The 57,671-nt window shown below is 37.8% G+C and carries 54 protein-coding genes, 1 pseudogene and 2 other annotated features (1 of these 57 only partly in view); of the genes and pseudogenes, 43 read left to right on the top strand and 12 right to left on the bottom strand.

Translation table 11 applies throughout. The features are described from left to right. Window positions 1-165 precede the first annotated feature (165 nt). Both P9E47_RS09130 and P9E47_RS09125 read right to left on the bottom strand, forming a co-directional pair. Window positions 166-612, bottom strand: a complete 447-nt coding sequence (locus P9E47_RS09130) for a universal stress protein (protein ID WP_326153806.1) — start codon at window positions 610-612, stop codon at window positions 166-168. Between the two features lie 39 nt (window positions 613-651). Then, window positions 652-1,101 (bottom strand): universal stress protein, encoded by a 450-nt coding sequence (locus P9E47_RS09125; protein ID WP_035194285.1) that lies wholly within the window; start codon window positions 1,099-1,101, stop codon window positions 652-654. 130 nt (window positions 1,102-1,231) lie between these two features. Between P9E47_RS09125 and ald the strand changes: the two genes are divergently transcribed. Continuing rightward, on the top strand, window positions 1,232-2,350 hold the full coding sequence (gene ald / locus P9E47_RS09120; RefSeq protein ID WP_326153807.1) for an alanine dehydrogenase: 1,119 nt from the start codon (window positions 1,232-1,234) through the stop codon (window positions 2,348-2,350). A 53-nt stretch (window positions 2,351-2,403) separates the two neighbouring features. On the opposite strand, the gene P9E47_RS09115 is transcribed toward ald, so the two are convergent. Beyond that, the gene (locus P9E47_RS09115; RefSeq protein ID WP_326163211.1) at window positions 2,404-3,501 is read right to left on the bottom strand and encodes a M24 family metallopeptidase; all 1,098 of its coding nucleotides are present in this window, start codon (window positions 3,499-3,501) and stop codon (window positions 2,404-2,406) included. 203 nt (window positions 3,502-3,704) lie between these two features. Between P9E47_RS09115 and P9E47_RS09110 the strand changes: the two genes are divergently transcribed. The 3 genes and pseudogenes from P9E47_RS09110 to P9E47_RS09100 form a co-directional block, all read left to right on the top strand. Further along, window positions 3,705-4,127, top strand: coding sequence for a transposase (locus P9E47_RS09110; protein WP_326163210.1), 423 nt, complete (start codon window positions 3,705-3,707; stop codon window positions 4,125-4,127). Window positions 4,128-4,625: 498 nt separating this feature from the next. Continuing rightward, a complete protein-coding gene (gene resB / locus P9E47_RS09105) occupies window positions 4,626-6,233 on the top strand; it encodes a cytochrome c biogenesis protein ResB (RefSeq protein WP_326163208.1) in 1,608 nt (535 codons plus the stop codon). After that, a pseudogene (locus P9E47_RS09100) lies at window positions 6,230-6,778 on the top strand (c-type cytochrome biogenesis protein CcsB); the annotation flags it as partial. The gene resB and the pseudogene P9E47_RS09100, both read left to right, overlap by 4 nt. Window positions 6,779-7,054: 276 nt before the next feature. On the opposite strand, the gene P9E47_RS09095 reads toward P9E47_RS09100, so the two are convergent. Continuing rightward, window positions 7,055-7,522 (bottom strand): hypothetical protein, encoded by a 468-nt coding sequence (locus P9E47_RS09095; RefSeq protein WP_326163207.1) that lies wholly within the window; start codon window positions 7,520-7,522, stop codon window positions 7,055-7,057. Between the two features lie 257 nt (window positions 7,523-7,779). Here P9E47_RS09095 and P9E47_RS09090 point away from each other — a divergent pair, with 257 nt between their 5' ends. Further along, window positions 7,780-8,457: a metal-dependent hydrolase gene (locus P9E47_RS09090; protein ID WP_326163206.1), complete on the top strand. Its 678-nt coding sequence runs from the start codon at window positions 7,780-7,782 to the stop codon at window positions 8,455-8,457. A gap of 134 nt (window positions 8,458-8,591) precedes the next feature. Beyond that, window positions 8,592-9,902, top strand: coding sequence for a DRTGG domain-containing protein (locus P9E47_RS09085; protein ID WP_035194277.1), 1,311 nt, complete (start codon window positions 8,592-8,594; stop codon window positions 9,900-9,902). A gap of 67 nt (window positions 9,903-9,969) precedes the next feature. Here the strand turns inward: P9E47_RS09085 and P9E47_RS09080 are convergent, their stop codons facing one another. Next, a complete protein-coding gene (locus tag P9E47_RS09080) occupies window positions 9,970-10,275 on the bottom strand; it encodes a YtpI family protein (RefSeq protein WP_326153816.1) in 306 nt (101 codons plus the stop codon). A gap of 126 nt (window positions 10,276-10,401) precedes the next feature. Between P9E47_RS09080 and P9E47_RS09075 the strand changes: the two genes are divergently transcribed. Continuing rightward, entirely contained in the window at window positions 10,402-11,349 is a 948-nt protein-coding gene (locus P9E47_RS09075) for a DHH family phosphoesterase (protein WP_035194272.1), read from the top strand. A gap of 29 nt (window positions 11,350-11,378) precedes the next feature. Here P9E47_RS09075 and ytrI read toward each other — a convergent pair whose 3' ends face one another. Both ytrI and P9E47_RS09065 read right to left on the bottom strand, forming a co-directional pair. Beyond that, entirely contained in the window at window positions 11,379-11,882 is a 504-nt protein-coding gene (ytrI, locus tag P9E47_RS09070; RefSeq protein ID WP_326163204.1) for a sporulation membrane protein YtrI, read from the bottom strand. Next, entirely contained in the window at window positions 11,879-12,217 is a 339-nt protein-coding gene (locus tag P9E47_RS09065) for a YtrH family sporulation protein (RefSeq protein ID WP_326153819.1), read from the bottom strand. The genes ytrI and P9E47_RS09065 overlap by 4 nt, the downstream gene beginning before the upstream one ends. 107 nt (window positions 12,218-12,324) lie before the next feature. On the opposite strand from P9E47_RS09065, the gene dnaE reads away from it, so the two are divergent. From dnaE to P9E47_RS09030, 7 genes are all read left to right on the top strand, one after another. Next, entirely contained in the window at window positions 12,325-15,681 is a 3,357-nt protein-coding gene (dnaE, locus tag P9E47_RS09060; RefSeq protein ID WP_326153820.1) for a DNA polymerase III subunit alpha, read from the top strand. 150 nt (window positions 15,682-15,831) lie between these two features. Then, window positions 15,832-17,070: an NAD(P)-dependent malic enzyme gene (locus P9E47_RS09055; RefSeq protein ID WP_035194264.1), complete on the top strand. Its 1,239-nt coding sequence runs from the start codon at window positions 15,832-15,834 to the stop codon at window positions 17,068-17,070. 102 nt (window positions 17,071-17,172) lie between these two features. After that, window positions 17,173-18,033, top strand: coding sequence for an acetyl-CoA carboxylase, carboxyltransferase subunit beta (accD, locus tag P9E47_RS09050; protein ID WP_326153822.1), 861 nt, complete (start codon window positions 17,173-17,175; stop codon window positions 18,031-18,033). A gap of 17 nt (window positions 18,034-18,050) precedes the next feature. After that, window positions 18,051-19,028, top strand: a complete 978-nt coding sequence (gene accA / locus P9E47_RS09045; protein ID WP_326163203.1) for an acetyl-CoA carboxylase carboxyl transferase subunit alpha — start codon at window positions 18,051-18,053, stop codon at window positions 19,026-19,028. A gap of 354 nt (window positions 19,029-19,382) precedes the next feature. Next, window positions 19,383-20,342, top strand: a complete 960-nt coding sequence (gene pfkA, locus P9E47_RS09040) for a 6-phosphofructokinase (RefSeq protein ID WP_326153823.1) — start codon at window positions 19,383-19,385, stop codon at window positions 20,340-20,342. 194 nt (window positions 20,343-20,536) lie between these two features. Further along, the gene (pyk, locus tag P9E47_RS09035) at window positions 20,537-22,291 is read left to right on the top strand and encodes a pyruvate kinase (protein WP_326163200.1); all 1,755 of its coding nucleotides are present in this window, start codon (window positions 20,537-20,539) and stop codon (window positions 22,289-22,291) included. A gap of 111 nt (window positions 22,292-22,402) precedes the next feature. Next, window positions 22,403-22,792: an FxsA family protein gene (locus P9E47_RS09030; protein WP_326153826.1), complete on the top strand. Its 390-nt coding sequence runs from the start codon at window positions 22,403-22,405 to the stop codon at window positions 22,790-22,792. Between the two features lie 28 nt (window positions 22,793-22,820). Here the strand turns inward: P9E47_RS09030 and ytvI are convergent, their stop codons facing one another. Next, window positions 22,821-23,939: a sporulation integral membrane protein YtvI gene (ytvI, locus tag P9E47_RS09025; protein ID WP_035194251.1), complete on the bottom strand. Its 1,119-nt coding sequence runs from the start codon at window positions 23,937-23,939 to the stop codon at window positions 22,821-22,823. 158 nt (window positions 23,940-24,097) lie between these two features. Between ytvI and P9E47_RS09020 the strand changes: the two genes are divergently transcribed. From P9E47_RS09020 to P9E47_RS08915, 22 genes are all read left to right on the top strand, one after another. Beyond that, complete coding sequence (locus tag P9E47_RS09020; protein ID WP_035194249.1) at window positions 24,098-24,562, top strand: DUF441 domain-containing protein; 465 nt, start codon at window positions 24,098-24,100, stop codon at window positions 24,560-24,562. Window positions 24,563-24,764: 202 nt separating this feature from the next. Continuing rightward, window positions 24,765-25,880, top strand: a complete 1,116-nt coding sequence (gene citZ, locus P9E47_RS09015; protein WP_035194247.1) for a citrate synthase — start codon at window positions 24,765-24,767, stop codon at window positions 25,878-25,880. A 129-nt stretch (window positions 25,881-26,009) separates the two neighbouring features. Then, window positions 26,010-27,284 (top strand): NADP-dependent isocitrate dehydrogenase, encoded by a 1,275-nt coding sequence (gene icd, locus P9E47_RS09010; RefSeq protein ID WP_035194245.1) that lies wholly within the window; start codon window positions 26,010-26,012, stop codon window positions 27,282-27,284. 96 nt (window positions 27,285-27,380) lie between these two features. Beyond that, a complete protein-coding gene (mdh, locus tag P9E47_RS09005) occupies window positions 27,381-28,319 on the top strand; it encodes a malate dehydrogenase (protein WP_035194243.1) in 939 nt (312 codons plus the stop codon). 91 nt (window positions 28,320-28,410) lie between these two features. Beyond that, complete coding sequence (locus P9E47_RS09000) at window positions 28,411-29,142, top strand: response regulator transcription factor (protein WP_035194242.1); 732 nt, start codon at window positions 28,411-28,413, stop codon at window positions 29,140-29,142. 34 nt (window positions 29,143-29,176) lie between these two features. Continuing rightward, a complete protein-coding gene (gene pnpS / locus P9E47_RS08995) occupies window positions 29,177-30,556 on the top strand; it encodes a two-component system histidine kinase PnpS (RefSeq protein WP_456115116.1) in 1,380 nt (459 codons plus the stop codon). 45 nt (window positions 30,557-30,601) lie between these two features. Continuing rightward, window positions 30,602-31,582, top strand: coding sequence for an FtsH protease activity modulator HflK (gene hflK, locus P9E47_RS08990; RefSeq protein WP_326153831.1), 981 nt, complete (start codon window positions 30,602-30,604; stop codon window positions 31,580-31,582). Continuing rightward, window positions 31,579-32,514, top strand: a complete 936-nt coding sequence (gene hflC, locus P9E47_RS08985; RefSeq protein WP_035194236.1) for a protease modulator HflC — start codon at window positions 31,579-31,581, stop codon at window positions 32,512-32,514. Before hflK ends, hflC begins: the two co-directional genes overlap by 4 nt. A gap of 343 nt (window positions 32,515-32,857) precedes the next feature. Next, entirely contained in the window at window positions 32,858-35,494 is a 2,637-nt protein-coding gene (gene polA, locus P9E47_RS08980; protein WP_326163196.1) for a DNA polymerase I, read from the top strand. A 16-nt stretch (window positions 35,495-35,510) separates the two neighbouring features. After that, window positions 35,511-36,344 carry a DNA-formamidopyrimidine glycosylase gene (gene mutM / locus P9E47_RS08975; RefSeq protein WP_326163194.1) on the top strand — a complete coding sequence of 278 codons (834 nt, stop codon included), beginning with the start codon at window positions 35,511-35,513 and terminating at the stop codon, window positions 36,342-36,344. A gap of 74 nt (window positions 36,345-36,418) precedes the next feature. After that, a complete protein-coding gene (coaE, locus tag P9E47_RS08970; protein ID WP_326163192.1) occupies window positions 36,419-37,018 on the top strand; it encodes a dephospho-CoA kinase in 600 nt (199 codons plus the stop codon). A gap of 141 nt (window positions 37,019-37,159) precedes the next feature. Beyond that, on the top strand, window positions 37,160-38,197 hold the full coding sequence (locus P9E47_RS08965; RefSeq protein WP_003331043.1) for a glyceraldehyde-3-phosphate dehydrogenase: 1,038 nt from the start codon (window positions 37,160-37,162) through the stop codon (window positions 38,195-38,197). A gap of 325 nt (window positions 38,198-38,522) precedes the next feature. Next, window positions 38,523-38,906 carry an adenosylmethionine decarboxylase gene (gene speD, locus P9E47_RS08960; RefSeq protein WP_003331042.1) on the top strand — a complete coding sequence of 128 codons (384 nt, stop codon included), beginning with the start codon at window positions 38,523-38,525 and terminating at the stop codon, window positions 38,904-38,906. 281 nt (window positions 38,907-39,187) lie between these two features. Next, complete coding sequence (nrdR, locus tag P9E47_RS08955) at window positions 39,188-39,643, top strand: transcriptional regulator NrdR (RefSeq protein ID WP_003331041.1); 456 nt, start codon at window positions 39,188-39,190, stop codon at window positions 39,641-39,643. 57 nt (window positions 39,644-39,700) lie between these two features. Continuing rightward, window positions 39,701-41,125, top strand: coding sequence for a replication initiation and membrane attachment family protein (locus P9E47_RS08950; RefSeq protein WP_326163191.1), 1,425 nt, complete (start codon window positions 39,701-39,703; stop codon window positions 41,123-41,125). Between the two features lie 11 nt (window positions 41,126-41,136). After that, complete coding sequence (locus tag P9E47_RS08945; protein ID WP_326163292.1) at window positions 41,137-41,967, top strand: ATP-binding protein; 831 nt, start codon at window positions 41,137-41,139, stop codon at window positions 41,965-41,967. Between the two features lie 133 nt (window positions 41,968-42,100). Further along, window positions 42,101-42,970, top strand: coding sequence for a putative sporulation protein YtxC (gene ytxC / locus P9E47_RS08940; protein WP_326163190.1), 870 nt, complete (start codon window positions 42,101-42,103; stop codon window positions 42,968-42,970). A gap of 473 nt (window positions 42,971-43,443) precedes the next feature. Continuing rightward, on the top strand, window positions 43,444-45,393 hold the full coding sequence (gene thrS / locus P9E47_RS08935) for a threonine--tRNA ligase (RefSeq protein ID WP_326163189.1): 1,950 nt from the start codon (window positions 43,444-43,446) through the stop codon (window positions 45,391-45,393). A gap of 180 nt (window positions 45,394-45,573) precedes the next feature. Next, window positions 45,574-45,706 (top strand) — a sequence feature (ribosomal protein L20 leader region). A 28-nt stretch (window positions 45,707-45,734) separates the two neighbouring features. Beyond that, window positions 45,735-46,280 (top strand): translation initiation factor IF-3, encoded by a 546-nt coding sequence (infC, locus tag P9E47_RS08930; RefSeq protein WP_003331034.1) that lies wholly within the window; start codon window positions 45,735-45,737, stop codon window positions 46,278-46,280. 54 nt (window positions 46,281-46,334) lie between these two features. After that, window positions 46,335-46,532, top strand: coding sequence for a 50S ribosomal protein L35 (gene rpmI, locus P9E47_RS08925; protein ID WP_003331033.1), 198 nt, complete (start codon window positions 46,335-46,337; stop codon window positions 46,530-46,532). A 74-nt stretch (window positions 46,533-46,606) separates the two neighbouring features. Then, complete coding sequence (rplT, locus tag P9E47_RS08920; protein WP_003331032.1) at window positions 46,607-46,963, top strand: 50S ribosomal protein L20; 357 nt, start codon at window positions 46,607-46,609, stop codon at window positions 46,961-46,963. Window positions 46,964-47,191: 228 nt separating this feature from the next. Then, window positions 47,192-47,455: a DUF1294 domain-containing protein gene (locus tag P9E47_RS08915; protein ID WP_235786720.1), complete on the top strand. Its 264-nt coding sequence runs from the start codon at window positions 47,192-47,194 to the stop codon at window positions 47,453-47,455. Between the two features lie 17 nt (window positions 47,456-47,472). On the opposite strand, the gene P9E47_RS08910 is transcribed toward P9E47_RS08915, so the two are convergent. Continuing rightward, window positions 47,473-47,865, bottom strand: a complete 393-nt coding sequence (locus P9E47_RS08910) for a hypothetical protein (protein WP_003331030.1) — start codon at window positions 47,863-47,865, stop codon at window positions 47,473-47,475. Window positions 47,866-48,004: 139 nt separating this feature from the next. On the opposite strand from P9E47_RS08910, the gene P9E47_RS08905 reads away from it, so the two are divergent. Beyond that, the gene (locus tag P9E47_RS08905) at window positions 48,005-48,490 is read left to right on the top strand and encodes a dUTP diphosphatase (RefSeq protein WP_003331028.1); all 486 of its coding nucleotides are present in this window, start codon (window positions 48,005-48,007) and stop codon (window positions 48,488-48,490) included. A gap of 80 nt (window positions 48,491-48,570) precedes the next feature. Beyond that, window positions 48,571-49,659: a M42 family metallopeptidase gene (locus P9E47_RS08900; RefSeq protein WP_003331027.1), complete on the top strand. Its 1,089-nt coding sequence runs from the start codon at window positions 48,571-48,573 to the stop codon at window positions 49,657-49,659. A 66-nt stretch (window positions 49,660-49,725) separates the two neighbouring features. Here the strand turns inward: P9E47_RS08900 and sspI are convergent, their stop codons facing one another. Further along, complete coding sequence (gene sspI / locus P9E47_RS08895) at window positions 49,726-49,938, bottom strand: small acid-soluble spore protein SspI (protein WP_003331026.1); 213 nt, start codon at window positions 49,936-49,938, stop codon at window positions 49,726-49,728. 125 nt (window positions 49,939-50,063) lie between these two features. On the opposite strand from sspI, the gene P9E47_RS08890 reads away from it, so the two are divergent. From P9E47_RS08890 to pheT, 3 genes are all read left to right on the top strand, one after another. Then, entirely contained in the window at window positions 50,064-50,816 is a 753-nt protein-coding gene (locus P9E47_RS08890) for a TrmH family RNA methyltransferase (protein ID WP_326163290.1), read from the top strand. 68 nt (window positions 50,817-50,884) lie between these two features. Next, window positions 50,885-51,099 (top strand) — a binding site (T-box leader). Between the two features lie 47 nt (window positions 51,100-51,146). Then, on the top strand, window positions 51,147-52,178 hold the full coding sequence (gene pheS / locus P9E47_RS08885) for a phenylalanine--tRNA ligase subunit alpha (RefSeq protein ID WP_326163187.1): 1,032 nt from the start codon (window positions 51,147-51,149) through the stop codon (window positions 52,176-52,178). Window positions 52,179-52,192: 14 nt separating this feature from the next. Further along, window positions 52,193-54,619 (top strand): phenylalanine--tRNA ligase subunit beta, encoded by a 2,427-nt coding sequence (gene pheT / locus P9E47_RS08880; RefSeq protein WP_326163186.1) that lies wholly within the window; start codon window positions 52,193-52,195, stop codon window positions 54,617-54,619. A 63-nt stretch (window positions 54,620-54,682) separates the two neighbouring features. On the opposite strand, the gene P9E47_RS08875 is transcribed toward pheT, so the two are convergent. Beyond that, the gene (locus tag P9E47_RS08875; protein WP_003331022.1) at window positions 54,683-54,949 is read right to left on the bottom strand and encodes a phosphocarrier protein HPr; all 267 of its coding nucleotides are present in this window, start codon (window positions 54,947-54,949) and stop codon (window positions 54,683-54,685) included. 252 nt (window positions 54,950-55,201) lie between these two features. Continuing rightward, window positions 55,202-56,167 carry a ribonuclease HIII gene (rnhC, locus tag P9E47_RS08870; protein WP_035194200.1) on the bottom strand — a complete coding sequence of 322 codons (966 nt, stop codon included), beginning with the start codon at window positions 56,165-56,167 and terminating at the stop codon, window positions 55,202-55,204. Window positions 56,168-56,321: 154 nt separating this feature from the next. Here rnhC and P9E47_RS08865 point away from each other — a divergent pair, with 154 nt between their 5' ends. Beyond that, a complete protein-coding gene (locus P9E47_RS08865; RefSeq protein ID WP_003331020.1) occupies window positions 56,322-56,870 on the top strand; it encodes a CvpA family protein in 549 nt (182 codons plus the stop codon). An 86-nt stretch (window positions 56,871-56,956) separates the two neighbouring features. Then, window positions 56,957-57,671, top strand: the 5' portion of a protein-coding gene (gene polX / locus P9E47_RS08860; protein WP_003331019.1) for a DNA polymerase/3'-5' exonuclease PolX. 1,007 nt of this gene lie beyond the right edge of the window; the window shows 715 of its 1,722 coding nt (coding positions 1-715); the start codon lies at window positions 56,957-56,959; its stop codon lies beyond the right edge, outside the window.

Here is a 57,671-nt window from a genome sequence, read left to right as displayed (position 1 = left end):
TTAGTATGAGCTCCACTGGCTAGTTCCAGCGCCTATCGCCTGGCAAACTTCAGGTCTCCTCCCTACGATAAGTCAACTAAGAATTGCTAACGCAATTCAAGTTTCCTATATCTCAGTCGAAGCCCCTCCAGTTTGTACGGCGATGAGCAAGGCGCTTCCACTTTTCTATTCAACATCTGAGCGGACGACGAGGACATTACATTTTGCATAGCGGGTAATGTGTTCGGATACACTTCCCATGAAGAATCGTTCCACTGCATTTAATCCGGTTGCCCCACAAACGATTAAATCTACATTATGCTTAGGAGCAATATCCTTAGCAATTTTTACTTTTGGAGAACCATATTCAAGAATTGTTTCAACATTAGTAAGACCGGCCTCAATTGCTTCTTTTTTATGTGATTCTAACAAATCATTAGCGAATTCTTCAGCACGCTCTGCAATGGTACGGTCATACGCCTCCACAGTAGCGTAGGATCTCGTATCAATTACATGGGTAATTAACAGTTTAGCATCGTTTATTTTTGCGATAGCAAGTGCTTTCTTGAAAGCTTTTTCAGCTTCTTTTGAACCATCAATGGCAATTAAAATGTTTTTATAAGTCAAACTCATGTTACATTCCTCCAATTTCGACAAATTATTGATCTTCGATTATTCTTCTTCATTTGAGCGGACAACGAGAACATTACACTTTGCATAGCGGGTGATATGCTCGGAAACACTTCCAATAAACAAACGTTCCACTGCATTTAATCCAGTTGCCCCACATACAATTAAATCAACATCATGTTTTGGGGCAATTTCTTTAGCGATTTTTACTTTTGGAGAACCGTATTCAATAATTAATTCTACATTGGATAAACCTGCCTCCTCGGCTTCTTTTTTATGGGACGCTAAAAGTTCATTTGCGTATCTTTCTGCACGTTCCTCAATAGTACCGTCATAGGCCTTAACAGGTCCGATGGTTCTAACATCAATAATATTTGTGATTATCAGTTTGGCATCATTAAGTTTTGCGATAGCCAGTGCTTTCTTAAATGCTTTTTCAGATTCCTTTGAGCCGTCAACAGCGACTAAAATATTTTTATAATCTAAACTCATTGCAATACCCCCAATTTTGACAAATTATCCATCTATTACAAGTTAATTATATCATTCAATTTTTTATATAAATTAATAAAAAATGAAGAAATAGTGAAAAAATTTGAGGCTAGTTAAGGGAGGAAATAGTATGCGAATTGGAATACCGGCAGAAATTAAGAACAATGAAAATCGTGTCGCAATGACACCGTCTGGGGCTGTTCATTTGGTGAAATCTGGGCATGAGGTTTATGTTCAAAGCGGTGCAGGAATGGGTTCAGGTTTTCCAGACGAGCAATATAGTGAAGCAGGAGCCCAAATTGTCGATTCCGCTGACGAAGCTTGGTCGATGGAAATGGTAATGAAGGTGAAAGAGCCGATAAAAGAAGAATACCGTTACCTCCGTGAAGGTTTAATTCTGTTTACTTATTTACATCTTGCTCCGGAACCAGAATTAACGAAAGAATTGATAAAAAATAAAGTTGTTGCTATTGCTTATGAAACAGTTGAACTGCCAAACCGCACACTCCCGCTGTTAACACCGATGAGTGAGGTTGCGGGCAGAATGGCGGCCCAAATAGGCGCTCAATTTTTAGAGAAGCCAAAGGGTGGTAAGGGGATTTTGTTAGGAGGTGTACCAGGTGTGAAACGGGGAAAGGTCACGATTATCGGTGGCGGCGTTGTAGGAACGAATGCTGCCAAAATAGCAGTTGGATTAGGCGCCGATGTAACCATCATTGACGTGAGTCCAGAGCGTTTACGACAATTGGATGATATCTTTGGTACACAGATTAAAACATTAATGTCAAATCCGTATAATATTGCTGAAGCTGTTAAGGAGTCTGATCTAGTTATTGGAGCAGTATTAATACATGGAGCCAGGGCCCCGCAATTAATAGCAGAGGACATGGTCAAATCGATGTCAAAAGGCTCAGTGATTGTTGATGTTGCTGTTGACCAAGGTGGAATTGTGGAGACAATTGACCGAATCACAACGCATTCCAACCCAACGTTTGAAAAGCACGGCATTGTTCATTATGCGGTTGCCAATATGCCTGGAGCCGTTCCACGAACATCAACGATTGCCCTGACAAATGTTACGGTTCCCTATGCCCTTCAGATTGCAAATAAAGGCTATCAGCAGGCTTGCTTAGAGAATGAACCATTGTTAAGAGGAGTTAATACTCTAAATGGTTTTGTAACCTATAAGGCGGTTGCAGATGCCCATGGGCTTGAGTATCATGATGCTGTAAATCTTTTAAAACAATAACTTGCAAAAAAAGGTCCAAACGGCAATGTTTCCGCTGGACCTTTAGTTTGTGCCTATCTCACAATCTGCAGCTCTTTCGGATATTTCGTCAAAACCTCACAGCCGCTATCCGTAATATAAATATCATCCTCGATTCGAACTCCGGCAATATCGGGGACATAGATGCCAGGTTCGATCGTGTAGGTCATGCCGGTCCTCAACTGATTTGTATTCGTTGAATTCAAAGAAGGGAATTCATGAACATCAATTCCTAAACCATGGCCGATTCTATGTGTGAAATACTCACCATACCCTGCAGCTGTAATAATGTCACGAGCTGTTCTATCAATTTTGCCAATTTCCATACCAGGTTTACTTGCTTCAATGGCTGCTAACTGCGCTTTTAATACAGTATCGTATATTTCCTGCTGTTTCTCATTAATGGAATGATAAGCAACCGTTCTTGTAATGTCAGAGCAATACCCGTCAAGGATAACGCCAAGGTCAAACAACACGAGATCCCCTTTTTGAATTTTATCAAGACCAGGTACACCGTGCGGAGCTGCTGTCTTCGCCCCCGTTAACACCATCGTCGAAAATGACATTTCCCTTACGCCTTTTTTCTTTAGCTCATATTCAATCTTAGCTACGACTTCTAACTCAGTACCCCCTTCTTTAATGGCACTAACTCCGACCTCAACTCCAAAATCAGCAAGCTTAGCTGCTTCTCGTAAAATGGCGAGTTCCGATTCATCTTTTATTAAACGAAGTTCATTCAATATTTCCTCAGCAGCCTTAAAAGCAACATTCGGAAAAAGACCTTGAAGCTTTTCACCACGCTCAAAAGAAAGATGATCTTTTTCGATCGCAATAGCCGAAACTGAAACATTTCTTTTTTGAATTGCCCTTTGAATAAACTCCCAGGGGTTTTCCGTGTCATCGTAACCAACAATTTCTAAATTCCAGCCAGCATTTTTAGCAGAAGCCATTTCCATTTTTGGACAGATAATAAATGGTTCTTCATTTTGGAATACGCCAACACCGGCAACCCGTTCGTGTGGGTGCGTGTAAAATTTACTTAAATAATAAATGTTTGCTGTTGACGTTATAAAAGCAAACTGGATATTCTCTTGTTTCATCCATTTTGTAAGTTCGTTAATACGCTTTTCCATCGTATCCAACCTTCTTTTTTTATTTTTATAAAATAATTATACAGATAATACTATAAATTTATCAAATTCGCTAAATCGACTGTACCGGAATGACGGTAATCTCAGTCTGATTAGACCGTCATTGTCCTAAACTGAATTGTTTTATGACGGTTCTTTATCTGGGTTAACACAGAACCCAGTGGAAAAGGCAAGCGTAGCGTTCCTTGACACATCCCCGCCGGGTTGTCGTGAAGATGGAAAGACTAAAAGATGAGCTTCTTGTTCAATTCACCTTTATAGTGACAAACATGAGCTTATCCCCCAAAAATATCACGAAGCTTTATTTCAATCGGGGAACAATGGAAAACTACATTAAAGAAGGAAAATTTGGCTTTGCATTTGGTAAAATGACAAGCACTGAATTTGAACGAAATGCTTGTAAGCTACAAATCGCCATTATCGCCTATAACCGTCACAGTGGATTTAAAAGATTATGTTTACCGGATGCCATGAACACAAAACTGATTGATACTGTTCGCTTACAGATCATCAAAATTGCTGGAAAAATCGTACGATCGGGTCGTTATCTTACATTTAAACTATCCAGCCATAGTCTGTATAAAAGAGTTAATGGAAACATTGATTAATATTCAGAAACTACCTCGTTTTGGCTGATAATAGTAGAATAAACTGTAAAATTTAAAATGATTTTACTCACCATGGTACAGGTCTGCCTTTTTTTGGTACAGTTTAGTAAATTGCGGGTCGACCATCTTGGTCTTTACTCCAGCTTCATTTGAAAATGGGATATTTAATCCAGTTGAATAAAGGTATCACCAAATATTCCCTGATTTGTATTGGTAAATCATCTAAAATAAGTTTTTGTGAATAATTCAGGATAAAGAATTTTTTTGATTATTCACTGCAAAACTGAATTTCTGGATGCTGACCGTATTCTTTTATCTATCCATGTGTTTTGGATGAAACTCTCGCCACTGGCTGCTGTATTGGTAAATCTTATCAATAATCATTTAGGAAATAATGGGTTAAATGGTTGAATTATACAATAAATAAGTTTACACTTTTTGTTTGAGAACTCTATTAATTTCATTATAGGCAATAAATCTTAAAGAGGTGTTATTAGTATGAAGGAAGTGAAATGTGAATGTGGACATGTTAACCCTCATGGGACGATATTTTGTGAGTCTTGTGGAAAATCGTTTGACAAGAATGATAAAGAAATACTACTAGATATGCGCTATGAGGGTAGTGCTAGACGTTCACAAACGTACAAAAAAACATTTATAGATAGTATTTGGAACTTTTTTTCCTCTGTCAAAGTTGGCGTTTGGTTAATTGTTATTACCTTACTTGCTTCTTCATTAGGAACATTGTTTCCACAGGAACTTTATATACCGCAGAATATTCCACCAGAGGATTTTTACGAACAGGAATATGGTTTTGCAGGAAAGCTTTATTATCAGCTTGGATTTTATGATTTATACGGCTCATGGTGGTATATGATTTTGATAGCGTTCATTGCCATTTCCCTTGTAATTTGTTCACTAGATCGGGTTGTACCTTTATATAAAGCGCTCCAAAAGCAAGGAGTAAAAAGAAATTCAAACTTTTTAAAAAGACAACGGTTGTTCGCTGAAAAAAGGATTGAAACATCTCAATCAGAAGAGCAGTTGATTAATTTACTAAAAAAGAAACATTATCGAGTTCACGTAAAAGAAGGTAATATTTTAGCTGAAAAAGGTCGTTTTTCTCGATGGGGTCCTTACGTTAATCATATTGGATTAATAATATTTTTAATAGGTGCAATGTTGCGCTTTTTTCCCGGAATGTACATTGATGATGCATTATGGCTTCGTGATGGGGAAACAAAAGTTATACCGGGCACCAATGGAAAATATTATTTAGAAAATAAGCGATTCATCAAAGAAGTTTATGACGAAAAAGATAATTTTACTGTTGGGATGGGAATGGCTAAAAACTATCAAACAGATGCTATTTTGTATGAACGTGTAGATGAGGTAGTTCCAGGGAAGAAGCCGGAACTTAAAAAGATTAAAGAACAGAAAATCCGAGTTAATCATCCTTTAAAGTTTAACGGCTATGCGCTTTACCAACTTAATTATAGGCTTGATGAGTTATATAAAATGACCTTTCAACTAGTTGAGAAGAAAACAAATAAGAGATTTGGAGAAGTCGTTATTAATCTAGAAAATCCACAATCTATTTATGATCTTGGAAACGGATATAAAGTTGAACTTATGAGTTATTTTCCAAACTTTTATTTTGATGAAGAAGGAAATCCCGCAACAAAAAATAGACTTCCCGAAAATCCGGCATTTATTTTCAAAATGTATTCTCCGGTCGTACCAGATGGGGAAGTAAGCTTTGTTGGTATTCAAACAAATGTTGAACCATTTGGTGAAAATAACTATAAAATGTCTTTTCAAAACCTCGATACCCGGAATGCAACAGGTTTAACTGTTCGACTTGATAGAACGATTGGAATTATTATTGCAGGTGGAATTATTTTTATGATTGGTGTCATCCAAGGAATGTATTGGAATCATCGTCGTATTTGGATTCAAAAGTCTGAAGGGAAAATAATGGTCGCTGCCCATACGAATAAAAACTGGTATGGACTAAAAAGGGAAATAGTGACGATGTTTGAAGGAACGATTTTACCTATTCCAGTAGATCAACAAGAAAAGGTAAGCAAGGGGGGAGTTAATTGATCGAAATTAGCAGTAATTTACTATATGTTTCTTTTATTCTTTACCTGTTCGCCACAGTTTTTTTTGCTGCAGGGATTCGAGATAAACATTCAATAGCAAATACAAATAAGTGGGCAAAGCTTGGAATTATTGTTACAATTATTGGTTTTATCGCACAAATTTGCTATTTTATAACAAGGTGGATTGCCGCAGGCCATGCACCAGTTAGTAACCTGTTCGAATACACCACATTTTTTGGAATGATGCTTGTATTCGCGTTTATCCTTATTTATTTTATGTATAAAAATGTTCTAATTGGTGCCTTTACAATGCCGGTTGCACTGTTGGTAATCGCTTATGCCGCGATGTTTTCACGCGATGTTTTACCGTTGATTCCGGCATTACAAAGTCATTAGCTTTATATTCACGTAACTACAGCAGCACTAGGGGAAGCTATTTTAGCAATCAGTTTTGCAGCTGGCTTAATTTATTTACTGCACGTTGTTGACCAATCAAGGGCTAGCAAGCAGACTCAATGGCTTGAGATTATTTTATATGGAATTTTAATTTCCAAATGTGTGGTCTAACTCCACCGTCTTTAGACGGTATACGACTTTCAATTCATATTTTAATTATATTTTGCATAGTAATTTTAACCTAAACAAAATGGTTTTTCATTTTTACTAAACAAATCGTTTATGTTTATTCAAAGTTTCTCTTTGAAAGGGGAAAAATTGAAATGCTGCCATCGGCTTCTAACTTTGCACTTAAATTAGCTGGCATACGTAACTCAAATGAGTATTGATTTTGCCCAGTAGGAGATTTTAGAATAAGAGATTCTTTTATTTTTCATTCTTTACAAGATAGCTTGCATCTACCTGCGGAAGGATGTCTGGATAGCTGATTTCATTTTCGTTTATAACTGCCTTTACATTTTTTGCACCGACAAGTAATAGATGGAGATTGTAGCCCTCTTTTTGGACTGAGAATAAATTGCTTGAGTCTGATACATCGGAAAATAGTGTTTTAAATGCATTTCCTGTATTCTCAAAGCGATTACGCAACTTAGTGCTTTTTTTGAGTGTATTATTTATCCTTTTCCACTTTTTATCAGTAGGATCTTCATAAAACTGAGCCTGTTGATAGATTTCTTCTGTAAAACTCCCATCCGGATTGGCAAATCGTGTGGAGTACCTTGTTCTTTTGCCAGTTAACTCTTTTCTCGTTTTTGGTTTCTTATCAGGAAGTTCTCCTATGTCTGGTTGAATATCATAGGTATTAATCCTTCTTTGTGATGTACCAAGTAACATTTTTCACCCTCCATTCTATACAATTTACTCCAATTATTATTCAATGTTGGTAAAATATATGCCCAAATGAAGGAGGTTACCAGATAGACTCTTTTGGAAAGCTTAGTAAAATAAAAAGTTTTAAAGATAAATTGCCAAATTCGCGATTATAAAGCTAACGTAATGACGATAAAATGAAAGAGAATAAAGGAAATTCAACCTTTTTGTCGTAGTAATGTACTAAGAACAAGAACTATATTAAAAGGAGTGACCCATTAATGAAAGTTTCATTTCATGGACATGCGGTTGTTTTAATTGAGACAGCAGGAAAGAAGATTATTATTGACCCATTCATTACTGGAAATGGTTTATGCGATTTAAATGCAGATGAATTACAGGTAGATGCGGTTCTTTTGACACACGGCCACTCAGATCATGTAGGCGATACAGTCGAATTAGCCAAAAGAAATAATGCATTAGTAGTTGCGCCGAATGAATTGGCGGTTTATTTAGGATGGCAAGGTTTGAATGTCCATCCAATGCATATCGGTGGCTCTCATCAATTTGATTTTGGGAAAGTTAAATTCACCCAAGCCTTCCACGGTTCATCTATAGCTATTGAAGAGAAGAAGGAATTTATTTATACAGGAATGCCTTCTGGAATTTTATTTTCAAATGAAGGAAAAACAATTTATCATGCCGGTGATACAGCTCTTTTTTCAGATATGAAGCTCATCGGTGAACTAAATCATATTGATGTCGCATTCTTGCCGATTGGAGACAATTTTACAATGGGACCAGAGGATGCACTGCTTGCTGCAAAATGGGTTAATGCAAAAACGGTTGTTCCAATTCATTTTAATACATTCCCAGTTATCAAGCAGGATGGTGCAGTGTTTGTTGCAAAGCTTGAAAACGGAAAATTGTTGAATCCCGGAGAGTCTATTGAATTATAAAGATGAAGGATGTGACAATAATAGTATTTATCGCAATGATGCATTGAAGTCAACACTTTCAATAAGTATAATAAAAGGATGAACACAGATTTTGCATAAGGTTGCAAAGTTTCACTAAAGGTATGGTGAGAGAGTTGGCTACTAAGCATGAACAAATACTACAACATATTGAATCTTTAACGGTAGGGAATAAAATATCCGTTCGTCAGGTTGCGAAGGATTTAAGTGTAAGTGAAGGGACAGCCTACAGAGCAATAAAGGATGCAGAAAACAAAGGATTAGTTAGTACGATTGAACGGGTTGGCACGATTCGGATTGAAAAGAAGAAAAAAGAAAATATTGAAAAGCTTACTTATGCTGAAATTGTTAATATTGTTGATGGACAAGTGTTGGGTGGAAGAGAAGGCCTTCACAAAACGTTAAACCAATTTGTTATTGGAGCGATGAAATTAGAGGCTATGCTCCGTTATGTAGGGGCAGGCGACCTTCTAATTGTAGGTAACCGTGATAAAGCCCATGAAGAAGCCATTAAAGCTGGATCGGCCGTTCTTATCACAGGTGGTTTTGATGCAGATGACAATGTTAAACAATTAGCGGATGAGAAAAAGCTGCCGATCATTTCAACGAGCTATGATACATTTACCGTTGCTACGATGATTAACCGGGCCATTTATGACCAGTTAATTAAAAAAGAAATCGTTGTTGTCGATGATATTTTAACTTCAGTTGACCGCACATTCTTCATGAAAACAACGGATGAGGTTGATAAGTGGTTTGAATTAAACGATGAAACGAAGCATAGTAGATTTCCGGTTGTTGACGATAATATGAAAGTACAAGGGATGGTCACCTCGAAGGACGTAATGGGGGTTGATCGAAAAACAATGATTGAAAAAGTCATGACCAAAAATCCAATCACCGTAAATGCACGTACTTCTGTTGCCAACTCCGCCCATCTTATGGTTTGGGAAGGAATTGAACTATTGCCGGTTATTGATGATCATCATCGTTTGCTTGGAATTGTCAGCCGTCAGGATGTTTTAAAAGCTCTACAGGTTATTCAAAGACAGCCACAAGTCGGAGATACAATCGATGATATCGTTACAAGCCAATTCGTGGAAGATAGCGATGCGGGCCAGAATGTTTTCCAATGTAAAGTAACTCCGCAAATGACAAACCACCTTGGTACGATTTCCTATGGTGTCTTTACAACAATTGTCACGGAAGCGGGAAGCCGTGCTCTAAGGAACTATAAAAAAGGTGATCTTGTCATTGAAAACTTGACAATATACTTTATGAAGCCGGTTCAAATTGATACAACCTTAGAAGTGCATCCTAATGTTTTGGAAGTCGGCCGGAAATTTGGTAAGGTTGATGTAGATGTCTACAATGAAGGAAAAAATGTAGGAAAAGCGTTATTAATGGCGCAATTAATTGACCGATAAGATAGAAAAGCGGAAGCGCCCGTTAAGTGAACGCAAAAAAGGCTGACAATGAGTCAGCCTTTGCTTTTTAGCCTTTATACTGCTGCCTAGCTTCTTCAGCAGCTTTTGGCTGATAAAATTTATAAGTTCTAAAGCCTTGTATTGCATATACAAAACCAACGATTGCAAAAACGCTGCCGACAATGATAGCTACTTTGTCCTGCCAAACAATGAGTTGGTCGATACCGAAGAAAAACATAAAGGAGCCAAGAGCAATTGTTGCTTTGCTTGAAATCCATTGTCTATGATATGGCTGTTTAACTCTGAAATATCGAACTCTAAAAAACACATAGGCAATTAAACAAAGAACTGAAAGTACACCAAAAATAGGCATATGTAAATATCCTCCAAATTTTAATTCTCTTTTATCCAAGATTATTGTAACATTAAATAGAGTCTAAAGGACCCATCTGATTCATTATTATAGATGTTAAATTTTTGTTTGTAAAAGGAGAAAAGCATGAAAGCTGAAATAGTAGAGTTAATAAAAAGTTATGAGAGAATCATTGTTCATCGTCATGTACGTCCCGATCCGGATGCGATCGGTTCTCAGGGGGGGTTGGCTGAAATGATTAAAGCCTCCTTTCCGGAAAAAGAAGTATATGTCGTGGGCGAAACCTATGATTCTTTACTTTTTTTGAATGAAATGGACAGCATTCCAGATGACTATTATAAGGGCGCATTGGTTATCGTTTGTGATACGGCAAATCAAGAAAGAATCAGTGATAACCGCTATAAACTTGGGGAAAAGCTTGTGAAAATTGATCACCATCCAAACCATGATCCATACGGTGATCTGTTATGGGTTGATACAACTTCTAGTTCTACGAGTGAATTAATGTATGAATTGTTTTTGTTTGGAAAAGATAAAGGTTTAAAACTTAATGAAAAGGCTGCTAGATTACTGTTTGCTGGCATTGTCGGAGATACGGGCAGATTCCTTTTTCCAAGTACGAATATAAAAACGTTCAGATATGCGGCAGACCTATTAGAATATAAGTTTGATCCTACTTCTCTATATGATCAGCTGTACAATACTACAGCCGAAGTCGTACACCTTCAGGGTTATATTCTTCAAAACTTTAAACACGATCCATCAGGAGTAGCCTATATTTCAATAACGAAAGAAATGCTGGAAAAATTTAATGTTACACCAACTGATGCTTCACAGTTGGTAAGCTTGCTTGGCAATATTGAAAATGTACTGGCATGGGTCTTTTTTGTGGAGGAGAAAAATGAAATTCGTGTCCGTTTACGTTCACGAGGACCGATTATTAATACAATCGCCGGGAAATATAATGGCGGCGGCCACCCGTTGGCATCTGGGGCAACGATTTATAATTGGGATGAAACAGAGGCTATTATTAAAGACTTGGAGGATGCTTGTCTGCAATATAAAAAACAATAATGGAAGCGAAGGATCTTCCTTTGCTTCCTTTAATTCAATAATTCAACTTTCAAGTAAAGATCCAGTCTTGTAAATAAGTGAAGCTGTTCTACTTTCATTTGATATTTTTGTCCTTCAATTGTGATGACTTTGTTTTCAATTGTTTTGATGATTAATTGGTTGTTTTTGGATACCGTTTCTACATCCAATTTTATTAAGGAATTGATATCCTTCTTGATCGCTTCTCTTAAATTGAATTTTGTAAACTCATTTAACATTAATTTTTTTTCATTAGTAAAATGAATCTTGATCTCTTCAATGATCAATTTCTTTTTCGTCTCTTCATTAAATTTTTCATAATCCTTTTGCCAAATGGCTTTCTCATTTTCCAAATCCCGAATTTTTAGTTTCTGCTCCATTAATAAATTAATCTGTTTATCGTGCACATGGCCATACATATAAAGGAACACGAGCCAGCCTAAAATGCTTCCCACTGCAACACCCGCTAAGAAGCGTTGCCAAGACCTGAGTTGGTAGAGAGGCGGGATTCTCATGGGGCAACATTTTCCTGTATGAGCCAGCTGATTATTTTTGCGGCTGTTTGTGTTCCTCCCATTGCGGCTACAATTAATAATACTTGTTTAAAAATATCAATCGGGACACCGTCAAATATCCCACGCTGGAAATTTGTTATCGCATCAAATGTCCCGCCGATGGCCGCAACAATGGCCCAGATTTTCAGGCTTTTAGCGATTCTGCCAATCATGGTCATAGGCGGCTCACCAATTAGAAAGGCAGCAAGACCGCCAATTAAAGAGCCTCCTAACAATACGCCTAGAGCTATAAAATAACAATTGATCATCGTTGCCATAAAACGCTCTTCTTCCATATTGCCAACTCCCCGTAAGAACTAAACCTAATAGTATATACATATGGACAAAAGCGGACTAGTATGTTTGTTTTATATTAGAGAGATTCATAAAAGGTGTGAGGAAATTGAAATTCGTACATCTTCATGTACACAGTTCCTATAGTTTGCTAAATAGTACGTTACATATAGAGGATCTAGTGAAGGCTGCTGCTATGCAAGGACATACAGCGTTGGCCATTACTGATGACAATGTGATGTATGGGGCTGTGGCTTTTTACAAAGCCTGCAAGAGACACAATATAAAACCGATTATAGGTTTATCGTTATTAGTTGAATCGGAGGCAGATGCGGAAGGCAAAAGAGCCAGCTATCCGCTGATTCTTTTGGCGCAAACGAATATGGGCTATCGCCATTTGCTTAAGCTTTCAACGCTTGTGCAAACAGAGTATAAAAATGGGGTTCCATTTGCGGTCTTAAACTCGTATTCCAAGGATCTAGTTGCGATTTCACCTTCTTTAGGAGAAATCAACCAACAACTTCTTCATGAAAACTTTGAGACGGTATTAAAGCTGCTTGAAAAATATACTGCGCTATTTAGACATAATTTTTATATGGCAATTGAGCCTAGTTTCTCAAAGCATGAGCAATTGCTGAATAGTTTAGTCATTCAATTTTGCCGGGAAAAAAGTATTCAATCTGTTATTGCGAACCCTATCCATTATTTACAAAAAGAAGATGCTATTATTCATGAATGTTTGCAATGTATTAAAAATGGAACTAGATTGACGGAAACAGATAAAAGTTTTGAAGGAAAACAATATTTTTTAAAAGATGAAGAAACGATGGTTAAAGAGTTTCAGCATTTGCCTGAGGCCATTCAAAACACAGTGAAAATAGCAAGTCAATGTAACATAACAATCGACCTTGGGAACATGGTATTACCTAAATTTCCATTGCCCCAGGGGATTACTGCGGATCAGTATTTAAAAGGTCTATGTAAAAGAGGATTAGAAAAACGGTATAAGTCCAATCTGCCAAGTGGTGCGTATGAACGGTTGGAGTATGAATTAACAGTGATTCAAAAAATGCATTTTAGTGATTATTTTTTAATAGTATGGGATTTTATGAGCTACGCCCATAAACATAAAATTCTAACCGGGCCTGGCAGGGGTTCTGCTGCCGGTTCATTGGTTGCCTATGTTCTAGGGATTACGAATATTGATCCACTTAAATATAATTTGCTGTTTGAGCGATTTTTAAACCCAGAACGGATTTCTATGCCGGATATTGATATCGATTTCCCGGATCATCGCCGTGATGAGATGATTCAATACGTTTCCAGCAAGTATGGAAAAGAGCATGTTGCCCAGATCGTAACGTTTGGTACTTTAGGGGCTCGGGTATCGATTCGGGATGTTGGCCGTGTTCTCGGAGTACAATCCACTGAGATTGACCGCTTGGCAAAGATCATACCATCGCGTCCGGGAATTTCATTGGAGCAAGCATTAAAGCAATCTATCCCTTTACAAAAAGAACTGCAAGAAAACAATGAAGCCCGTAAAGTGTTTACAATTGCCTTGAAGATAGAGGGACTGCCAAGACATACGTCGACACATGCGGCTGGTGTAGTGATCAGCGACTCCCCGCTTTCAGATTTAGTTCCATTGCAGGAAGGACATGACGGTGTCATGCTGACTCAATATCCGATGGACATTCTTGAAGAGCTGGGTTTATTAAAAATGGATTTTCTAGGGCTTCGAAACCTTTCATTAATCGAGAACATCCAACAATTCATTAAGAAAGAAGTGGGACAACCTGTCAACCTTCACGAAATACCGTTGGATGATGAAAAAACATTCACATTGCTTGGAGAGGGAGACACAACAGGGGTATTCCAGCTGGAATCTGCAGGAATGAGGAAGGTACTACGACGTTTAAAGCCAACAAATTTAGAGGATATTGTTGCTGTTAATGCGTTGTACCGTCCAGGTCCAATGGAAAATATCCCGATCTTTATTGAAAGAAAACATGGTCACAAAAAAATTACATTTCCACATCGGGATTTAAAGGAAATATTAGAACCAACCTATGGTGTTATCGTTTATCAAGAACAAATTATGCAAATTGCGTCGAAAATGGCTGGCTTTACTTTAGGGGAAGCGGATCTGTTAAGAAGGGCAGTCAGCAAAAAGAAACGGGAAATTTTGGAGAAAGAAAGAGGACATTTCGTTAATGGTTGTCTTCAAAAAGGATACGATGAAGAAACAGCCGAACAAGTGTATGATTTAATCGTGCGTTTCGCAAACTATGGTTTTAACAGAAGCCATGCCGTCGCCTATAGTGTGATTGCGTATTGGCTTGCCTATTTAAAGGCGAATTTCCCGCTGTATTTTACGGCTGCATTGCTTTCAAGTGTTGCCCAAAATGAAGATAAAATTGCCCAATATATCGGAGAGGCAAAACAAAAACAAATGATCATTCTTCCGCCTTCAATCAATCGAAGCAGTTATAATTTCCAGGTCGAAGATGGAAAAATTAGATTTAGTTTGGTACCGATCAAAAATGTGGGATTCACGGCATTAAAGGAAATTCTTTATCATCGTGAGAAAAAAGGATTTTATAAAGACCTGTTTGATTTTTGTGCAAGGGTATCATTAAGAATCATCAATCGCAGGGTAGTAGAATCATTGATCCTTTCAGGAAGCTTTGATGAATTCGGAAAAGACCGGGCCGTATTACTAGCGAGTCTTGATGCAGCTATTGACTATGCCGAATTGGTGAATGAGGATGACAGCGGCTTTTTCTTGTCAGATGACATCGTGCCGAAGCCGCAATATGTAAATATTGAACCGCTTTCGACTCAAGACAAATTACAGATGGAAAAAGAAGTTCTTGGGTTTTATTTGTCAAACCATCCAATTGAACCGTATAATGACCTCCTAAAGAAAACGAAGGCCATCAAGGTTGCTAATTTACAAACGGAAGTAGGCGCCCCAGTCCATATGGGAGCACTAATCGTAGATCAAAGGACCATAAAAACAAAAAAAGGAGATCAAATGGCGTTCCTGACATTAAGTGACGATACTGGTGAACTTGATGCTGTTGTATTCCCGTTAACATTCAAAAAACTGAATAATTTACTGAAAAAAGGTGAAATTTTGTTTATTCAGGGGAAAATAGAGGAAAGAGAGGGGAAATTGCAATTAATTATCGATGAAGCCACGTCGATAAAAGATTTAAAAGCAAATGCTTTTGACAAATTATACTTAAAAGTCGACAAATCACAACAGGAATCAGGGAAATTGCATCAAATTAAAAATATCTTAAAACAATATCCCGGAACAACGGAAGTATATATTCATTATGCTGATGAACAGAAGACTGTTTTGCTTCCGAAAGAATGGTCTGCAAAATTATCTAAAGAATGCTTGAAAAAGCTAAAATTGGTACTAGGTGCGAAAAATGTTGTAATAAGAAAGTAATTGTTGGAATAAAAATAGGGACATAAAAATGAAGTATCTTTACAGGATATTCACTTTTGATATAATAAAGGAGTTTAGTATTAATTTATAAGACTAGGTCTTAACTTTTTTACAAGCAGAGTTTGTCAATTTCAAAAGGAGTGAATGGGAATGTCCGTTACACGGGAGGAAGCACTACATATTCATCAAGTCAATCAAGGGAAGTTAGAAATAAAATCAAAGGTTCAAGTTAAGAATGCACATGATTTAAGTTTAGCTTATTCACCAGGTGTCGCTGAGCCGTGTAAAGATATCTATGAAGATAAAAGTAAAGTTTATGAATATACAATGAAGGGTAATATGGTAGCAGTCGTATCCGATGGTACTGCCGTATTAGGTTTAGGTAATATTGGTCCTGAAGCAGCTATGCCGGTTATGGAAGGAAAGGCAGTATTGTTTAAAAGCTTTGCTGGGGTGGATGCATTTCCAATTTGCCTAAATACAACTGATGTTGAAAAAATTGTAGAGACAGTTAAACTGTTAGAGCCAACATTTGGCGGTGTAAACCTAGAAGATATTTCTGCACCACATTGCTTTATTATCGAGGAAAGACTTAAAAAAGAAGCTAACATTCCGGTCTTCCATGATGATCAACATGGAACAGCAATCGTCACGGTTGCAGGACTTGTAAATGCTTTGAAATTAGTTGGAAAATCTATTTCTGATATTAAAGTTGTGATGAATGGTGCAGGGGCAGCAGGCATTGCCATTGTTAAACTTCTCTATCATTTTGGTGTTAGAAATGCTATTATGTGTGATACAAAAGGTGCCATTTTTGAAGGCCGTACATATGGCATGAATGAGATCAAGGAGCAAGTTGCTAAAATGACTAACCTTGAAAAAGTGGAAGGCACTTTAGCGGATGTTATTAAAGGTGCAGATGTATTTATTGGAGTATCTGTGGAAGGTGCTTTGACACCAGATATGGTAAAATCAATGAATAAGGATTCAATTATTTTTGCAATGGCAAATCCAAATCCTGAAATCATGCCATCAGTAGCGAGAGAATGTGGGGCTAAGGTTGTCGGAACAGGACGCTCTGACTTCCCTAACCAGGTCAATAACGTATTAGCATTCCCTGGTATTTTTAGAGGAGCTTTAGATACCCATGCTACTAACATTAATGAGGAAATGAAAGTTGCAGCTGTTAATGCAATTGCAGGGTTAGTATCAGATGAAGAACTATCTTCTGATTACGTAATTCCAGCTCCTTTTGATACAAGAGTCGCTCCAGAAGTGGCTGCTGCTGTTGCAAAAGCTGCAATTGAAACAGGTGTAGCAAGGAAAATTGTTGATCCAGAGGAAATAAAAGAAAAAACAAGAAGGCTGGCTGTAATAGAAGATAACTAACTTTATCATTGTTAATCACTGCTTCTTTAATGTTGCAAGTCGAAGAGCATTTGATTATTGTATGTATTTTGTAGGTGGCGGCTGGGTTAGGAGGTTTTTTGGTTGCTTAAGGATTTATTTGGGAAAAAGAAAAAGAGATATGCCTCACTACCTTCGGAACAGGCTAAACAGGATGTACCAGAAGGCTTAATGACGAAATGTCCAGATTGTAAGAAAATAATGTACTCAAAAGAGTTAAAGAAAAATTTGATGGTTTGCCCAGGATGTGGTCACCATTTTCAAATGGATTCACGTGACCGTATTGAAAGCCTAATTGATGATGGGACTTTCATCGAATTTGATCATGAAATGATATCGGAAAATCCTTTGGATTTTCCCGATTATCTTGAAAAGCTTGAAAAGGACCGCGAGAAAACGGGGTTAAATGAAGCGATCGTTACCGGTGAAGGTAAAATAAATGGCTTTGATACGGTTATTGCAGTCATGGATTCAGGATTCCGGATGGGTAGTATGGGTTCTGTTGTCGGTGAAAAAATTACACGTGCGATTGAAAGGGCAATCGAACGTAACATTCCGTTCATTATCTTCACCGCATCTGGTGGTGCCAGAATGCAGGAAGGTGTTCTTAGCTTAATGCAAATGGCTAAAACAAGTGCAGCACTAAAAGCATTAAGCAATAGGGGCGGATTAATTATCTCCGTGATGACAAACCCGACTACTGGAGGAGTATCAGCTAGTTTTGCGTCATTAGGAGACTATAATTTTGCAGAACCTGGTGCATTAATTGGTTTTGCCGGCAGAAGGATTATTGAGCAAACAATCCGTGAGGAATTACCAGAAGACTTCCAAACAGCTGAGTTTCTATTGAAGCACGGCCAATTAGATAAAATTGTAAAAAGAAATGAATTAAAAGAAACATTAACTACTGTTCTCGATATTCATACTATCGGTCAAAAAAATTAGGAGGAGGTGTTCTTTCATTGGCAGGAGAAATGGAATTTGAACGTCCGGTTATAGAACTGCGAAAAAAAATAGCAGAGTTAAAAAAGTTTACTGAAGAAAAGGAAATTGACCTTTCTGATGAAATAGTAAAATTAGAAACAAGATTAGAAAAGCTAGAAAATGATGTCTATGGCAATCTAAAGCCTTGGGATCGTGTGCAAATTGCTCGCCATCCGAATAGACCTTCATCTCTTGACTATATTGGACACCTTTTTTCTGATTTTATAGAATTGCACGGGGACCGATATTATGGAGATGACGAGGCAATTGTAGGCGGTATTGCGAAGTATCATGGTATTCCTGTTACGGTGATTGGTCATCAACGTGGAAAAGACACGAAGGAAAATATCCGCCGTAATTTTGGTATGCCCCACCCGGAAGGCTACCGTAAAGCTCTTCGTTTAATGAAGCAGGCTGAGAAATTTAATAGACCTATCATTACGTTCATTGACACGAAAGGTGCTTACCCAGGGAAAGCAGCGGAGGAAAGAGGTCAAAGTGAGGCTATTGCTAAAAATTTATTCGAAATGGCCGGACTAACTGTACCGGTGATTAGCATTGTCATTGGTGAAGGCGGTAGTGGCGGTGCACTTGGAATTGGCGTTGGAAACCATATCCATATGCTCGAAAATTCGACGTACTCCGTTATTTCACCAGAAGGTGCAGCCTCGATTCTTTGGAGAAATGCTAGTCAAGCGAAAAGAGCTGCCGAATCAATGCGAATTACAGCTCCGGATTTAAAAGAGCTTGGAGTCATTGATGAAATTATTCCGGAGATTAAGGGTGGAGCTCATCGCGATGTTGTGATGCAGGCAAAAGAAATTGATAAGGTAATAGAGAAATCGCTGAATGAACTTAACAACCTTGATGAAGAAGCGCTTGTTCAGAATAGGTACCTAAAATATAAAAATATTGGTAAAATCTCTTTTAGTGATGAATATATCGGGGTAAATTAAATTTTTGAATAAAGTTAACGTGCTTTCAATGTTCTGGAAGCACGTTTTCCTATATAATCAAATAAGGTTAACTTTATTCAGCTGAAATTTCACACTTCCATAAGTGGGGTTCAAACCTCTACTGAATCAAAATTATAGCCTCCGGTGGATGCCTCAGATTTTCAGAGGTAGTTTTTCGTGCTAAGATCAAAGACTAAGAACGCCACGTCCTGTGGCAACGTCTTTGTGACCCACATCATGTGGACCTAAAAAATCTGGGCGCAAATACGCCAAGGCGTATTTAATAATTTGTTTACACTTGAATTAAAATTACATCAAAAATGGAATGATAAGAAAGAATAAGAGGTGACCTATATGAAAAAAATTGGAGTTCTAACGAGCGGCGGCGATTCACCGGGTATGAATGCCGCCATTCGCGCGGTTGTTAGAAAAGCTATTTATCATGGTCTGGAAGTCTACGGGATTAATTACGGCTATACCGGTCTAATAACAGGAGACATGAGGAAATTAGAACTTGGGTCTGTTGGTGATATTATTCATCGCGGGGGCACAATGCTTTATACAGCACGCTGTGACGAATTTAAAACGGAAGAAGGCAGACAAAAGGCAATTGACGAATTAAACCGATATGGGATTGAAGGGCTTATTGTTATCGGTGGAGACGGGTCTTTTCGCGGGGCAGCCAAGCTAACTGAAAAAGGTTTTCCGTGTATAGGCATACCTGGTACGATTGATAACGATATACCTGGAACAGATTTTACAATCGGGTTTAATACGGCACTAAATACTGTTATAGATGCCATTGACAAAATTCGTGATACAGCCACTTCCCATGAAAGAACTTATGTTATTGAAACAATGGGAAGAAATGCGGGGGATATTGCTTTATGGGCAGGCCTTGCGGGTGGAGCTGAGTCCATTATTATCCCTGAAGTTGATTATAATATGGACGAAATTGTAGCGCGGATTTTACGTGGTCATGAACGTGGAAAAAAGCATAGTATAATCATTGTTGCCGAAGGTGTTGGCAGTGGAATAGACTTTAGTAAGAAGATTCAAGAGGCCACAAAATTAGAAACAAGGGCTACAGTGTTAGGCTATATTCAACGGGGCGGAAAACCTACTGCGATTGACCGGATGTTGGCTAGTCGTTTTGGGGCAAGAGCCGTTGAACTGCTTCTTGAAGGGAAAGCGGGCAGAATGGTTGGAATTGAACATAACCAAATCATTGATCACGACATCTTAGAAATTCTGTCTAAAGTACATAAAATTGACGAAGACATGTACAAACTTTCACAGGAGTTATCAATTTAACTTTATCCAGTAGAACTGAATAAAGTTAAATTTATGCCTCAGATTTTCAGCGGTAGTTTTTCGAGCATAAGATCAAAGACTAAAAACGCCACATCCTGTGGCAACGTCTTTGTGACCCACTTCCTGTGGGCCTAAAAATCTGGGCACAAATACGCCAAGGCGCATTTGATCTATATAGGAGGCTTTAAAAATAAATGAGAAAAACAAAAATAGTATGTACTATAGGTCCTGCTAGTGAATCAGTAGAAACATTAATGGATTTAATGGAAGCTGGAATGAATGTTGCACGGTTAAATTTTTCACATGGAAACTATGAAGAGCATGGGGAACGAATTCGTAGTATAAGAGAAGCGGCAAGTACATTAGGAAAAACCGTAGCGATTCTTTTGGATACGAAAGGTCCGGAAATCCGTACACATAATATGGAAAACGGTGAGATCCATCTTCAAGCGGGAAATGAAATAGTGATCTCGATGACAGAAGTTACAGGAACTGCAGAAAAATTTTCAATAACATATCCAGGTTTAATTCATGATGTTGATAAAGGCTCGAAAATTTTACTTGATGATGGGTTAATTGAATTAGAAGTGTTGGATAAACAGAATGATGAAATCCGGACCAAAATAATAAACAGCGGTGTTTTAAAAAATAAAAAGGGTGTTAATGTCCCAAATGTAGTTATAAATCTCCCAGCTATGACTGAAAAAGATGCTCAGGATATTTTGTTTGGGATCGAACAAAAGGTTGATTTTATCGCTGCTTCATTTGTAAGAAAGGCACAAGATGTTCTTGCAATCCGAGAACTTTTGGAAAAAAACAACGGGGCCTCAATCAGAATCATACCAAAAATTGAAAACCAACAAGGCGTCGATAACATTGATGAAATCCTCGAAGTTTCCGATGGATTAATGGTCGCCCGTGGAGATTTAGGTGTTGAAATTCCAGCGGAAGAAGTGCCGCTTGTACAAAAAATGCTAATAAAAAAATGCAATACAGCCGGAAAACCGGTTATTACCGCAACACAAATGCTTGATTCGATGCAAAGAAATCCAAGACCGACAAGGGCCGAAGCAAGTGATGTTGCGAATGCCATTTTTGATGGAACAGATGCGATTATGCTATCTGGTGAAACGGCTGCAGGTTCCTACCCTAAAGAGGCTGTTCAGACGATGGACCGCATTGCTTCGAAAGCGGAAACTGCTTTATCTTATCAGGAATTGCTAACCGTTAGAAGAAAAGAAAGTGAAGTAACAATAACAGATGCTATTAGCCAATCTGTGGCCCATACTGCCTTAAACTTAAATGTAACAGCGATCATTACACCAACAGAAAGTGGATCGACTGCTCAAAGTATTTCTAAATATCGTCCCAAAGCACCGATTATTGCTGTTACACCAAATGATGCAATTTCAAGAAAACTTGCTCTTGTATGGGGGGTTTTCACTAAAGTTGGTAAGCCCGCGGAAACAACAGATGAAATGCTTGATACAGCTGTTCAAGAAGCTTTGGAAACAGGGCTCGTCTCACACGGCGACCTAGTCGTATTAACCGCAGGAGTACCAGTTGGAACACCAGGCACTACCAATTTAATGAAGGTCCATATTATTGGCGATGTCATCGCTAAAGGACAAGGTATCGGTCGTAAAACAGCAACAGGTGAAGTGATCATCATAAACAATGCCAAAGAGGCTGAAAGTAGGATGAAGGATGGAGCCATTGTTGTAACAATAGGGACTGACCGTGACATGATGCCGTTTTTAGAAAACGCAGCGGCCATAATTACCGAAGAAGGCGGATTAACAAGTCATGCTGCTGTAATCGGACTTAGCCTCGGCATACCGGTCATTGTTGGCATACTAAATGCGACAACATTATTTAAGGATGGGCAGGAAATTACAGTCGATGCTGCCCGCGGCGACGTCTACAATGGACTAGCCAGCGTCATATAACTGTACAGTTAATAATATTTCTGTGTAATATATAGAGAGAGGGGACAATCCTTCTCTCTTTTTGTTTGGATTTATACTTTATAAAATTAAGCTCAAAGGAGTTAGACAATTTTGCGTCTATTAATATTATTATTAATTTTAGTTCCGGCACTTGAAATTAGCGTGTTAGTTCTTTCGGGCAATACAATCGGCTTCCTTCCGACCATTGTTCTCATGGTAGCCACTGGCTTTATTGGCGCTTGGCTCGCTAAAACCCAAGGGTTAAAAGCGTTCCGTGATGCCCAAACCCAAATGTCCTACGGACAATTACCAGGAGAATCGATCCTGGACGGTATTTGCATTCTTATTGGAGGTTTATTACTATTAACTCCAGGTTTTATATCAGATCTTTTTGGGATTGTTTTATTATTGCCGGCAACACGTGTATTTTTTAAAAACAGCATAAAAAAATGGCTGGAGAAGAAGCTGCGAAACGGCCAATTTTATATTATTAGAAGGTAAATCGAAAAGCGTAGAAAGCAACTGCTTTCTACGCTTCTTTTTTGCCTATAATAAAGGTCCAAATATCCCTGAAAACATTAGAATGATTTAACGTATTAAAAAGTACTAAAGTTACAGGTCCAATAATTAAACCAAGGAAACCAAATAGTTTAAATCCTACAAATAACGCAATTAATGTTGCTAATGGGTCAAGTCCGATACTTGAAGACAAAACCCTTGGCTCCATTACTTGTCTAACAATCAGGACAATTAAATAAAGAATCCCTAGCTTAATTGCGAGGCCTAGATCATTTGTAAACACTAAGTAGGCAATCCATGGAACAAAGATGGCACCTGTTCCTAAATACGGCATTACATCCACAATACCAATGATTAAAGCAATTGTAATAGCATATTGAACTTTAAAGAAAAGAAGGCCTGCTAAAACAATGATTGCAGTAATCGAGATTAAAGTGGCTTGCGCTTTAATAAAACCTACTAAAGCCTTCTTTAAATCATCATATACCGTTCTTCCACTTGTTTGAAATTTCTTCGGTAAAAATTTGCTGCAATAGGCTTTAAGACGATACCAGTCTTTGCTAATAAAAAATGTGGCCAGCAATGAAAAGATCAAGACTGTTGCAACATTCGGCAATACACCAAGGAAAGCTGGAATTGCCCGAAGAAATGCCTCAATCCACGCACTGACTTTGGAGGCAATCGCAGATCCGACATCTTGTATATTTTGGATAATGGAATCCTGTTGGCCTGCATCTAAATCATTGAAAAAGATTAAAATTTGGTTGTAAAATGGAATAATTTGATTAGCAATATAATCTTCAACATAGGTTACTAAGTTTTCAAATTGTGTCGGGACTACCCGTGCAAGATAATTTGACCCAGATATAATCTCCGCAATGAGCAATGTTAATAAGCCGGCAACTACCCCAATAATTAAAAGCAACACGATGAGAACAGCTAAAGTTCTAGGCATTTTCGTTTTATATTCTAAAAAGTTGACTAAAGGGTTCATCATAAAAGCTAGAATAAAAGCTATGATAAACGGATATGTTACAGATGAAATAAAATATATAATGATGGGTGTAACGATGATAATGACCAGAACCAATAAGAACCTCAGAGTTGCATAAATATACTGTAAATTCAATGATACCGCCCTTCCATTTGTTATTTTAGTAATATTTTACAATGTATAAGGTTTGAAAGAAAGAAAAAAAGTAAATCATACTGAAATGAAAATGTGGCGAATTTTTGTCCAATATGATACGATAAATTTGGAAGTGAACCAAAGGGAAGGATGACTTCATGATTTCACAACCAATGTTATTTTTAATGTTATTACTAATTATAGGTATTATTGCTAAAAATCAATCATTAGTAATAGCGATTTCAGTACTTATTGGAATAAAAGTGATTGGACTTGACGGGAAAGTTTTCCCGTACCTGCAAGCAAAAGGAATTAATCTAGGGGTAATTGTGATCACAATTGCTGTATTAGTTCCAATCGCTACTGGCGATATAGGTTTTAAACAGCTTATGGAAGCTTTTAAATCAACTTATGCGTGGATTGCACTATGTTCAGGTATATTTGTTGCAATCATTGCAAAATACGGTCTTGATTTACTAAAGGATGACCCTCATATTACGGCTGCCCTCGTTATTGGTACCATATTAGCAGTTGTATTATTTAAGGGTATAGCTGTAGGACCATTAATAGCGGCCGGGATTGCATATTTACTCATGAAATTGTTTGCAGTTATAGGCATTTAATATTTTTAAACAATTTCTTATGCACTTTTGATTCACAAAAGTCTGATTATTGTTTATAATAACCTTATGTCTATCCTTCCGACATTTTTTGCAAAAAAGGAAATGAAAGCATTTTCTTTTTACTATTTCTTTTTACTAGATAGAATCTAGTGGGTTGGGGTATTTATTAGTATACTTTATTAGTAAAGGAGAGGGGATAAGTATGACAGTAACTCGTGGTCTTGAAGGGGTAGTAGCCACGCAATCCAAAGTAAGCTCAATTATTGATGATGAATTAACGTATGTGGGGTACGGCATTGATGATTTAGCTGAAAATGCAAGCTTTGAAGAGGTAGTTTATCTTTTATGGCATTATAAACTTCCAACTAAGGAGGAATTAGCTGAATTAAAGCAACAGCTAGCCGAGAACGCAAGTATTCCTCAAGCAATTATTGAACATTTTAAATCATATCCTATCGATAAAGTTCATCCAATGGCTGCTTTACGTACTGCAGTATCAATGCTTGGATTATTCGATGATGAAGCGGATGTAATGGATAAAGAAGCGAACTATCGCAAGGCGGTTCGTCTTCAAGCAAAACTTCCTACATTGGTTGCAGCATTCTCTAGAATTCGTAAGGGACAAGAACCTGTTTCACCACGCGCGGATTTAAGTATCGCAGCAAACTTCTTATATATGTTAAGTGGAAAAGAGCCTGAAGCTATTGCTGTTGAAGCAATTGATAAGGCATTAGTATTACATGCAGACCATGAGTTAAACGCTTCTACATTCACTGCACGTGTTTGTGTTGCTACTCTATCTGACGTTTATTCTGGAATTACAGCTGCCATCGGCGCATTAAAAGGTCCATTACATGGTGGTGCAAATGAAGCAGTTATGAAAATGCTTACAGAAATCGGTTCTGTAGAAAATGTTGAAGCATACGCCGAAAATGCGTTTGCAAACAAGCAAAAAATTATGGGCTTTGGCCATCGTGTATATCGTCAAGGCGATCCACGTGCAAAGCATTTGAAGAAAATGTCAAAGCAATTAACAACGATTACCGGCGAGTCAAAATGGTACGAGATGTCTGAAAAGTTAGAAGGAATCGTGACTTCAGCGAAAAATTTACCGCCAAATGTGGATTTTTATTCAGCATCTGTTTACCATAGCTTAGGTATCGATCATGATTTATTTACACCTATTTTTGCGATCAGCCGCGTTTCCGGTTGGTTGGCTCACATCTTAGAGCAATATGATAACAATCGATTAATCCGCCCACGTGCAGATTATATTGGTCCAGACAAACAAAAGTGGACACCGATTGAAAATCGCTAATAAAAACTTTATACTATAAATGACATCGAGGGAGGGGAATATGACTTCCCTCTTCTCAGTGTGAATAAATATTAACTAGGCCGTATAAATAGAGAGGGCCTACTTAAAATGTTTAGGAGGTAAGGGAAAGTGACAGAAGGACAAAAAATTACAGTTGACAATGGGGTATTAAACGTACCAAATAATCCGGTAATCCCGTACATTGAAGGAGACGGAATTGGTCCTGATATTTGGGCAGCTGCATCTCGTGTATTACAAGCAGCAGTTGAAAAAGCATATAATGGCGAGAAAAAACTTGTATGGAAAGAAGTTTTAGCTGGTGAAAAAGCATTCAATCAAACTGGTGAATGGTTACCACAAGAAACTTTAGATGTAATTAAGGAATACATAATTGCAATTAAAGGTCCATTAACAACACCAATCGGTGGCGGAATTCGTTCTTTAAACGTGGCATTACGTCAAGAGCTAGACCTATTCACATGCTTACGTCCAGTACGTTATTTCAATGGTGTACCTTCACCAGTTAAGCGTCCTGAAGATACGGATATGGTAATTTTTCGTGAAAATACTGAAGATATTTACGCTGGAATCGAATGGGCTAAAGGTACTCCTGAAGTTGAAAAAATCATTAATTTCCTACAAAACGAAATGGGAGTTAAGAAAATTCGCTTCCCTGAAACATCTGGTATCGGTATTAAGCCAGTTTCAGAACAAGGTACAAAGCGTTTAGTTCGTGCAGCAATCCAATATGCAATTGATAATAATCGTGATAGTGTGACTCTAGTTCACAAAGGTAATATCATGAAATTTACTGAAGGTGCGTTCAAAAACTGGGGTTACGAAGTGGCTGAAGAAGAATTTGGCGACAAAGTATTCACTTGGGCTCAATACGACCGCATCGTAGAAGCTGAAGGAAAAGACGCTGCTAATAAAGCACAAGCTGATGCAGAAGCAGCTGGAAAAATTATTGTAAAAGATACAATTGCTGATATCTTCTTACAACAAATTTTAACTCGTCCACGTGAGTTTAGTGTAGTAGCTACAATGAACCTAAACGGAGACTTTATTTCTGATGCATTAGCTGCACAAGTTGGTGGTATCGGTATTGCTCCAGGGGCTAACATTAACTACGAAACAGGACATGCAATCTTCGAAGCAACACATGGTACTGCACCTAAATATGCAGGTTTAGATAAAGTAAACCCTTCATCTGTTATCTTATCTGGTGTTTTATTACTTGAACACTTAGGATGGACAGAAGCAGCTAAATTAGTAGTTGACTCAATTGAGAAAACAATTGAAAGCAAGGTTGTAACTTATGACTTCGCTCGTTTAATGGATGGTGCAACTGAAGTTAAATGTTCTGAATTCGGTGATGAATTAATCAAAAACATGGCTAAGTAATTGGTCTACTTGAACTTTTAAATAGTGTTATCTTTGAGACTGATCCAATTATGGGTCAGTCTCAAAATTACATACAAAATTGAGGGGGTACTGGAGATGACAATTAAGCGTAAAAAGATTTCTGTAATTGGAGCAGGTTTTACTGGTGCTACTGCAGCGTTTTTAGCAGCACAAAAAGAGCTTGGAGATGTAGTGATCGTTGATATTCCACAATTGGAAAATCCTACGAAAGGGAAAGCTCTCGATATGTTGGAGGCATCACCTGTTCAAGGATTTGATTCTAATATCATTGGTACATCAAATTACGAAGATACAGCTGATTCTGATGTCGTTATCATTACCGCAGGTCTTGCCCGCAAACCTGGTATGAGTCGTGATGACCTAGTTTCAACTAATGCAAAAATTATGAAATCTGTAACACAAGAAATAGTTAAGTACTCTCCAAATTGTTATATTATTGTTTTAACGAACCCTGTTGATGCAATGACCTACACTGTTTATAAAGAATCAGGATTTCCTAAAAATCGCGTAATCGGTCAATCAGGTGTATTAGATACAGCGCGCTTCCGCACATTTGTTGCACAAGAATTAAAATTATCAGTTAAAGATATTACTGGTTTCGTTTTAGGTGGACATGGTGACGATATGGTGCCATTAACACGTTATTCCTTTGCTGGCGGAATTCCATTGGAGAAATTGATCCCAGCCGACCGTTTAGAAGCAATCGTCGCGCGCACTCGTACTGGTGGCGGTGAAATTGTTAACCTATTAGGAAACGGTAGTGCTTATTACGCTCCTGCCGCTTCACTAGTAGAAATGGCTGAAGCCATTCTTAAAGATCAACGCCGTGTATTACCTACAATCGCTTACCTTGAAGGTGAATATGGCTATGAAGGAATTTACCTTGGAGTTCCAACGATTATTGGTGGAAACGGAATCGAACAAATTATTGAACTTGAATTAACTGCTGAAGAAAAAGCAGCATTAGATAAGTCAGTAGAATCTGTGAAAAATGTTATGAAAGTATTAGCTTAGTTGCTAAAACCAAAATGCCCTTTTATAGGGGCATTTTTTTTTTATGGTACAATAGGATAAACTGGCATTAATCTGGAATGGAGGAGATATTGTGAAAAAAACAATTTTAGTAGTGGATGATGAAGAATCAATCCTGACACTATTACAATACAATTTAGTGCAAGCGGGCTTTGAAGTGAAAACGGCTATGAATGGGGAAGAAGGGCTTCGGATTGCGATCGATGAAAAGCCAGATTTTATGATATTGGATTTGATGCTGCCCAAAATCGATGGAATTGAGGTTTGTAAAGAGTTAAGACAGAAAAAGGTGTTCGTTCCAATCCTAATGTTAACAGCAAAAGGTGATGAATTTGATAAAGTATTGGGGCTCGAATTAGGTGCAGATGATTATATGACAAAACCTTTCAGCCCCAGGGAAGTAGTAGCCCGCGTTAAGGCGATACTGCGCAGAACTCAAATTATCGAAGAGAATGAACCAATCGATTCGGCTGAGCAAGAAAAATTGAATCATGGCGATTTGTTAATTTTACCTGAACAGTACGAAGCGTTTTTTGAAGGTCAATTATTAGAACTAACACCAAAGGAATTCGAACTTTTATTATACCTTGTCAGAAATAAAGGGAAGGTGTTAACGAGGGATCAATTGCTAAGCGCTGTTTGGAATTATGATTTTGTCGGTGATACAAGAATTGTTGATGTTCATATAAGTCATCTACGTGAAAAAATTGAAAAAAACACAAGAAAACCAATCTATATCAAAACAGTAAGAGGACTTGGATATAAGATGGAGGCTCCTAAAGGAAATGAGAAAGAATCGAACTAAAATTATTGTTCCTTTATTTATCCTGTTGCTAATAATGGTAGTATTTTTAGGATTTTTCCTTGGGTTGGCTTTTTCACCTTTTATGGAGTCAATCACAATCATTATTCATAAAATTTGGGGACTCTTTTTTACATGTTTAGGAATAATTGGCTTCCTTTTAATCTTAATTAAAACCAAGCTTACCGAATTATATATGATACCGATTAAATCAGCAACCATGGTTGCAAATGAACTTTCAAAGGGAAACTATAAGGCCCGTCTTTACGAAGACAAAATGGATGAAACGAGAAGTCTAAGTCAATCTATTAATATTCTTGCCCGCAATCTTCAACAAACGACAGTCGCACAAGAAATGCAGCAGGACCGATTGCATACTCTAATTGAAAGTATGGGCAGCGGTTTAATTTTAATTGATGGAAGAGGTTATATTAATCTTTTAAATAAATATTTTAAAGATATTTTTGATATTGAACCGGGTGAGTTTCTTACTAAGCTATATCATGAAGCATTTGAACATCAAGAAATTATTTCCTTAGTTGAACAAATATTTATGACCGAAAAATCTGTCAGAAAACAGCTGCATCTTCCACTGAAAATAGAAAGACGTCATTTTGAAGTATATGGAGCACCCATTATTGGGACAAGAGAAGAGTGGAAGGGTGTGGTCCTTGTCTTTCATGACATTACGGAGCTAAAGAAACTGGAACAAACGAGAAAAGACTTCGTTGCCAACGTTTCTCATGAGTTAAAAACACCGATGACATCAATCAAGGGTTTTTCTGAAACCCTACTTGACGGAGCAATGGATGATAAAGAAATGCGGGAGTATTTTCTTAATATTATTTTAAAAGAAACAGATCGGCTCCAAAGTTTAATAAACGACCTCTTAGATTTATCAAATATTGAACAAGAAAGCTTTAAGTTGAATATTTCAGAAGTTGATTTGAAAAATGTTCTTGAAGAAGTAATGGTTATCATCAAAGGGAAGGCAGAAAAGAAGAATATCGAGATCGAAACAACAATTGATATCGAGCATCCAGTTCTCGAAGGTGACCTTTATCGAATTAAACAAATATTTATAAATCTTATAAATAATGCTCTAACCTACACTATGAATCATGGAAAAGTAAGAATAGAATGTGTTGATTTAGGCGACAGATACAAAGTAAATATTTCGGATACCGGCGTCGGGATTAGTCAAGACCAAATACCGAGAATTTTTGAAAGGTTCTACAGGGTGGATAAGGCGAGAAGCCGTCATTCCGGTGGAACAGGCTTAGGCTTAGCAATTGTAAAGCATATTGTCGAAGCACATCATGGGAAAATTGATGTGAAAAGTGAAGTCGATAAAGGAACAACTTTTTCAGTAATATTGCCTAAAATTCAATTAGAAAAAATGAAACTTTCCGAGTAGTTCAACGTATTACTTATTAACAAACTAATAAAGGGGAGGTACGGGATGATTAGTTTAAAAAGAATTTATACTACATTTGGTTTGTTTCTTATAATCCTGATTCTTGGTGTCGTCGGTTTTACAAGCTGGTATACAGTTGATGAATCAGAACAAGCTGTTATTTTGACATTTGGTAAAATTGATGAAGGAATTTCTCAACCTGGATTGCACTTTAAGATGCCATGGCCAATCCAGGATGTACGCAAGCTTTCTAAAGAAACATTTAGTTTACAGTTTGGATATAAAGAGGAAAACGGTGAAATTGTTGAAGAGTTTCCACAGGATACAAAGATGATCACTGGGGATGAGAATATCGTACTGGCCGATCTAGTTGTCCAATGGAAAATAACAGACCCAGGTAAATTCCTGTACAATGCAGAAGACCCTAGAAATATCCTTTATAATGCAACATCTGCTTCATTAAGGGGAGTAATTGGAAGTTCGAAAATTGATGATGTTTTAACGTCAGGAAAAGCAGAAGTAGAAGCGAAGGTTAGAGATATGTTAACAGAGCTTTTAACAGATTATAATATAGGTATTTCCATTCTAGCTGTTAAACTTCAGGATGTAGAATTACCAAATGCAGAAGTTCGTAAGGCGTTTACCCAAGTTACAGATGCTAGGGAAACAATGAATACTAAAATTAATGAAGCTAATAAATATTTAAATAAACGAAAACAAGAAGCTGAAGGGGAAAAAGACGCAATCATCTCAATGGCAGAGGGTGATCGCACTGCCCGTATCGAAAAATCTATCGGGGATGTAGCGGTTTTTAATGCCCTCTATAATGAGTACAAAAAGCAGCCTGAAATTACAAGAAAACGTTTAGTGCTTGAAACCATTGATCAAGTATTACCTAACGCAGATGTCTATATTCTAAATGATGACGGCGGGACGTTGAAATATCTTCCGATTCGTCCTTTAGAAGGAAATAATCCGGCCCCGCAAACGAAGGCTACTGAGCAGGGAGGGAGTGACAAAAAATGAGTGATAAAAAAATAGTGAATTTAGATGAATTGAAAAATAAAAATATTGAGTGGAAGAAGATTACAAGATTTGGTATCAGTATCATTATCTTTTTTGTCCTTATTGGGTTTATCCTGAGCAATGTCTTTGTTGTAAAAGAAGGCGAGTATAAGGTGATCCGCCAGTTTGGGGAAGTTGTCCGCATCATTGATCAACCGGGATTGAATTTTAAAATTCCATTTATTCAATCTGTTCAAACCTTGCCGAAATACCAAAAGTTTTATGAGGTGCAACAAGCAGAAATTAATACGAAAGATAAAAAGCGGATGCTTGTCGATAATTATGCCGTTTGGAGAATTCAGGATCCGAAAAAGATGATTTCAAATTTGCGGACCGTAGAAAATGCCGAAGCTAAAATGAGTGAATTTATTTTTTCAGTTGTCAGGACGCAGCTTGGTCAATTAAATTATGATGAAATTATTGATGAGGAAAATTCGAGTCGGGGAAGTTTTAATGAAACGGTGACGGCCGAGGTAAATGACCTGCTGCAAAGAGATAATTACGGAATTATCGTGACTGATATCCGGATGAAAAGAATTGATTTACCGGCTGAAAACGAGGAATCTGTGTATAAACGGATGATATCAGAACGTGAAACAAAGGCTCAGGAATATTTGTCAATGGGGGATGCGGAAAAAAATAGAATCATCGCCAATACGGATCGGGAAGTGAAAGAATTATTAGCAAAAGCCCAAGCAGATGCTGAAAAGATTAGAGCTGAAGGTGAACAAAAAGCGGCCCAAACATATAATGATGCCTTTAGTAAAGATCCAAGCTTTTATAATCTTTTTCGTACTTTAGAGTCTTATAAACGGACTATTGATGGGGAAACAGTCATTATACTTCCTGCTAATTCTCCATATGCTAAGCTGTTGATGGGGTATACTGAATAAATAGAAAAGCGGAAGCACCCGTTTAGCGACGAACAAACTGGAGCACTTCGCAATGAGATAAAGGAAACACAGCGAGGTACGAGCTGATGTTGACTTATCGTAGTGGAGGAGTGTGAAGTTTGCTAGTCGCTGGGTGCTGGAGCTAGACAATGGAAAAGCAATCGGATTAATGCCGATTGTTTTTTTCTACTATAAGTAGAAAAATTTTATGGATTATAGTATAAGAAAAGACATCGTAATTTGCCATTATGGGCAAATTACGTGTTTTTCTAATTTTAATTGAACATGGTAAAATATAGTGTAGAATTGATGTTTGCGTGTTTTACTTTAGGGAGGTTTATGGATGACTAAACAAAAAATTGTATTAATCGATGGCAACAGTATCGCTTACAGGGCTTTTTTTGCATTGCCGCTTCTAAATAATGACAAAGGGATCTATACGAATGCCGTTTATGGCTTCACGATGATTTTAATGAAGGTTTTGGAAGATGAAAACCCATCGCATATTTTAGTTGCCTTTGATGCCGGAAAAACGACATTTCGCCATCAAACATTTTCCGAATATAAAGGTGGTCGTGAGAAAACACCGCATGAGCTTTCTGAACAATTTCCATTTATTAGAGAAGTGTTAGACGCGTTTAATATACCGAGATATGAACTGGAACTTTATGAAGCGGATGATATTATTGGGACCTTAGCGAAAAAGGCGGAGAAGGAACAAATCGAAGTGAAGGTTATTTCCGGTGATAAAGATTTATTGCAGCTAGTTTCTGATTATGTGACAGTTCTCCATACAAAAAAAGGCATCACAGATGTAGATACATATGATGTAGATCAAATTAAAGAAAGATACAATTTAACGCCGGATCAGATTATTGATATGAAAGGGTTGATGGGAGATTCATCGGACAACATTCCAGGTGTTCCGGGGGTTGGTGAGAAAACAGCGATTAAGCTGTTGACCCAATTTGGTACTTTAGAGAAAACGCTCGAATCGATTGCGGAAGTAAGCGGAAAAAAACTTCAGGAAAAGTTAGCGGAAAATATAGATCAAGCCTTGATGTCGAAGAAATTAGCTACGATTAATTGTGAGGCTCCTATTGAAATCACAATCAATGATATTGCACGTCAGGAAATAAATAAGGAAAATGTCATCAAAATTTTTAAAGAGCTTGGCTTTAATTCGCTGCTGGAAAAGATCGGTGACAGCGATTCATCGTCAGAGCTTCAAGAAATCGAAGAAATCACTTATGAAATCGTAACGGAACTAACAGCAGATATGCTAATAAATGAATCTGCTTTAGTTGTTGAAGTGATCGAGGAAAATTATCATGAAGCCGAAATTGTTGGTTTTTCGTTGGCAAATAGGAAAGGAAAGTTTTTTATTTCAACGGATCATGCTTTAGCATCTGAAAACTTCAAAAATTGGCTAGAGGATGAGAATGCGAAAAAATTTGTTTTTGATGCCAAACAATCAATCGTCTCACTTAAATGGAGAGGAATAGATCTAAAAGGAATCGAATTTGACCTTTTAATTGCTTCCTACCTATTAAATCCAGCAGAAACAAATCATGAAATTACAGATTTCGCTAAACGAAATGGTTACATGAATATCAATGTCGATGAGGCTGTGTATGGTAAAGGTGCAAAACGCAAGGTTCCGTCAGTTGGAGAATTAGCCGATCATCTTGTTCGAAAAGCAGACGCCATATTTGCCGTAAAGGATAAGGCAATTAAGGATTTAGAAAATAATAATCAATATGATTTATTTAGAAATCTTGAACTGCCATTATCATTTATTTTAAGTGAAATGGAAACGACCGGTGTTGTCGTAGATACAGATCGTCTAGAAAAAATGGGTGTTGAACTTGATACTCAATTAAAGCAAATGGAAGAAAAAATTCATGAACTTGCAGGTGAACCATTCAATATTAATTCACCTAAACAGCTAGGAGTCATTTTGTTTGAAAAGTTGAATTTGCCTCCTGTGAAAAAAACAAAGACAGGCTATTCAACATCTGCGGATGTGCTTGAAAAATTGGTCGATGCCCATGAGATGATTCCGCTTTTATTGAATTTCAGACAATTAGGAAAGTTAAAATCAACCTATATTGATGGGCTTCTGAAGGTTGTTCACAAGGATACAAGTAAAATCCATACCCGCTTTAATCAAGCTTTAACACAGACGGGAAGATTAAGTTCGACTGAACCAAATCTGCAAAATATTCCGATCCGCATGGAGGAAGGACGAAAAATCAGGCAAGCCTTTATTCCATCCGAACAGGGCTGGGTTATTTTTGCAGCGGACTATTCTCAAATTGAATTGCGGGTAATGGCTCATATTTCACAAGACGAAAAATTAATGGCAGCTTTCAGAGAAGGCAAAGATATTCATACAAAAACAGCAATGGATGTATTCCATGTGAACGAAGAAGAAGTAACTTCCAATATGCGCCGCCAAGCTAAGGCAGTAAACTTTGGTATTATCTACGGCATTAGTGATTTTGGTTTATCTCAAAACCTGGGAATTACGAGAAAAGAAGCTGGTAAATTTATTGATCAATACTTAAAGAGTTTTCCAGGTGTAAAGAAGTATATGGATGACATTATTCTTACAGCGAGAGCAAATGGCTATGTAACAACAATTCTAAATCGACGCCGTTATTTGCCTGATATAACGAGCAGAAACTTCAATATTAGAAGCTTTGCTGAGCGTACCGCTATGAATACACCGATTCAGGGTAGTGCAGCCGATATCATCAAAAAAGCTATGATTGATATGGCGGAGCGTTTGAAAAAGGAACAACTGCAAACAAGACTTTTACTGCAGGTCCATGATGAATTAATTTTTGAAGCACCAGAAAATGAAATTGAAAAACTAAAACAAATCGTTCCTGAAGTGATGGAAAATGCCGTTAAACTTGATGTTCCATTAAAAGTCGATTATTGCTTTGGCCCAACCTGGTTTGATGCCAAATGATGAAGGAGTTGTAGTGATGCCTGAACTGCCTGAGGTTGAAACAGTTCGCAGAACATTAGTAAAGCTAGTCAAAGGCAAAAAAATTGACCATGTCGAGGTCCTTTGGCCGAAAATAATAAAAGAACCAGCTGATGTAAGTCAGTTCCAGTTCCTGTTGAAAGGGCAATCCATCGTAGATATAGGAAGGAGAGGGAAATTTCTAAAGTTTATTCTCGATGACTACACTTTAGTTTCCCACCTTCGGATGGAAGGCCGCTACGGCCTGTACAAACAAGAGGAACCGTATGATAAACATACACATGTACTGTTTACATTTACAGATGGTACTGAACTTCGCTATCGTGATGTACGGAAGTTTGGCACGATGCATCTTTTTCCAAAGGGCAATGAAGAAAAGGAATTGCCTTTAAATCAGCTCGGGGTTGAGCCTTTTTCCGAAGAATTTACAGTTGAATATTTAAGAGAGCGGTTAAAGAAAACTGACCGTAAAATAAAGGTGGCACTTTTAGATCAAAAAATAGTCGTTGGACTTGGCAACATCTATGTCGATGAGGCCCTATTTAGAGCGGGCATACATCCGGAGCGATCAGCGAACTCGCTGACACATAAGGAAATGAAGCTCCTGCATCAAGAAATAATCGATACATTACATGAGGCAGTAGAAAAGGGCGGAAGTACAATTCGTTCTTATGTAAATAGCCAAGGTGAAATCGGACTGTTCCAGCTGGAGCTATTTGTTTATAGCAAAAAAGGGGAACCATGCCAAAACTGCGGAACACCGATCGAAAAAACAACAGTAGGTGGCAGAGGAACACATTATTGTCCGAAGTGCCAGAAACGAAAAGTGTAAGCGACCGTTCAGCGAAGTTTACGAGTCGCTGGTCGCTGGAGCTATACAAATGTTAGGTGAAAGGAGGAGAAAGAATGACAACAGTCTTAGGATTAACCGGAGGAATTGCCAGCGGTAAAAGCACGGTAGCGACTATGCTAAGAGATCTCGGGATTGTAATAATTGATGCAGATGTTATCGCCCGAGAGGTAGTTGAAGTTGGGGAAGATGCTTACTTTAAAATTATAGGGGCATTCGGAAGAACCATTCTTCATGATGACCGAACTATAAATCGTCAGAAACTCGGCGAGGTCATCTTTAATAATGAACAAAAGAGAAAAGTTTTGAATAGCATCGTTCATCCAGCTGTTCGTGAAAAAATGAGTCGGTTAAAAAGGGAGTTTATTGAAAAAGGGGAAAAAATAATTGTTTTGGACATTCCCCTGCTTTTTGAAAGCAAACAAACCCATTTAGTTGAGAAAGTTATACTTGTATATGTTGACCGTGACGTTCAGGTAAAACGATTGATGCAGAGAAATGGTTTATCAGTTGAAGAAGCAGAAGCAAGAATTAACTCACAAATGCCATTAACCGAAAAAATTCCATTAGCGGATGCCGTTATCAATAATAATGGTTCAATTGAAGAAACAAAGGAACAATTATTGGCAGTCTTAAAACAGTGGGAATTAATATAGCATATTCAAAATAAAATTATTATTTCATAAATATTTTTATAAAAATATGTATTAGCCTAACAATTGGAGTTATATTTATGTTATACTATTTGTACTGAAAAGATAAAAAAAGTATAACACAATCCGGAAGGAGACAATAAGGTGAAGGCAAGAGTAGCGATAAATAGTTTTGGGCGTATAGGTAGAATGTTTTTTAGGAGTGCAATTCTAGATGACACATTTGAAATTGTAGCGATTAATGCAAGCTACCCAGCTGAAAATTTAGCACATATGTTAAAATATGATAGCGTCCATGGAAAATTCCAAGGTAAAGTTGAAGTTGAAGAAAATGCAATCATTGTTAATGGCAAACGTGTTCAATTATTAGATCAACGTGACCCTAAGCTTCTCCCTTGGAAGGAATTAAATATAGATATCGTTATTGAAGCAACAGGGAAGTTTAACTCAAAAGATAAGGCAATTGCACATATAGAAGCAGGTGCGAAAAAAGTTATCATTACAGCTCCAGCTAAAGGAGAAGATGTTACAATCGTAATGGGTGTAAATGATGAAATTTATGATCATGAAACACATCATGTAATTTCAAATGCATCTTGTACAACTAACTGTTTAGCACCAGTAGTTAAGGTTTTAAATGAGCAATTTGGTATTGAAAATGGATTAATGACAACTGTTCATGCCTATACAAATGACCAAAAGAATGTTGATAATCCACATAAGAAAGATCTTCGTCGTGCCCGTGCATGTGCACAATCGATTATCCCGACATCAACGGGTGCTGCTAAAGCAATCGCCACAGTAATGCCTGAAATGGCTGGAAAACTACATGGTATGGCTTTACGTGTACCTACACCAAACGTTTCTTTAGTAGACTTAGTAGTAGACTTAAAACGTGAAGTGACTGCTGAAGAAGTAAATAATGCTTTCCGTAAAGCTGCTGCCGAGGGACCAATGAAGGGCATTTTAGGAATTACTGATGAACCGTTAGTATCCATCGATTTTACAACGGATGATCGTTCAGGTATTGTTGATGCACTTTCAACAATGGTTATCGGTGGCAAAAAATTAAAAGTATTAGTATGGTATGACAATGAGTGGGGTTACTCCAGCCGTGTAGTAGACCTAGCAAGATTAGTAGCTAAAGAAATCGAAAAAGCAGCGACAGTAACTGTTTCTTAAAGCACAAAATAGACAGATGGTCATTTGATCATCTGTTTTTTTATATATTGTATACATTATAAAGATAAATGTTTGGTAAATAGTTGCAAAAGCATAATAAAGAACGTATACTATGAATCGTGTAAACTTTATTCATCGGTAGTTTTTCGAGCTTGCTCGAAAAACTCTGGGCGCCAATACACCAAGGCGCATTTGATAATATAACGAAGAAAAAAATGTGGCTACTTAAAGGGTTAGGACCTCTGAGGACTAACTTTCCCCCGTTGTAGTCAGCATAACGCTTCGGTAGACTTTCCAAAATTCTATTAGAAGAGGGGGACGTACTATGGATACGATCGGTCGTCATGTTATTTCGGAGCTTTGGGGTTGTAATGTTGAAAAGCTGAACGACATCAACTTGATTGAACAGACGTTTGTTGACGCAGCCCTTAAGGCTGGTGCTGAGATTAGAGAGGTAGCTTTTCATAAGTTTGCTCCACAAGGTGTAAGTGGTGTAGTAATCATCTCTGAGTCACATTTAACCATTCATAGCTTTCCAGAGCATGGTTATGCAAGTATAGATGTATATACTTGTGGTGATCGAATTGATCCCAATGTAGCGGCGGATTATATTGCCGATGAACTTGAAGCGATTACACGTGAGAATATAGAAGTACCACGTGGAATGGGTCCAGTACAAATTAATCAAAATGTTGGAAAAGCTTTATAATGATGAAAATTACAATGAGAGGCATAGGCGTGTCTCTCTTTTTTTGTCTAGCTCCAGCTCCCAGCGACTAGCAAACTTCACACTTCTTCACTACGATAAGTCAACATCAGCTCGTACCTCGCTGTGTTTCCTTTATCTCATTGCGAAGTGCTCCAGTTTGTTCGTCGCTGAACGGTCGCTTCCGCTTTTCTAATTTACCAATAAAAAAACTTGTGAACATAACAAATTTTATATATCATATAAGTAAGAAAAGTTTATCGCCAATTGACGGAGTTGATTTTATGAGATGTCCACATTGCCAATATAATGGGACAAGAGTTCTCGATTCACGCCCAGTAGAAGACGGACGATCCATTCGCAGAAGAAGAGAATGTGAAAAATGCCAATACAGATTTACAACATTTGAAAAGGTTGAGGAGACCCCATTAGTTGTTGTGAAAAAGGGTGGAACACGAGAGGAATTCAGTAGAGAGAAGATGCTGAGAGGCCTCATTAAGGCATGCGAAAAAAGGCCTGTTCCCCTGCAAACTCTAGAGGACATTGTCAGTGATATAGAAAAGGAATTACGTAATCAAGGAATCTCAGAATTTAAAAGTGAAGCAATTGGTGAAATGGTCATGGATCAATTAGCAAAGGTAGATGAGGTAGCTTACGTACGCTTTGCTTCTGTATATAGACAATTTAAAGATATTAATGTGTTTATTGATGAACTAAAGGAATTAATAAAAAAGGATTAGAAAAGGGCTTCTCGATAAGAAAGCTCTTTTTCCTTTTAAATGAGGGGGTTGTTATACTTGACATATCATTGGAAAGAATTGCTCCCGGTAGATGAGTATATAGTCCGAACGAATGGTATTCTTCAAGATTTTGACCGCAAGGCGCTTACATTACTATATCAACCATTAATCGGCCCAATAGGCTTTAGTTTATATATGACACTTTGGAGTGAAGTAGAGGTAAATCGACTGTGGGGAACAAAAAATACACATAGTCATTTAATTAAAATGACGGCATTAAATTTACAGCAAATCTTCGAAGAACGGAAAAAGCTAGAAGGCATTGGCTTATTAAAGACCTACGTAAAAGAAGATGAATCTAACCGAACGTTTATATATGAATTGCAGCCTCCACTATCTCCTAAAGAGTTTTTCAATCATGATGTTTTTATCGTATTTCTGTATAACCGCCTTGGAAAAGCAAGTTTTCAAAAGGTAAAAAACTTCTTTAATGATGTTAAAATTGAAGAAAATACTTATAAAGAAGTGACAAGATCATTCGTTGATGTATTCTCATTCCTAAAACCATCGGAGTTGGATGTGTCGAATGATGAAATGAAGAATGCCCTTTCTCAAAATGGGGAACAAATGGTTGAAAGAGTGAATCCTTCCGGTATTTTTATACCTGAAAATGTATTTGATTTTGATTTATTCTTTGCCGGAATTTCAAAATCGTTAATCCGAAAGGATATATTTACCGAAGAGATGAAGGAAATCATTGCAAAGCTCGCCTTTTTATATTCAATCAATCCAATTGATATGGCGAAAATAGTCATGTGGACATTGAATGAAGAGAATCAAATTAATGTAAAATTGCTTCGGGAAGAAGCTCGCAATTATTACCAACTGCATCATGGTGCGAAACTTCCTAGACTAGCTTATAAAACTCAGCCATTGCAAGACTTGTCATTAATGGGCAGGGAGCCACAAAGTGAAGAAGATCGCTTAATAAAGAAGCTTGATAGACTATCACCATATGAATTTTTAAAATCCTTGTCTGAAGGGGTTGAACCAACAACAACCGATCTTCAAATCATTGAAAATATCATGATTAATCAAAAGCTTAATCCAGGTGTCGTGAACGTCTTACTTTACTATGTCATGCTTAAATCAGACAAGAAGCTGAACAAAAATTTTATTTACACAATTGCTGGCCATTGGGCTCGACTTCAGGTGAAGACCGTTAGGGAAGCGATGGATTTAGCAAAAGAAGAGGAACGGAAAAGCAAGGAAAGGTCCGGGGAAAATAAGAAAAAAGAAACCCAAGCGAGCCGACGAACGTTTAAAAGCAGTAAAGACCCAGAAGCTAATAGGCGCCTACTCATGCTTGGGCTTGATGGAAATGAAAATAATTCAAAGCAAACAACGTCAGAATTAACAGAAGATGATATAACAAAGAGCATGCAAAAAATGTTTGAACAATTAGAAGGAAAGGGAGAATAAGCTTGAGAACAGTGGGGAATGTATTAGCTGACCTTTTCGGAAATGGATTTAAACAACCTAGGATAATTAATGAATATTTTTGTGAAGGGTGTCAAAGCCATGTTAAAGTGCAGCTGCTGCCCGTTTTAGGCGGACCTGATAAAGGGCAGCTGCAGGAGTTTAAAATTGGCTGTAAATGTCCAGACAAAGCTTTAGCAATGGAGATAGAGAAAAATGTAGAAATGCTGAAGAAGGACAGATTTTTCCGCTATTTTAACCGGAACTCATTAATGAATGAGGATCTTAAATCTGCAACATTCGAAAGCTATCAACCTACAACAAGTCTTCAAGAAAAAGTTAAAAGTTTATGCATGGCATACGCCCGCAATTTTAACTTGAAAAATGGACAGCAGCCTAAAAATCTGTTGATTTTTGGAGAAACCGGGATAGGTAAATCACATTTATCGATTTCGATTTTAAAGGTAGTCATGGAAAAGGAATATAGCGGATTATTTATAAGCCTGCCGCTGTTATTAACATTAATTAAAAACACCTATTCCAAATATGATGATAGCGGACTAACAGCTGTTGATATTTTAAATAAAATGAAAGATATTGATCTGTTAGTCATTGATGATATGGGAGCCGAAGCAGGGTCCAATCATGATATTCAAAAGATATTTGAACTATTAGACTCAAGACTCGGAAAACCGACTATTTTTACAACGAATTTAAAACATGATCAATTTACAGAGGTTTTTGGCAAAAGAAATACATCAAGGATATTAAAAAATACGTTTATCCTTAAACTTGACGGCATCGACTATCGGAAAAAAGATGTAAATATCGAAGTATGGAATTAATCTATGATTCTGCCTATCTAAGAAGATAGGTTTTTTTGTTCTGTTTGTATTTGTAATCATTTTTTTCAAGTTGTCCCCATATACATGTAACAGGTATTTGCTGTGTAAACAGCAAAAGGGGGACCATATATAAATGATTACAATACAATTTCGTGAAAAGAAGGACGCAGCTTTACTTTTTCAACTAATAAAAGAACATAACCATCCTAATACCGAGCATGTTCATTCAAATATTATTTATGAGCCTCGGGTGCTCGTGAAAATAAATTTTAAAGAATCCTTTGAAACGATCATTTCCACTGTCATTATTCCGGTATTATTGAAATACATACTGAAAATCGTTGAAGTACGCTGGATGAAGGAAATGATCCGAAATATGTTTTATTTTTCCGATGAGGAGGAACAGCGTCAAATCATGTCTGTTGCAAGATCAATCATTGACGGTGAAAAACATGAGGTTCCGATGATTTCTAAAATGAATGAACATCTACCTAGGGAAAAAATGATCGAACATGCATTACAGGATTTTTTAACTGCTAGTGTTTCCTTTTCCTTTGAATCTTTTTTACAATTTCGCTTAAAGGAGTATCGATTTCGTCTAGTTCAATATATTGAAGCAGCCATTGATGAATATAAACTGGAGCAGGAATATCAAAACTTTGTAGAAAACCTGCGCCGGTACGTATATACGAAAGATGCCTTAATGGAGACGATTCACTTAGTTTATGAAGGGGAATTTTACTTTTTTGACAGAAACTTAAATGAAATTAGTCAGGAAGAATTAAAATATTTAATTGATGAACAGTTGATTAAAATTGAGGATATTGATACGGATTCTTTGGTAATTGCCCCGTTAATTTCAATTGCACCTAGAACCATTTATTTGTATACGGACCTAATGGATCACGGGCTAGTTCAAACGATCCAAAACATTTTTTTAGAACGAGTTGTGCTACAACCTTTGCAATCTTTTAAACAAATAGATGGAAAGATGTCAAATTAAAAGTAACTTGATTTTATTTGATAAATGTGGATATAATACGTACATAGCAATTTTAAATCATAATCAGTTACGATAAGGACATGAGTTATTTTTACGGTATATTAGAGAGGAAAGCCATGGCTGCAAGCTTTCTATACACGAAAGGTAGCTTACCACCTTTAAACTTCAACGGGAAAGAACCGTTGACGGCAACAACCGTTATCTGACTTCAAGCCACAGGAAGAGTGCAAGCATATTTTGATATGCTATCTTCCGACAATTCAGGAACGAGAAGATCTAGGAAGTGAAGCTTTGAGGAACGGAGCGTAGGCTTTCCCTACGTGAGTACCGAAAAAGCGAACTGACGACGAGATTCGCAGTTCATCAATTGTCGGATGTGGGAAGAAGGGTGGAACCACGAGACCAACACTCGTCCCTTGTTTTAGGGATGGGTGTTTTTTTTTATTTTTCAAAAGAAAAAGGAGTGTAACAAAATGTCAGAAGTTATTAAAGTTTCGTTTCCTGATGGTGCTGTGAAGGAGTTTCCAAATGGAACGACTACAGAAGAAATTGCAGCATCGATAAGCTCAGGATTAAAGAAAAATGCTTTAGCCGGAAAATTAAATGGAAAAGCAATTGATTTGCGTACTCCAATCACAGAAGATGGGGCGATTGAAATCGTCACATATGACACACCAGATGGACTTGAAATTCTACGCCATAGTACAGCGCATTTAATGGCACAAGCGATTAAGCGTTTATATGGCGATGTGAAATTAGGAGTTGGCCCTGTGATTGAAAGCGGATTTTATTATGATGTTGATATGGAACAACCATTAACACCGGAAGATCTGCCTAAAATTGAAAAAGAAATGCAGCGAATTATCGATAGTAACCTACCGGTTGAACGCCAAGAGGTAACACGCACAGAAGCGATTAAAATGTATGAAGAAATTGGTGATCCGTTAAAGGTAGAGCTAATTAGTGCGATCCCTGAAGGAGAAAAGATTACAATTTATTCACAAGGAGAATTCTTTGATCTTTGCCGTGGTGTCCATGTGCCGTCAACAGGAAAACTTAAAGTGTTTAAATTAATGAACATTGCCGGCGCGTATTGGCGCGGTGACAGCAATAACAAAATGCTTCAGCGTATTTACGGAACGGCTTTTCCTAAGAAAGCACAATTGGATGAGTATTTAAGATTACTTGAAGAGGCTAAAGAACGTGACCACCGTAAACTTGGCAAAGAATTGAATTTATTTACAGTATCGCAATTGGTTGGGCAGGGTCTTCCACTATGGCTTCCAAAGGGTGCGACCATTCGCCGCCAAATCGAAAGATATATTGTAGATTTAGAGGAAAGACTTGGATACAGCCATGTTTATACACCAGTTCTGGCAAATGTAGAACTTTATAAGACTTCTGGTCACTGGGATCATTATCAAGAGGATATGTACCCGCCGATGGAAATGGATAGCAATGAATCATTAGTTCTTCGTCCAATGAACTGTCCTCATCATATGATGGTTTATAAAAACAGCATGCACAGCTATCGTGAACTGCCAATTCGGATTGCAGAGCTTGGTACGATGCATCGATTTGAAATGTCGGGAGCTCTATCCGGGTTACAACGTGTACGTGGGATGACTTTAAATGATGCTCATATTTTTGTACGTCCAGATCAAATTAAAGATGAGTTTAAGCGCGTAGTTAACTTAATTTTAGCGGTATATAAAGATTTTAATTTTAATGATTATGCATTCCGCTTATCCTATCGTGATCCTCAGGATAAGGAAAAATATTTTGATGATGATGCAATGTGGGAAAAAGCTCAATCCATGTTAAAGGACGCAATGGATGATCTAGGCCTTGATTATTATGAAGCTGAAGGAGAAGCAGCCTTCTATGGTCCAAAGCTTGATGTTCAAGTAAAAACAGCTTTAGGAAAAGATGAAACATTATCTACAGTTCAATTAGACTTCTTGTTGCCGGAGCGTTTTGATTTAACATATGTAGGAGAAGATGGCAAACAACATCGTCCGGTTGTAATCCACCGTGGAGTTGTATCAACAATGGAACGCTTTGTGGCTTTCCTGATTGAAGAGTATAAAGGGGCCTTCCCAACATGGTTAGCACCGGTTCAAGCAAAAGTAATTCCAGTATCAAGCGATGTACATCTTGATTATGCAAAGCAAGTTCAGGAAAAATTACAATTAGAAGGCTTCCGTGTTGAAATCGATGAACGCGACGAAAAGATCGGTTATAAAATCCGTGAAGCACAAATGCAAAAGATTCCTTACATGCTTGTAGTCGGCGATAATGAAATTAAAGATCAAAGTGTAAATGTTCGTAAATATGGCCAAAACAACTCTGAAACAGTTCCATTTGATCAATTTGTTGAATCACTTAAGGCTGAAGTGCAGCGAAAAGGAAAGGCAGAATAATGAAGTAAGAAATTGGGCTGACCCTTAATAGGATCAGCCCAAGTCATTTCCAAAATAAAATACTTGCAACTTTGCTAATCATCATGTAATATAAAGAGCGTTGCTAATAAATTAGTTTTGTATGTTGACACAGATGGATTAATATGTTAACGTATAAAGGTCCAATTGAATATTTCTTTGTGGAAAAAGTAGAGGCACCCGCTTCTCACCTGATTGACGCACTTAAGACGTTGTTGACAGGTTATACGCAATCTTAAATAATGAAGATCGTGAAACGTGGGTGTAGTATGTATGCCGACGTTTTTTTTCGTAAATAAAACGTCGCCCAAACGAAAAATTCAGTGAAAAAACCCTGGAGGTGGCTAATTATTAGTAAAGACTTATTTATTAACGAGGAAATTCGCGCACGTGAAGTTCGACTCGTTGGTGCTAATGGCGATCAAATCGGTATTAAGTCGAGAAACGAAGCTTTGGAAATGGCGCAAACTGCTAATTTAGATTTAGTGATGGTTGCACCTAATGCAAAACCACCTGTTTGCCGCATAATGGATTATGGAAAATTTCGTTATGAGCAGCAGAAGAAAGACAAGGAAGCACGTAAAAATCAAAAGGTTATCAATATTAAGGAAGTACGCTTAAGTCCTACTATTGAAGAACATGATTTTAATACGAAGCTTCGCAATGCAATAAAGTTCCTTGAAAAAGGCGATAAAGTAAAGGCTAGTATTCGTTTCAAAGGTCGTGCAATTACACATAAAGAAATCGGTCAAAGAGTTCTCGACCGTCTTGCTGAGCAATGTGCAGAGATCGCAGTCGTTGAACAAAAGCCGAAAATGGAAGGTCGCAGTATGTTTATCGTATTAGCGCCTAAAACTGAGAGTAAATAAAAGTAGTAATTGATGCATTACTCGATACAACAATGATTCTAAGGAGGAAATCCCATGCCAAAAATGAAAACTCATAGAGGTTCAGCAAAGCGTTTCAAAAAAACTGGAAGCGGCAAAGTGAAGCGTTCACACGCATATACTAGCCACTTATTTGCAAATAAAGAGCAAAAAGCAAAGCGTAAGCTTCGTAAAGGTGCTTTAGTAAGTGCTGGTGACTATAAGCGCATCAAGCAAATGATCTCTAACTTATAAGAGACATCTAATTCAAACAATCAAAGAAAAAATAGCAGATATTATTTCGGACATAGATCTTAGGAGGGAATCACATGCCAAGAGTTAAAGGTGGTACTGTAACGCGTCGTCGTCGTAAACGCGTATTAAAATTAGCAAAAGGTTATTTCGGTTCAAAACATACATTATTTAAAGTTGCAAAACAACAAGTAATGAAATCTTTAATGTATGCTTATCGTGACCGCCGCCAAAAGAAACGCGACTTCCGTAAGCTTTGGATTACACGTATCAATGCAGCTGCACGTTTGAACGGTCTTTCATACAGCCGCATGATGCATGGCTTAAAGGTTGCTGGCATCGAAATCAACCGCAAAATGTTAGCTGAGCTAGCTGTAAGTGACGAAAAAGCATTTGCAGAATTAGCATCAAAAGCTAAAGCAAGCATTCAATAATAATAGAAAAGCGAAAGTGACCGTTTAGCGACGTATAAACTGGAGCACATCGACTGAGATAAAGGAAACACGATAAGCGAAGCGAATCGATGTTGACTTATCGTAGGGAGATGGGTGAAGTTTACGAGTCGCTGGTCGCTGTAGCTAGACATCGACATAAATAAAGGTCATTCCGCATTTAGTGGGATGACCTTTTTTAATAATGATAGGAGAAGAGAAACCTTGTATGTGTTAATAGGATATTTCATTATAATCAGCATCGTGGGCTTTATATTAATGGGGATCGATAAGAAGCGCTCGCAAAAAGGACAATGGAGAGTGCCGGAAATTAGGTTTTGGACGATTGGCCTTCTCGGCGGCGGAATTGGTCTTTATATGGGGATGAAGACGTATCATCATAAAACAAAGCACAAAACATTTACAATCGGCATGCCGGTTGTTATTTTAATTAATTTATTATGTTATGGGTACGCAGTTTATGTACTAAAATAAGGGGCTATATGCCCCATTTATTCAGTCTTATTTAAAAAGTTTCGAATTGGATTTTTCCAGTCGATGCGGGCATTCGGATAATGTTTTTTAACCTCTTCCTGTATTTTCAAAAAGTCTTCGCGCTCTAATCCTTGCAATTTATCAGGGTCCTTAGCCCAAATAAACACAGAGACGACTTCAAAGGCATTGTCTGTCGTACCTAAATATTTTTCCCCTTCAAACAAAACACCTTTATATGTAAGCAGAAAGTTTTTTCTAACGTTCTCATGGATGTCCCAAAAATAAAACTGCTTTTGTTCGTGGGCCAATTCTAATTTCCGCTTGGGGTTTGCAATATATTTAATCGTTTTCACAATAAGGAATATCATCAATGCGAGAATTAATAGTCTAAATAGGATGACGCCAAACATAAATACTCCTCCATTCAGAAAAGCTTCATCATTATAATTATATTATACGGATAAACGACGAAGGAAGTTTCATAATGCAATAATTTTTTTCGTGATTTGGTATAATATGAATATCTAGAGAAGGATAGAGGGGATTTTAGTGTTAACAACGTTATTTGAACTGCAAAAGGAATTGGACACACGAATTGAAAAAGAGCATGGGCTTGAGCAAGCAGATTTAATGGATAAAAAAATTATGGCATTACTAGTTGAGCTTGGCGAACTAGCTAATGAAACACGTTGCTTTAAATTTTGGAGCAAAAAGCCAGCGGCTGCACGGGATGTTATTTTAGAGGAATATGTTGATGGGGTGCATTTTATTTTATCAATCGGGTTGGAGTTGAAAATGCAAGATCAGGTTACCTTGGACCCGAAAGACGAATATAGGGACTTAGTGGAGCAGTTTCAACTTGTATTTGCAAGTATTATAGAGTTTCGAAAGCAATTAAATTTGGAAAACTACCATAATATATTTAACGAGTACATAATATTAGGTAAACTATTAGGATTTTCTCCAGACGATATCGAAAAAGCATACAAATTAAAAAATGAAGTGAATCATAAACGGCAAAATTCGGGATATTAATTAAGAAAAGCGCTGAAGCTAGACAATGGTGTGCAAAATTATATACTTTGTAGATCGTGTGAAGGGAGTTTTTTATACATATGGTTAAACAATTAGATGAAACATTGATGATGCTAAAAGATTTAACAGATGCCAAAGGGATTCCCGGTGATGAGCGGGAAGTACGGGAGGTAATGAAAAAATACATTTCTCCGTATGCAGATGAAATAACATCCGATAATCTTGGCAGCCTTATTGCTAAAAAGGTTGGCAAAGAAGACGGTCCTAAAATAATGGTGGCCGGACATTTGGATGAAGTTGGATTTATGGTTACGCAAATTACTGAAAAGGGCTTTCTAAAGTTTCAAACAGTGGGTGGCTGGTGGTCACAGGTTATGTTGGCTCAACGTGTAACGATCATGACGAAAAAGGGAAATATCCCTGGGATTATTGGCTCAAAACCACCACATGTGTTGTCACCTGAAGCCCGAAAAAAAGTGGTTGATATAAAAGATATGTTTATTGATATCGGGGCAACAAGTAAAGAAGAGGCAATGGGCTGGGGAGTACTTCCCGGTGATTCGATTGTTCCGTACTTCGAATTTACGGTCATGAATAATGAGAAAATGTTATTGGCTAAAGCATGGGATAATCGCATTGGTTGTGCAATTGCAATCGATGTTTTGAAGAACCTTAAAGGGGTAGACCATCCGAATGTTGTTTACGGGGTTGGAACCGTTCAAGAAGAGGTTGGATTAAGAGGGGCAAAAACGGCAACGGCGCAAATTAAGCCAGATATCGGGTTTGCTGTAGATGTTGGTATTGCTGGTGATACTCCTGGAATTACTGAAAAAGAGTCCGTTAGTAAAATGGGTGAAGGCCCGCAAATCATTTTATATGATGCATCGATAGTCTCTCATAAGGGGCTTCGTGATTTTGTCGTCGGCGTTGCGGAAGAAAATAATATTCCCTATCAATTTGATTCCATGGCTGGTGGCGGGACGGATGCCGGTTCGATCCATTTAACGGCAAATGGAGTACCTGCGTTGGCGATCACAATTGCTACACGTTATATTCATTCCAACGCGGCTATGCTGCACCGTGATGACTATGAAAATGCGGTAAAATTAATTGTTGAAGTCATCAAGCGATTAGATGACGATAAAGTGAAAGAAATTATTTTTGACTAAACAAACAAAAAAACGAGGCCATTCATTAGTTAAGAAGACCTCGTTTTTTTATATTGCTTTATTATTTCATTGCTTTTGTAAGCCGTCCTTTAAGTTGGATAGCATCTCTTCTTTTTCGTCCTCATTCGCATTTTGCCAAATGACTTCAAATAGCACGCCAAGTCCAGGAAGCATTTTCTCCTCTTGGCTGCGGATTGCATCAATAATTGTATCTTCCAACTCTTCCTTTGTGTTGCTTGCAACATTTTGAATAATTGCATGGCGTAAATTTAAATTCATTAGAAGGCACCCCTTTTTTTACAAGTTTCAACATTAGTTTCCACAAAATTTTATGGATTATGTAAAAATTTCTATTTTTTATATATAATGAGTAATGAAAAGAATTTATGGGGTGGATAATTATGATTACACGGATTGAATCAACGCAAAATCCACGTGTGAAGCAATGGAAAAAGCTGCAAACAAAAAAAGAGCGAAATAAAACGGGTTTATTTTTAATAGAAGGTCTGCATTTAATCGAAGAAGCTTTAAAGTATAAAGCCTATGTAAAAGAATTGATTGTTCGCGAGGGAACAGAATATTCTTTATTGGACGCGCGGGATATTGATATTTTTGAAGTAACAGAAGATATAATGAATACTATTTCAGATACGGAAACACCTCAAGGCATCGCTGCTGTCTGCGGAATGAAAGGCCCAACACCGATTAATATCGCAACAGCTAAGCTTCTCTTAATAGACAATGTTCAAGACCCTGGAAATCTTGGAACAATGATTCGGACTGCGGATGCTGTTGGAATGGATGCTGTTATTTTAGGGGAAGGCTGCGTCGATTTATATAATGGTAAGGTTATTAGAGCAACCCAAGGCTCTTTATTCCATATTCCGATTATGGACGGGAATTTAGATGTTTGGATTAAACGGCTAAATGTTATTGGTGTGCCGGTATTTGGGACTGCATTGGAAGGGGCACGCAACTTTAAAGAAATCGAGCCGCAGAAGCATTTTGCCCTCCTTGTCGGTAATGAGGGAAATGGTGTGGACCCTAAATTATTAAAACTAACGGATGAAAATTTATACATTCCGATTTATGGACAAGCTGAGTCTTTAAATGTTTCGATTGCAACTGGAATCCTTTTGTACCATTTAAGAGGATAGCTCGATAAATTTATAATTGGGTTTGCCTCCAAGCGGATCTTATACTATAATGATAAAGATAATTTTATACATAAGCTGTGAAGGAACATAGTACGTTACCTCTCGACTTGTCAGGGAGAAGATGCCATAGACTGGAAGCATCTTTAGGATCGATGTAGCTGAATTCACTCTGGAGCTGACACTTGTCCGGTTGAATAACCGTTATTGCAATGAAGTGAACGGTGCATTTATATTGCACTGTTAATTAGGGTGGTACCGCGAAAGATAAGTCTTCGTCCCTTTTGGGATTGAAGGCTTTTTTTATTTATATAAAGTTTAAGGAGGATTTAAATGGAAGCTCAGTTAAAAGAACTACAAGCAGAAGCTCTTCTGAAAGTTGAGCAAGCGGAAGACTTAAAAGCATTGAATGAGATCCGCGTTGCCTATTTAGGTAAAAAAGGTCCGATTACGGAAGTATTACGCGGCATGGGAAAATTATCTGCAGAGGAGCGCCCAGTCATTGGTCAATTAGCGAATGACGTACGTGCTGCCATTCAAGAAAAGCTTGAAGAAAAACAAGAAAGATTTGAAAAACAAGAAGTAGAGAAAAAGTTGGCAGCTGAGAAAGTCGATGTCACTCTTCCAGGCCGTCCGGTACGTGCAGGAAATCATCATCCATTAACTGCTGTTATTGAAGAAATTGAGGATTTATTTATTGGCATGGGTTACCAAATTGCTGAAGGTCCAGAGGTAGAAACTGATTATTATAATTTTGAAGCACTAAACTTACCAAAAAGCCATCCTGCTCGTGATATGCAAGATTCCTTCTACATAACTGAAGAAATTTTGCTTCGTACTCAAACATCAACAGTTCAACCTAGAACAATGCTAAAGCATGAAGGTCGTGGACCGGTTAAAATTATTTGTCCGGGCAAGGTCTATCGCCGTGACAATGACGATGCAACCCATTCCCATCAATTTATGCAAATCGAAGGACTCGTTGTTGATGAAAATATTCACATGAGTGACCTTAAAGGAACACTTGAAGTATTTGCGAAAAAGATGTTCGGTGAAGATCGTAAAATCCGCCTCCGCCCAAGCTTCTTCCCATTCACGGAGCCATCAGTTGAAATAGATGTTTCCTGTATGTGTGGCGGTCATGGCTGTTCAATCTGTAAGCATACTGGCTGGATTGAAATACTAGGTGCAGGTATGGTACATCCGAATGTACTTGAAATGGCCGGCTTTGATTCAAAAAAATACACAGGATTCGCATTTGGTATGGGACCTGAGCGTATTGCGATGTTGAAATATGGCATTGATGATATCCGTCATTTCTATACAAATGATATCCGCTTTTTAAAACAATTTAAACGGGTTTAAGAGGAGGCTACAACGTGTTAGTATCTTATAATTGGCTAAAAGACTATGTTGACATAAATGATGTATCAGCAGAAGAGCTTGCTGAGAAAATTACAAAAGCCGGAATTGAAGTTGAGCAGGTAGAGGTTTTAAATAAAGGCATCGAAGGCGTTGTTGTCGGCCATGTATTGGAATGCGTGAAGCATCCCGAGGCAGATAAACTTAATATTTGTCAAGTTGACCTTGGCGAAGAAGAACCGAAGCAAATTATCTGTGGTGCGCCAAATGTTGCCGCAGGACAAAAAGTAATCGTTGCTAAAATCGGGGCTGTTCTTCCTGGGAATTTCAAAATTAAAAAAGCGAAGCTTCGCGGAGAAGCCTCTAATGGTATGATTTGCTCCTTGCAGGAACTAGGGATTGAAACAAAATTCGTACCAAAAGAATATGCGACTGGAATTTTTGTTTTCCCATTTGAAGTTGAGGTTGGTACCGACCCACTAGAATATTTGAATTTAAATGATAAAGTGTTAGAGCTTAGCTTAACACCGAACCGTTCTGATGCATTAAGCATGTTAGGTGTTGCTTATGAAGTGGCGGCAATTTTAGCACGTGAAGTTAAACTGCCAAAACCAGTTATGAATGAAGTCAAAGAAAAGGCTGCAGATTATATTAAAATTACGATTGATGCAAAAGAAGATTGTCCCTATTATGCAGCTCGTGTAGTTAAAGGAGTAAAAATTGGTCCATCACCATTATGGATGCAAATGCGCTTAATGGCCGCCGGAATCCGTCCAATCAATAATGTTGTTGATATTACAAACTACATCTTAATTGAATATGGCCAGCCGTTGCATGCTTTCGATTATGATCGATTAGGTTCAAAGGAAATTCTTGTAAGACGTGCAAAACAGGATGAAAAGTTCGTAACTTTAGATGACCAAGAACGGACATTAAAGGCAGATCAGTTAGTGATCACGAATGGAACTGAGCCTATTGCCTTAGCTGGTGTGATGGGTGGAGCTAATTCCGAGGTGCATGATGGAACGGTTAATGTTTTAATCGAAGCCGCTGTCTTTAACGGTTTGGCTGTTCGTAAAGCATCCAAAGATCATGGATTACGCAGTGAAGCAAGCGCACGTTTCGAAAAAGGAATCAATCCAGAACGTACAAAAGAAGCGGGTGATCGCGCAGCTGCATTAATGGCTGAGCTTGCGGGTGGAGAAGTGCTTGAAGGGGTTGTTGCTGCAGATTATTTACAATCAACAGCCGTTAAGGTTTCTGTATCAACAGAACGTATTAACCAAGTGCTTGGAACGAGCATTACAGCGGAAGAGGTCGCAAACATTTTTACTCGTTTACAATTTGAGTTTACTGAGGAAAATGGCAATTTTACAGTAACAGCACCGTCAAGAAGACGTGATATTGTCATTCCGGAAGATCTTATCGAAGAGGTTGCCCGTCTTTACGGCTATGATTTTATCCCAACTACATTGCCAGTTGGCGACTCTACACCGGGGAAATTATCACAATATCAGCAAAAACGCCGTAAGGTTCGGAAGTTTTTAGAGGGTGCTGGGTTGTCTGAGGCGGTAACTTATTCATTAACAAGCTCAGAACGAGCATTATTGTATAAGGATGATACAACAAAAGCAACGCCAATTCGTTTATCGATGCCGATGAGTGAAGAGCGAAGTACATTGCGTTTAAGCTTAGTTCCGCATTTATTAGAGGCTGTTGCCCATAATAATGCTCGTCAGCTTGATGATGTGGCTCTTTATGAAATAGGGAAGGTATATTTAATAGAAGATAAAATTGACAATGAACAGCCGAATGAAAGAGAGAACTTAGCTGGTGCCATTACAGGTCTTTGGCACTCCCATTCTTGGCAAGGAGAGAAAAAAGCTGTAGATTTCTTCGTTGCTAAGGGAATTCTTGAAGGTTTATTTGATGTATTAGGTTTGAATGAGCGGATTACATTTGAACAAGGCGGTAAAGATGGGCTTCATCCAGGACGTACTGCAATCATTAAACTTGATGGAGATTATATCGGTTTCGTTGGTCAAGTACATCCGGACGAACAGAAGGCACTTGATCTTGATCCAACATATGTATACGAATTGAATTTAGAAAAACTACTAAGAGCTGAGGTAAAGGCTATTAAATATGAGGCGATCCCTCGTTATCCATCGATTACTCGCGACATTGCTTTAGTTGTTGATGATAATGTGATTGCCGGCAATGTGGAAGCGGTTATTAAAGATGCTGGAGGAACATTGCTTAAAGAAGTTTCAATCTTTGACCTGTACCAAGGTGAGCATTTAGAAAAAGGTAAAAAATCACTGGCCTTCTCATTACGTTATTTCGATCCTGAAAAAACGTTAACAGATGAAGAGGTTTCTAAAGCACATGAAAAAGTGCTCCAAGCTGTTGCAGAAAAGCTTGGAGCAGTGCTAAGAGGATAATCCCGAAAAAAAGAGTTGAGTTTGCTATTGATGGCAAAACTCAACTCTTTTTTTGGGGGAGCTTCATTCTCCTAATCCTTCAGTTTTTAATGTGTCTTCTAATGCTTGAATTGCTTCTTCTTCATCAGTGCCATCCGTTGCGATCTTAAACAGTGCGCCCTTTGGCACACCTAATGACATCACGCCCATAATAGACTTTAAATTCACCTGTTTTTCGCCGTATTCAAAAGTAATATCACAGCTAAACCTGCTTGCAGTTTGAACAAGGGCAGTAGCTGGGCGGGCATGGATACCCGTTTCACAAGTTACTGTGAAAGTTTTCTCGATCATTTGATTGCTCCTTTCCAATAATAGCGTTTCCTTTGTCGACCAAAACGATTCTCATAGAAAATTATCAAATGAGCCTTAGCGAATTTGCGCCCAGATTTTTTCGAGCTTGCTCGAAAAACTACCTTCTTTAAAAATCTGAGGCATCCGCCGGAGGCTATAACTTTATTCAGTAGTGGTTGTAACCACTGAATTAAAATACTAATACGTATTCATCCCACTCCATATGGAAGGGGGGACTGCTACTGAATAAAGTTATTTAATGAGACGTTTTGCCTTATCAGTATTGGCAAAGTGTAATTTTGCCACTTTTGTTAAAGAGGCTTCACCATATTTTTTTATGAATTCCGCAGCTTTTTGATCAACCTTTGGACCCGCACCTTTTGGCAGTTCAAACCCTGCCATCTTGCTAAGCTTTTCAAATTCTTTAACAAATGCATATCTGGCAATAATCGATGCAGCGGCTACAGCAATATGAATCCCTTCCGCTTTTGTACTGAAGTAGACATTTTCACTGGATTTCCAAGGGATGCTCTTGCCTAATAGGTAATGGAAGAAAACGTCAGGCTGACAAAACTGATCAATTAAAATCCCGTCTACATTATTTTCGGACTTTACACGCGTAAGTACTTTACTGATCGCTTGGTTATGTAGCATTGCCTTTAGCTTGCCTTGATTCATTCCACTTTGTTCAAGTTCATTATATTTCGCATTTCTTAAAATTAATAAACTATGTGGAACGATCGGAATAATTTGTTCGGCAATCTTTGCGATTTGTGTATCATTTAAATCCTTCGAATCTTTAACGCCTAATTCCTTTAAAAGTTCAATTTTATCGTTGGATACATAGGCTGCCGTAACTGTAATCGGTCCGAAATAGTCTCCGGTCCCGACTTCATCCGAACCAATGATTGATAATTGACCAATATTGGGAGGTGGCGCATATCTTCCGGAATTAGCAGCAATATTCTTCTTTTTCGTGGATGAGGACTTTGAAGTGCTGCTTTGACTAGGTTTATTAGCGCCCCACTTTGCTGCTTCGATACTTGCTCCATTCCCTTGGAACAGCACTTTTCCAGAGTTATAGGCTGTGATCGTACAGCCATTGGGCTTGGCTACAAATACACTACCCGGTGGATTTTGCTTTGTTATCGCATTCTTATAATGCTCCTTCATTTTATAAATGGTATCCTTTGTAACGGTTAAAACCGTATTCGACATCGTTCATTCCCCTTTTTACGGATATGATTTTGAAAAGGTTTGTATTCATGGTATCATTATATAGATAATTCGTGCTATTTTAATACTATAGGGTGTATAAAGTTTATAGATTATAGTATAAGAAAAATTGAAAAGAAAGAGGAAAAAGCAAACAATGGTTGATTTAGTTTTACTTTTAGTCCTTGTAATCGGCTTTTTCATTGGCTTTAGAAGAGGGTTTATTTTACAGATTGTTTATTTTGTAGGGTTAATTGCGGCAATTGTTATTGCTTACTTATATTCCGACAATTTAGCTCCGTTTTTGAAACTTTGGGTACCATTTCCAGCTCCATCTTCAGATAGTGCATTCTCCATATTATTTGAATCCTTTGATGTGGAAGCTGTTTTTTATCGGGCTATTGCATTTGCGGTATTATTTTTCGGTACGAAAATTACGCTCCATATCGTCGGTTCGATGCTTAACTTTTTAGCAGATTTACCTATATTACGTACGATCAACGGTTGGCTTGGCGGTGCTTTAGGGTTTGTTGAAGTTTATTTGGTAGTTTTCATTATACTATATCTCGGTGCATTAACACCAATCGAGTCTGTTCAGTCCATTATGAGTGATTCTGTAATAGCAAAAGGGATTATCGAGCATACTCCCATTGTTTCGGGAAAAATAAAAGAGTTATGGGTACAATCCGATGCGTCGTACTTCTAACTTCTAACCTTATTAAGTCCTCCATGCCAAATGCATGGGGGTTTGTACTTTTAACCTTGAAATAGTCGAAAAAGTAGGTGATATCTATGGAGATCAATAAAAAAGATATAATTAAAACTTTAGAAATGATTGCTTTATATCTAGAAATAAAAGGTGAAAATCCGTTTAAAATATCCGCATATCGGAAAGCTGCCGCTGCTTTAGAAGCAGATGACCGCAGCCTAACTGACATTGATGATTTTTCAAAAATAAATGGGATTGGGAAAGGAACAGCAGCCGTCATTCAGGAGCTATTGGATACCGGGAAGTCAACTGTGCTCGAGGAACTGAGTGAGCAGGTGCCAAAGGGATTACTCCCATTATTAAATCTTCCGGGCCTGGGCGGTAAGAAGATCGCTAAGCTTTATCAAGAATTAAATGTAACGGACGCGCAGTCATTAAAAAAATGTTGCTTGGAAAACAAGGTACAAGCGTTAGCCGGTTTCGGGAAAAAGACAGAGGAAAAAATTCTGGCAGCGATTGAAGACTTGGGGAGCCGACCTGACCGTTTGCCGATATGGTATATGCTGCCGATTGCTGCGGCAATAGAAGCTCAATTAAGCACGATGAATGATGTTATCCGCTTTTCACGAGCAGGCAGTCTGAGAAGAATGAAAGAAACGATTAAGGATTTGGATTTTATTATTGCGACAACAAATCCAGCAGCTGTTCGGGAACAGTTATTGGGGCTTGAACATGTCACAGATATCATAGCTAGCGGGGATACAAAGGTTTCTGTTGTACTAAAATATGACTATGATG

Origin of the sequence: Schinkia azotoformans (assembly GCF_035811335.1) — a bacterium.
Taxonomy (GTDB): Bacteria; Bacillota; Bacilli; order Bacillales; family Bacillaceae_J; genus Schinkia; species Schinkia azotoformans.
Note: the sequence above shows the minus strand (reverse complement) of the source record. Positions and strands in the feature narration are given on the sequence as shown.

Coding starts and splice junctions, on each gene's coding strand:
- P9E47_RS09130 (WP_326153806.1), bottom strand. CDS start 612: ATGAGTTTGACTTATAAAAACATTTTAATTGCCATTGATGGTTCAAAA.
- P9E47_RS09125 (WP_035194285.1), bottom strand. CDS start 1,101: ATGAGTTTAGATTATAAAAATATTTTAGTCGCTGTTGACGGCTCAAAG.
- ald (WP_326153807.1), top strand. CDS start 1,232: ATGCGAATTGGAATACCGGCAGAAATTAAGAACAATGAAAATCGTGTC.
- P9E47_RS09115 (WP_326163211.1), bottom strand. CDS start 3,501: ATGGAAAAGCGTATTAACGAACTTACAAAATGGATGAAACAAGAGAAT.
- resB (WP_326163208.1), top strand. CDS start 4,626: ATGAAGGAAGTGAAATGTGAATGTGGACATGTTAACCCTCATGGGACG.
- P9E47_RS09095 (WP_326163207.1), bottom strand. CDS start 7,522: ATGTTACTTGGTACATCACAAAGAAGGATTAATACCTATGATATTCAA.
- P9E47_RS09090 (WP_326163206.1), top strand. CDS start 7,780: ATGAAAGTTTCATTTCATGGACATGCGGTTGTTTTAATTGAGACAGCA.
- P9E47_RS09080 (WP_326153816.1), bottom strand. CDS start 10,275: ATGCCTATTTTTGGTGTACTTTCAGTTCTTTGTTTAATTGCCTATGTG.
- P9E47_RS09075 (WP_035194272.1), top strand. CDS start 10,402: ATGAAAGCTGAAATAGTAGAGTTAATAAAAAGTTATGAGAGAATCATT.
- ytrI (WP_326163204.1), bottom strand. CDS start 11,882: ATGAGAATCCCGCCTCTCTACCAACTCAGGTCTTGGCAACGCTTCTTA.
- P9E47_RS09065 (WP_326153819.1), bottom strand. CDS start 12,217: ATGGAAGAAGAGCGTTTTATGGCAACGATGATCAATTGTTATTTTATA.
- P9E47_RS09055 (WP_035194264.1), top strand. CDS start 15,832: ATGTCCGTTACACGGGAGGAAGCACTACATATTCATCAAGTCAATCAA.
- pfkA (WP_326153823.1), top strand. CDS start 19,383: ATGAAAAAAATTGGAGTTCTAACGAGCGGCGGCGATTCACCGGGTATG.
- pyk (WP_326163200.1), top strand. CDS start 20,537: ATGAGAAAAACAAAAATAGTATGTACTATAGGTCCTGCTAGTGAATCA.
- P9E47_RS09020 (WP_035194249.1), top strand. CDS start 24,098: ATGATTTCACAACCAATGTTATTTTTAATGTTATTACTAATTATAGGT.
- citZ (WP_035194247.1), top strand. CDS start 24,765: ATGACAGTAACTCGTGGTCTTGAAGGGGTAGTAGCCACGCAATCCAAA.
- mdh (WP_035194243.1), top strand. CDS start 27,381: ATGACAATTAAGCGTAAAAAGATTTCTGTAATTGGAGCAGGTTTTACT.
- pnpS (WP_456115116.1), top strand. CDS start 29,177: ATGGTAGTATTTTTAGGATTTTTCCTTGGGTTGGCTTTTTCACCTTTT.
- hflK (WP_326153831.1), top strand. CDS start 30,602: ATGATTAGTTTAAAAAGAATTTATACTACATTTGGTTTGTTTCTTATA.
- hflC (WP_035194236.1), top strand. CDS start 31,579: ATGAGTGATAAAAAAATAGTGAATTTAGATGAATTGAAAAATAAAAAT.
- polA (WP_326163196.1), top strand. CDS start 32,858: ATGACTAAACAAAAAATTGTATTAATCGATGGCAACAGTATCGCTTAC.
- mutM (WP_326163194.1), top strand. CDS start 35,511: ATGCCTGAACTGCCTGAGGTTGAAACAGTTCGCAGAACATTAGTAAAG.
- coaE (WP_326163192.1), top strand. CDS start 36,419: ATGACAACAGTCTTAGGATTAACCGGAGGAATTGCCAGCGGTAAAAGC.
- speD (WP_003331042.1), top strand. CDS start 38,523: ATGGATACGATCGGTCGTCATGTTATTTCGGAGCTTTGGGGTTGTAAT.
- nrdR (WP_003331041.1), top strand. CDS start 39,188: ATGAGATGTCCACATTGCCAATATAATGGGACAAGAGTTCTCGATTCA.
- ytxC (WP_326163190.1), top strand. CDS start 42,101: ATGATTACAATACAATTTCGTGAAAAGAAGGACGCAGCTTTACTTTTT.
- thrS (WP_326163189.1), top strand. CDS start 43,444: ATGTCAGAAGTTATTAAAGTTTCGTTTCCTGATGGTGCTGTGAAGGAG.
- rpmI (WP_003331033.1), top strand. CDS start 46,335: ATGCCAAAAATGAAAACTCATAGAGGTTCAGCAAAGCGTTTCAAAAAA.
- rplT (WP_003331032.1), top strand. CDS start 46,607: ATGCCAAGAGTTAAAGGTGGTACTGTAACGCGTCGTCGTCGTAAACGC.
- P9E47_RS08910 (WP_003331030.1), bottom strand. CDS start 47,865: ATGTTTGGCGTCATCCTATTTAGACTATTAATTCTCGCATTGATGATA.
- P9E47_RS08900 (WP_003331027.1), top strand. CDS start 48,571: ATGGTTAAACAATTAGATGAAACATTGATGATGCTAAAAGATTTAACA.
- sspI (WP_003331026.1), bottom strand. CDS start 49,938: ATGAATTTAAATTTACGCCATGCAATTATTCAAAATGTTGCAAGCAAC.
- pheS (WP_326163187.1), top strand. CDS start 51,147: ATGGAAGCTCAGTTAAAAGAACTACAAGCAGAAGCTCTTCTGAAAGTT.
- P9E47_RS08875 (WP_003331022.1), bottom strand. CDS start 54,949: ATGATCGAGAAAACTTTCACAGTAACTTGTGAAACGGGTATCCATGCC.
- rnhC (WP_035194200.1), bottom strand. CDS start 56,167: ATGTCGAATACGGTTTTAACCGTTACAAAGGATACCATTTATAAAATG.
- P9E47_RS08865 (WP_003331020.1), top strand. CDS start 56,322: ATGGTTGATTTAGTTTTACTTTTAGTCCTTGTAATCGGCTTTTTCATT.